A 56,470-nucleotide genomic window follows, 5' to 3' on the forward strand; every position below is an offset into this window, starting at 1 on the left:
AGTTTCGCCGCAGTTGGACGTAGCATCGTCGACCACATGCGCCCCGCGCTCAGGCCTCACCCACCGTTGTCTCCATGGCAGCGGCTGCGCCTGAAACTGGGCATCTAAACAAGAGCTTTCGCGCCCAGGAGCGGGTGTTGAAAGCCGATAGTCGCAATGCGGAGGGAGTCCGGTGCGCTTTTCAGAAGAAAGTGATGTCACGCTTGTCGTGACCAGTTGTGGGCGGTTCGATCTGCTCAAAGATACCCTTGAGAGTTTCGATCGCTACAACACCGCGCCCATTCGCGAAGTGTTCATCACCGAAGATTCCGGTGACGATGCCGTGCATGGCGCTGTGCCAGAGCACTGGAAACCGTACTGCAAGGTGTTCGTGAACCGGCCCAAACTCGGCCAGTTGCCGTCAATCGACCTGGCCTACAGCCACGTCAAGACGCCGTACATTTTCCACTGCGAAGACGACTGGCATTTCTACCGCCAGGGCTTCGTCGAAGACTCGCGGGCCATCCTGGATGTCAGCCCCAACCTGTTGCAGGTGTGGCTGCGCAGCCATGCCCATGACCTGGCCGTCCACAGCCCGTACATCCACCTGGGCGATCGCCAGATCATCGCCGGTGTGCCGTGCTACCCGCTGCTGTCCGACAAGGCCGAATGGCAGGCGTTTTCGCTCAACCCCGGCCTGCGTCGATTGAGCGATTACCAGCGCTGTGCGCCATTTGCCGCCTATGCTGGAGAGAAGGCGCTTTCCCGACGCTACGCTGAGTTAAATCTGACAGCGGTCACCTTGGAGGGTGATGCAGTATTGCACACTGGATTTGGCAATCACGTGACCTTGCCCATTGAAGTGGAGCGCAAGGCCAAGCGTCGCCAACGTGATCGGATCAAACTGGCATTGACGCTGGTGACAGGTGCCTTGATCGGCATGGGTATCACCCTTTTTGTTCAATGAAGTCGCTGTCCCACCTGACATGAGCGGGAGAGGGCCCATGAACATCGTCAATATGATGTGGGCGGGTGGAACGCCGTACATGTCCATCCACAAGGTGCATCGGCAAGTGCTGTCGCATGCCGGTAACGATGCCCGGATCAGTAACTGGTTGCTGCTGGGTAGCGGGCTCTGCTGTGGGCTCGGTTCGACCCGGGAGTGGCACATGCCGCCACGTGCGCTGAAAGGGCGACACCTGTGGCGCCTGCTGCGGCCGTGGTTGCGCATGCGCTTGCGCAAGGCGCTGACCGAGGCCAAGGCAGAAATCGTGCTGCTCGACGGTATTGGTGTCGCGCGGCTGGTACTGCCGCTGTTGCAGAACATTCCCCAGGTGCGGGCCAAGGTGCTGTTCCATGGCAAGACGCGTCTGAACAGCAGCGATATTCGCCTGTTGCGTATGCTCCCGGCCGAGCGGCTGAGCATCGCGGCCGTGTCGCATACGCTGGCTGAATCGCTGGAGCATGACCTGGGTCGGCCGGTGCAGACCCTGCGCATGGCGCTTGATCCGCTGGCGTTCGTCGAGCCGTTGCTGAGCCGGGACCAGGCCAGGCAGGCGCTGCAATTACCTCAGGCCGACGGGGTGATGCTGGGCGCGGTAGGGCGGTTGGTAGAGAGCAAAGGCTTCGAAATGCTGATCGAGGCATTCGCCAAGGCCAATGCACGGCAACCGGGCCTGCAGTTGGCGATCATTGGTGAGGGGCCGCAGCATGCCGTGCTGCAGGCGCGTATCGACGCGCTGGGCCTGGCCGGGCGTGTTCACCTGCGCGGTCACCGTGAAGACCTGCAGCAGCTGTATCGGGCATTCGACTGGCTATTGGTGCCTTCGCGTTCCGAAGGCCTCGGGCTGGTGGTGCAAGAGGCCGTGATGGCCGATGTGCCGGTGGTGTGCAGTGACCTTCAGGTGTTCCGCGAGCAGTTGCGCGATACCGGTGGCTACCTGCCCATTGCCGACGAAAGCGCCTGGGCTGAGGCGATCGAGCGCTGTACGGCAATCGGTGCCCCGGCGGTAGCCGCCAGGCAGCGCCAGGCGCTGGCGCCGGAGCAGGCCTGGCAGGCCTTCTGCAACGGCTCGCAGAGCCTGTTGCGCAACTGACCGTCAGCGCGCCAGCAGGGCTGCCTCGAAGGCGGCGAGGGGGAACCGGTCACCCAGGTTCTCCCGCTCGATATAGCGCACCATGTGCTGCACATTGCGCCGAATCATGCGTGCCGACAGCGGCGGGCGCAGGAAACGCATGTCGGCAACATCGATCAGGCCGAGCTGCTGCTCAGGGGTGACCACCACATTGCCCAGGTGCAGCGAGCGGAAGTACACGCCGCTGCGGTGCAGCTGGCGGACCAGCTGGATCAGTTCCGGCAGGTAAGTGTCCCAGCTGAAGCCTTCATCGCGCGACATTTGCAGCAAGGTGCGCCCGGGTAGCGGGCGATAAAGCACGGCGGTGCGGCCTGGCAGGTCGAGCTTGTGCTGGCTGATCACCTCGAGGGTGGGGATGCCAAGTTGCGCCAGGCGCGCGGCGTTATCGACGAAGCGCTGCGAGTAGGGACGCAGCAATGCAGATGAAATCAGCCGCTTCCTACGAAAAACCTTGAGGAAATTACCATCCGCGAGCAGGTAGACTTTGGCGCCATGGCTGTCTGCCTCAAGCACCTGTGCGCCTTGTGTCAGCTGATCGAAGTCGACCTGGGTGAGCCGGGAGCATTGCATGAATAGAGCCTTGTCGTCTGGCGAGCAAAATGACCGGCAATAATGCCGAAAATAATGCGGTAGCACCATGGATGGTGTCTTTGATTCATCGGGGGAAAAGGATGTTGTATCAAAAAAACTGGGCACGGGTCTGGTTGGGGTTGGGTCTGGTCTGGTTCCTGGCGGCGATTGCCTTGGCGCCGAGCAACAAGATTTATCAGCAAGGCCTGGTGTTGTTCCTGTGGCTGCCAACGCTGGTGCTGGCATGGTCCGCCCGCGAGGTGCTGGTGCAGGCGTGGAAGCGTCAGCCGGCGCTGTGGATGAGTTTGCTGTTGCTGTTGGCCTGGAGTGGGCTGAGCCTGGTCTGGTCATCGGCAGAGGACCCGGGGCGTGAGATCAAGCGCCTGGTCTACATTCTGGTGTTCCTGCTGGCGTTTCCGTTGCTGGCCCAGCTTGGCCTGGCGAGGATTCGCCAGCTGTTGCTGCTCGGTAGTGCCTTGCTGGCTGTTGCCGCTCTGGTTTCGGTCATTCATTTCTATGGCGTGCTTGGCATGCCTTGGCGGGCCCGCCTGCAGGGTATCGGTGAAATATCGCACCCCATCCTGGGTGCATACGTCGTCGGTACGGCGGTGCTTTTCATGCTTTACGAGCCGCCTCGGCACCGTGGCCTGCAGCTCTTGTGGCTGGCGGCACTGGCGTGCCTGGGGGCGTTTGCCATGCTTAGCCAGAGCCGTGGCGCGCTTTTGGCCCTGGTGCTCACCGTCATCATGGCGCCGCTGTGGTTCCGTGACCGCCACAGCCGGGTGTTTTCCATCCTGGCAGTCATTGCTACCGGCGTTGCTTTCTATGTGGTGTACGACCTGATCGCCAAGCGCGGCTCATCCTACCGGCCGGAAATTTTCCATGCCGTGGTCGACATGATTGCCGCCCACCCTTGGACCGGCCTGGGCCTGGGGGCTGCCTACGACGTCAATGCGGTGGGCAAACATTTTGACCACACCCACAACATGTTCACCCACGTTGCCGTAGAGATGGGCCTGCCGGGCATGCTGCTCTGGATCATGGTGTGGTTGTTCACCCTGGGTGAAATCATTCGCGCGCGCGGCACGCTGTTTGGCAAGCTCCTGCTGGGCTTCTGGGTGTATTCGACCCTGGCCATGCAGTTCGATGCCGCCAGCCTCACCGGTACGCCACGTGCCGAATGGTTTATCAGCTGGCTGCCTGTCGGCCTTGCCATGATGCTGCCATGGAGGCGTGCCGAAAATGACGCCTGTGGTAAAATTTCCGGTTCAACCTGAACAGCGAGCTCGATAATGGCCGAAACCCCGCGACCGGCGGAGCACACCTCCAGCCTGAAGATCTACTTCCGGCTGTTGGGCTATGTGAAACCCTATGTCGGCATTTTCCTGCTGAGCATTGTCGGTTTCGTGATCTTTGCCTCGACCCAGCCGATGCTGGCCGGCATCCTGAAGTACTTTGTCGACGGGCTGAGCAACCCTGAAGCGGTGTTGTTCCCCAATGTCCCCTACCTGCGCGACCTGCAATTGCTGCAGGCCGTGCCGTTGCTGATCATCCTGATCGCTGCGTGGCAGGGCCTTGGGTCGTTCCTTGGTAACTATTTCCTGGCCAAGGTTTCCCTGTGCCTGGTGCACGACCTGCGCGTGGAGTTGTTCAACAAGCTGCTGGTACTGCCCAACCGCTACTTCGACAATCACAACTCCGGGCACCTCATTTCGCGTATCACCTTCAACGTGACCATGGTCACCGGTGCTGCCACCGATGCAATCAAGGTGGTCATCCGTGAAGGCCTGACCGTGGTGTTCCTGTTTGCCTACCTGCTGTGGATGAACTGGCACCTCACCTTGGTCATGGTTGCCATCCTCCCGGTGATTGCGGTGATGGTCAGCATCGCCAGCAAGAAATTCCGCAAGCAGAGCAAGAAGATCCAGGTGGCCATGGGCGACGTCACCCACGTCGCGTCGGAAACCATCCAGGGTTACCGCGTGGTGCGCAGCTTCGGCGGCGAGGCCTACGAACAGCGGCGTTTCAGCAAGGCCAGCCAGAGCAACACCGACAAGCAGCTGCGCATGACCAAGACCGGCTCGCTGTATACGCCGATGCTGCAGCTGGTGATCTACAGCGCCATGGCCGCGCTGATGTTCCTGGTGCTGTTCCTGCGCGGTGAGTCTACTGCCGGTGACCTGGTGGCCTACATTACCGCTGCCGGCTTGCTGCCCAAGCCGATTCGCCAGTTGTCGGAAGTCAGCTCGACCATCCAGAAGGGCCTGGCGGGTGCAGAAAGCATCTTCGAGCAACTGGACGAAGAGCCTGAACTGGACACTGGTACTGTCGAGAAAGACCGCGTGGAAGGGCGCCTTGAAGTGCGCAACCTGAGCTTCACCTACCCGGGTACCGAGCGTGAAGTGCTGAGCGACATCAGCTTTGTCGCCGAGCCTGGGCAGATGATTGCCCTGGTTGGCCGCTCTGGCAGTGGCAAGTCGACCCTGGCGTCGCTGATCCCGCGCTTCTATCACCACGACCAAGGGCAGATCCTGCTCGATGGCGTGGAGATCGAGAACTACCGCCTGCGCAACCTGCGCCGCCACGTTTCGCAGGTGACCCAGCACGTCACCCTGTTCAACGACACTGTGGCCAACAATATTGCCTATGGCGATCTGGCGGGTGCCCCGCGCGCAGACATCGAAGCCGCTGCGGCCGATGCCTATGCCAAGGAGTTCGTCGACCGCTTGCCGAAGGGCTTCGACACCGACGTGGGTGAAAACGGCGTGCTGCTCTCCGGCGGCCAGCGCCAGCGCCTGGCCATTGCCCGGGCACTGCTGAAAAACGCGCCACTGCTGATTCTCGACGAGGCCACCTCGGCCCTGGATACCGAATCCGAGCGGCACATCCAGGCTGCCCTGGACCACGTGATGCAAGGGCGCACCACGCTGGTGATCGCCCACCGCCTCTCGACCATCGAGAAGGCCGACCAGATCCTGGTCATGGACCAGGGGCGTCTGGTAGAGCGTGGCACCCATGCCGAACTGCTCGCGGCCAATGGCCATTATGCCCGCCTGCACGCCATGGGCCTGGATGAGCCGGCCAAGGCCGATATCACCTGAGTCCTCCCTGATCGGGGCCGTAACGGCCCCGATTGTCACGGGAATTTTCCGGGGGCGATCTGGCCGTAAAGCCGTCGTCTACCCTGTGCTAATATCCTGCCCCTGTTCATTATTTCCATATGGGTTGCCCATGAAGTTGTCCATGCCGCGTTTCGATCAAGCCCCGGTTCTGGTGGTCGGCGATGTCATGCTCGACCGCTACTGGCATGGCGGTACTTCGCGTATTTCGCCTGAAGCGCCAGTGCCGGTGGTCAAGGTCGATCAGATCGAGGATCGCCCCGGCGGCGCGGCCAACGTTGCCTTGAACATCGCCGCCCTGGGCGCACCGGCGTCGCTGATCGGCGTTACCGGCCAGGACGAGGCCGCCGACAGCCTCGCCAACAGCCTTCAGGCTGCGGGCGTGCGTTCGGTGTTCCAGCGCATCGCGCACCAGCCGACCATCGTCAAGCTGCGGGTCATGAGCCGTCACCAGCAGCTGCTGCGTATCGATTTCGAAGAGCCGTTCGCCACCGACCCGCTGTCGCTGGGTGCCGAAGTCGACAGCCTGCTCGAAGGCGTCAAGGTGCTGGTCTTGTCGGACTACGGCAAGGGCGCGCTGAAGAATCACCAAAGCCTGATCCAGGCAGCACGGGCCAAGGGCATTCCGGTGCTGGCCGACCCCAAGGGCAAGGATTTTTCCATCTACCGCGGCGCCAGCCTGATCACCCCGAACCTCAGCGAGTTCGAGACCATCGTTGGCCGTTGCGCCGATGAGGCCGAACTGGTCGCCAAAGGCTTGCAGCTGCTGCAGGATCTGGACCTGGGCGCCGTGCTGGTAACCCGTGGCGAGCACGGCATGACCCTGCTGCGCGTTGGCCAGCCGGCGCTGCACCTGCCGGCGCGGGCGCGTGAAGTGTTCGATGTGACCGGTGCCGGTGATACCGTCATTTCCACCCTCGCGGCGGCCATTGCCGCTGGCGAGGACCTGCCCCACGCGGTGGCCTTGGCCAACCTGGCGGCCGGCATCGTGGTCGGCAAGCTGGGTACGGCTGCGATCAGTGCCCCGGAACTGCGCCGGGCGATCCAGCGTGAAGAAGGTTCCGAGCGCGGCGTGCTGGGCCTGGAGCAACTGCTGCTGGCCATCGATGACGCGCGGGCGCACAAAGAGAAGATCGTCTTCACCAATGGCTGCTTCGACATCCTGCATGCCGGGCACGTCACCTACCTGGAGCAGGCGCGGGCCCAGGGCGATCGGCTGATCGTCGCGGTCAACGACGACGCTTCGGTCAGCCGTTTGAAAGGGCCGGGCCGGCCGATCAACAGCGTCGACCGGCGCATGGCCGTGCTGGCCGGCTTGGGCGCGGTGGACTGGGTGATCAGCTTCCCGGAAGGCACCCCGGAAAACCTGCTGAGCCAGGTCAAGCCGGATGTGCTGGTCAAGGGTGGCGACTATGGCATAGACCAGGTGGTAGGCGCTGATATCGTCAAGGCGTATGGCGGCACTGTGAAGGTGCTTGGCCTGGTCGAGAACAGCTCGACCACCGCGATTGTCGAGAAGATTCGCAAGAACTGACACAGCCGGGGCCGCTTTGCGGCCCATTCGCGGCACAAGGCCGCTCCTACAGGGATCGCATAGCTCAGGGCCTACACAATCTCCTGTAGGAGCGGCCTTGTGCCGCGAACGGACTGCAAAGCAGCCCCAGTATCACTTGTGCAGGCTAGTACGCGCCCGCTCCAGCAATGCCCGGGCCTTGTCGCCAAACCGCTGCAGGTGCGATGACCGTGCCGGTTTGCTCTCCACCAACCCCTGCTGCTTCACCCAGTCCTTCCAGCGCACCCGCTCGTCTGTCACCACCCAGCCTTCCTGCCGGGCGAAACTCTCAGCCAGATACAGCCCGCGTGTGCTCGCCGGCACCAGCTCATCCTTCTTCAGCGTATACAGCTCCGCCAGCGGGTGGCCGTCCTTCAACGGCATCAGGTACAGGTCTGGCCGTTTGCGGTTGAGCCGCGCTACCAACTGGCCGCCCTCCAGCCGCTCATCGACGTGGAACAGGCTGAGTTTCTTGGCTTCACGAGGCACCTGTAGGCGCATGTCGTAGATCAGCTGCAGCGATGCGGTGGGCAAGTGCACATAGGCCCTTGGCCGCTCCAGCAGCATCAGGTTGCCGCAGTGCACGGGCCGCGCGGCACCGGACTCGGGGGCCAGCAGGAAGTGCGGTGTTTCGCGGTAGTGCAGGGCAGCGGCGTATGGGACGGGCAGCCAGGTATCGTTGAAGCGCCCGCCTAACCAGCCTTCCGGGGTTTCCAGCAGGCATTCCTCAGCCACTTCCTGAACAGCCGTGTGCAACGGCAGGTTCAGCTCCTGCGCCGGAACATACCCAGAAATCAGTTTCAGCACCACATCGCCACGGTCTTGCCGGCGCTGGCGCACCAACACCCAGTAATCTCGGTTTTGCCAATGCAGGGTAAGGCGCACCGACACACCCAGGTTGGCCAGTTCGACCACGAAGCGCTGCGTGTCGGGCAGCTGGATGGCCTTGCGCCGCTGTTGGGTCTGGGCAAAGTTCAGTGGCATGCCGATGCTCTGGTAGATCAGGCCTTCGGGTGTGGCTTCGACATGCAGTGGCAGTGTCTTGAAGTTGCTCGGGTTCTTGCGGATCAGCGTTCGCGCCACGAGGCTCCTCCTTGCGTCGGGTCATTCTCCTGGCCCTTGTTGGGCCAGGGGCAACTCAGTGCTGGCCCAGGATGCGGGCGACGGTGGCCACGTTGTGGGCCAAGTGCAGCGGATTGATGGTGCCGACGATAGCACTGCTGACGCCCGGGTGGGCGAACAGCAGCTCGAAGCTTGCCTGCACCGGGTCAACGCCCGGGGCCAGGCAGACGTGCCCGCTGGCCAGGGCCTTCTTTACCAGGATGGCCTTGCCGTGTTCGGCAGCGTAGTCCAGCACCGGGCGTTCTGCCTGCTCGTTGAGGTTGTAGGTAACCATGGCGCAGTCGCCTTGTTCCAGTGCTTTCAGGCCACCGGCCACGGTCTTGCCGGACAGGCCGAAGCCGAGGATCTTGCCCTCCTGCTTGAGCTCCGCCAGGGTCTGGTAGACCTCCTGCTGTTCGAGGATCGCCAGGTCGTTGCCGTCGGAATGCACCAGCACCAGTTCGATGCGGTCGGTTTCCAGGCGGCGCAGGCTGCGCTCCACCGAACGGCGGGTGTGGGCGGCACTGAAGTCGAAGTGCGACTGGCCGTTGTCGAATTCTTCGCCTACCTTGCTGACGATCACCCACTCATCGCGTTGGCCGCGCAACAGCGGGCCCAGGCGTTCTTCACTGCGGCCATAAGCGGGGGCGGTGTCGATCAGGTTGATGCCCAGCTCGCGGGCCTGGGCCAGCAGCATGCGGGCTTCGTCATCGTCGGGGATGGTGAAACCGGTGGGGTACTTCACACCTTGGTCGCGGCCCAGCTTGACCGTGCCCAGGCCCAGTGGCGAAACCTGGAAACCGGTGCTGCCCAGCGGGCGGTGGAAGTCGTGCAGGGTGGGCAGGCTCATGGCAGCAAGTGCTCCCAGGCCGGCACGCCCAGGGGGGGGCGTGGCAGGTCGGCCAGGTCGGCTTGTGCCTGCGGGCGGATGCCGTCGCGCTCCAGATGGGCGATGACCCGGTCACTGAAGTCCGGTGCCAGTGCCAGCTTGGTCGGCCAGCCCACCAGCAGGCGCTGCTGGTCGGCAAGGAAGGCGTTGTCCGGGCGTACCAGGCCGGATTGCGCAGGTTCGGCGCGGTCGACGCGCAGGGTGGCCCAGCGCACCAGGCTCTGGTCAACCCATGGCAACAGGTTGGCGATTTCCTTCTGTGCCGCAGCAATCTGCGCTGCAGGCTCGCGCGCTACGCCATCGGCTTCCGCCAGGTCGCCGCCGAGGTACCACACCCACTGGCCATCGGCTGCCGGGTGGGTGGTCACCGTCACCCGTGGCTTGGGCCCGCCACCGAGGCAGTGGGCGTACAAAGGTTTGAGGTTCGGGCCCTTGGCCATGACCATGTGCAGCGGGCGGGTTTGCATGGCTGGCTGGTCCAGGCCCAGCGCCTGCAGCAAACCTTCGGTGCCGGCACCGGCGCTCAACACGATGCGCTGGGCACGGATTTCCCGGTCATCCACGCGCAAGCCAACCAAGGCATCACCTTCACGCAATGGTTCGATGCGCTCACCTGCAAGCAAGGAGTCGCCGGCCAGCTCGGCCAGGTTGGCCAGCAGGCTCGGGACATCAATCACCAGTTCTGCCAAGCGATAAACCTTACCCTTGAAGGCGCGGTCCTGCAGCGCGGGCGGCAGCTGGTCGCCCTTGACCTGGTCGACCCGGCCGCGCACGGCCTTGCTGGCGAAGAAACTGGTGAGGTTGCCGGCCAGGGTGCCGGGTGACCACAGGTAGTGGGCATCGGAGAGTAGACGGGTACGGCCGAGGTCGAGTTCGCCGTCGCCAGCCAAGGCCTCACGCCAGCGGCGCGGCATGTCGGCGATGGCTTCCGAGGCGCCGGTAAGGGCACCGTGCAGGGCGTACTTGGTGCCGCCGTGGATAATGCCCTGCGACTTTATCGTCTGCTCACCGCCAAGGCTGGCGCGTTCCACCAGCACTGTCGAGTAGCCCTGGCGGCGTAGGCGGGCATTGAGCCAGAGGCCTGCGACCCCGGCGCCGACGATCAGCACGTCAGTGGAAATGGCAGATGGCATGGCGGTACCTCGAAGACTGGGACAGCTGGCAAGTATACAGGCTATACCTGTGAGGGCCCTATCGCCGGCAAGCCAGCTCCCACAGGGATAGTGCAGAGCCTGCAACTTCCACTATCCCTGTGGGAGCTGGCTGCCGGCGATGAGGCCCACACAGGTTGTCTCAATGCCCGGCTGTTTTGGAGAACAGCTGAATCACCACCACCCCACCCACAATCATGGCCATGCCCAGCATCGCCGGCACATCCAGCTTCTGCCCATAGATCACCAGCGCCGCCACACTGATCAGCACAATCCCCAGCCCCGACCAGATGGCATAGGCGATCCCCACCGGAATGCTGCGCACCACCAGGGTCAGCATCCAGAACGCAATGCCGTAGCCAACCACCATCAGCAGCAGGGGCAGTGGCGTGCTCAGGCCTTTCACTGCTTTCATGGAGGCAGTGGCGATAACTTCGGCGCAGATGGCGATGGCGAGATAGGTATAGGCATTCATGGCGGGGTCCTCTGGTAACTGGTCGGGCATTCTAGACCTTGCCCAGATGCGGTAAAGTCATTACCTATCAGATATGGGGATAGGATGATGGCTGAGCAATGGAACCTGGAGCAGCTGCGAATTTTTCTGCGCGTCGCCGAATTGCGCTCCTTTTCTGCCGTTGCCCGCGAACAACGCAAGGCTCAATCGGCTATCAGTAATGCCATCGCCCTGCTGGAAGCAGACCTGGGTGTCACGTTGTTCGAGCGCAGCAGCGGCCGGCAACCGAACCTGACCGAAAATGGCAGCGCGTTGTTGGAAGATGCCCGCGAACTGTTGCGTCAGTGCGAACACCTGGACGGCCGTGCCCTGGCCTTAATGCGCGGGCAGGAGGCCTTGCTGCGGGTTGCCCAGGACGAAGCCATGCCTTACCAGCCGGTGATCGACAGCCTGGACGAGCTGGCCAGCCGCTACCCGTTTCTGGAGGTGCAACTGGCCAGCGGTGCCCAGGGCGATGTGGCGCGCAAGCTGGTGGAGCGGCGCGCCGATCTGGGCCTGTTCTTCCACCACGAAAGCATCCCGGCATCGCTGGAGCGGCGGGCGCTGGGCAGTGTGGAGATGGTCACGGTTTGCGCAGTCGGCCACCCGCTGGCGGGCGAAGGCCGGGTCACCCGCCAGCAACTGGCGCGCCACCGGCAGTTGCTGATCACGCCACAACAAAGCGGTTACCCAGGCGGCGAGGCGATCAGCCCGCAGGTATGGCGTGCCGACAGCTTCTACGCCATGGCCGAACTGCTGATGCGCGGCCTGGGCTGGGCCTGGCTGCCGCGGCACGTGGTGCAGTACCCGACCTACCAGGCGCACATGGTCGAGCTCGATAGCGAGTGGCGCCCGCCGGCGCTGGTGGCGGAACTGGCCTGGCGCCGTGATGCGCCCCTGGGGCCGGCCGCGCAGTGGCTGGCCGAGCGCTTTGCGGTGCACCTGCGCGCGATCGGGTAAACTCCGGCGCCATGAACAGAACACTCTATACCTTGCTGTTTCACCTGGGCCTGCCGCTGGTTGCGCTGCGCCTGTACCTGCGCGCACGCAAGGCGCCTGCCTATGGGCAACGCATCGGCGAGCGCTTTGCTTGCAAGCTGCCGGCAATGCGCCAGGGCGGCATCTGGGTACATGCTGTGTCGGTTGGCGAGAGCATTGCTGCCGCGCCCATGGTGCGTGCCTTGCTCAAGGCCTACCCGGAATTGCCGATCACGCTTACCTGCATGACACCGACCGGTTCCGAGCGTATTCGCGCCATGTTCGCCGACGAACCACGCGTACAGCATTGCTACCTGCCCTACGATCTGCCGTGGGCGGCCGAGCGATTTCTCGACCATGTGCAGCCGAAGCTGGGCATCATCATGGAAACCGAGCTGTGGCCCAACCACATCCACCAGTGCGCCAAACGCGGAATTCCGGTGGCGCTGGCCAACGCGCGATTGTCCGAGCGTTCGGCACGCGGCTACGGGCGCTTTGCCAAACTGACTCGGCCGATGCTGGCGGAAATGAGCCTGATCGCCGTGCAGACCGAAACCGAGGCGCAACGCTTTCGTGACCTGGGCGCGCGCCCTGAGTGCGTGCAGGTCACCGGTTCGATCAAGTTCGACTTGCAGGTCGACGGGCAACTGTTGCCGCGAGCCAGGGCATTGCGTGAGCAATGGGGCGCCGAACAGCGCCCGGTGTGGATTGCCGCGAGTACCCATGACGGCGAGGATGCGCTGATTTTGCAGGCGCATCGGCAGATGTTGCAGGTGCATGGCGATGCCTTGCTGATCCTGGTGCCGCGCCATCCCGAGCGCTTCAATGCGGTGCATGCGCTGTGCAGCGAGCAATTCACCACCGTGCGCCGTTCTTCAGCAGCGCCGGTCGATGCGCAAACCCGCGTGTTGCTGGGCGACACCATGGGTGAGTTGCTGTTCCTGTATGCCCTGGCCGACATTGCCTTCGTCGGTGGTAGCCTGGTGCCGACCGGTGGGCACAATCCGTTGGAGCCTGCGGCGCTGGCCTTGCCGGTGCTGATGGGGCCGCATGTGTTCAACTTCCTCGAAATCAGCGCGATGCTGCGCGAGGCGGGTGCGTTGCAGCAGGTTGATGATGCTGACGGGCTGACCGGTGCGGTGCGCCGTCTGGTGGAACTGCCGCAGGACGCCCAGCGCATGGGCGAGGCGGGCAGGGCGGTGATGCGGGCCAATCAGGGCGCGTTGCAACGCTTGCTCGATGGCCTGGATGCGCTTATCCGCTGACTTTTGCACTGGCTTCTTCGCGGGCGAGCCCGCGAAGAATTCATCACCTAACTCAAGGGCGGCGCTCAAAGTTCTTGGCCGCTGCCGCAGCCAGGTCTGGCGGCAGGAAGTCCTTGTCCGGGTTGTAGTCCGGTTTCAGGTAACGCTTGAGGTCCTGCAGGTCTTGCGGGCTGAGGGTGCCGGCTGCCTGCTTCAGGCTCAGGTTGTCGAGGATGTAGTCATAGCGGCTGTTGTTGTAGTCGCGTACCGAGGTGTACAGCTGGCGTTGCGCGTCGAGTACGTCGACGATGTTGCGGGTACCCACCTGGTAACCGATTTCGGTGGCTTCCAGCGCGCTCTGGTTGGAGATGATCGACTGCTTGCGTGCTTGCACCTGTTCCACATCGGTGTTCACCGCGCGGTGCAGGTTGCGGGTGTTTTCCACCACTTGGCGGCGCAGGCTTTCACGTTGCTGCTCGCTCTGGCTCAGGCGCTGGTAGGCCTCGCGTACCTGCGAGCTGGTCAGGCCACCGCTGTAGATCGGGATGTTCAACTGCAGGCCAACGCTGGTCTGCTCGACGTCGCCACCGTAGCGCACGTTTTGCTGCGGCGCCGGGTTGGTAAAACCGAGGCTGTCGTTGTCACCCTTCTGGTACTTGGCCACTGCATCCAGGGTCGGCGCATGGCCGGCCTTGCGCTGGCGCAGGGTCTCTTCGGCGGCGGAAACCGCATAGTTGGTGGCCAGCAGGTTGAGGTTCTGGCGGCCGGCGGTTTCGACCCAGGCCTTGGCGTCGTTTGGCGTAGGTACCTGCACCGGCAGGGTATGCACCACGCCTTGAATCGAGGTGTATTCACGGTTGGTCAGGGTGACCAGCGCTTCAAAGGCATCCTGCACCTGGCGCTCGGCGATGATCCGGTTGGCGCGGGCCGTGTCATAGCTGGCCTGGGATTGCAGCACGTCGGTCTTGTCCGACAGGCCCACATCGAAGCGTTCGTTGGACTGGTCCAGCTGGCGCTTGAACGCGGCTTCCTCAGCCTTGGTAGCGGCCAGGTTGTCCTGTGCGCGCAGCACGGCGAAGTAGCTTTGCGCGGTTTGCAGGATCAGGTTCTGTTCAGTGGCCGACAGCTCCAGCGCTGCCTGTTCGTTGACCGCTTCGGCTGCCTGCAGCTGGAACCAGCGATCAGCGCGAAAGATTGGCTGGGCCAGGGTCGCGCTCCAGGAGTTGCCGCTGCGGTTGGAGGTGATGGAAGGCTCGTCCAGCTTGGTGCGGGTGTTCAGCATCTCGGCATCGGCCGAGAGGTTTGGCAGCAACCCGGCGCGGGCCTGCGGCACCACTTCGCGGCGGGCGCCATAATCGGCACGTGCCGCAGCCAGGTCGGCGTTGTTGTCTACCGCTTCCTGATAAACGCTGACCAGGTCGGTCTTGACTGTCGAGGGCACGTCCACTGCCCAGGCCACTCCGTTGGACGCACAAGACACGGCAATCGCCAGTGAGAGTTTGCGCAGCATAGAGGCAATCCTTGTACGAAATTTAATTACTGAACTGTTGAGTATCGAGTGACGGGCCAGTGTAGTGCCATGCGCCCCTGGCAACAATCGCCCGGTGTGCCTTTCATCAACCGCGCATTTACCCGCTTGGCTTTGCCGACCACTCCAGTCTAGACTGCGCATGTTCTTGTCGGGGTGCCTTGAAGCAAAGGCTGAGATCGCAGAGGTGCGGATCCCGTTGAACCTGATCAGGTTAGCGCCTGCGTAGGGAACAAGATTGCTCGCCTTCCCGGGGAGCCTCTTGTGCCAGGTCCGGGAATGTCGCAGCTGCATGCAGCTTCAGGCACCCCCATATCCGGCACTGCACTCGTCCATGGGTGCGTCCGCGCTTTTCAGGTTCTCCCCGACATTCCACTGCTAGGAAGCCGTCTGGAGAGCCTGTGATGACCAAACAAGAAAAAGCGATCAACCTCAGCGAATCGGCACAAGTCGATCAGCAGTCCGTGCAACCGTTCCCGCGCTCACGCAAGATTTATGTCGAAGGCTCGCGCCCGGACATCCGCGTGCCCATGCGTGAAATCAGCCTGGACGATACCCCGACCGATTTTGGCGGCGAAACCAACGCGCCGGTACTGGTCTACGACACGTCTGGCCCGTACACAGACCCCGACGTCATCATCGATGTACGCAAGGGCCTGGCCGATGTGCGCTCGGCCTGGATCGACGCCCGCGGTGACACCGAGCGCCTGGGCGGGCTCAGCTCCGACTTCGGCCAGCAGCGCCTGAACGACGCCGAACTGGCCAAGCTGCGTTTCGCCCACGTGCGCAACCCGCGCCGTGCCAAGGCTGGCGCCAACGTCTCGCAGATGCACTATGCCCGCCAGGGCATCATCACCGCCGAGATGGAATACGTCGCCATCCGCGAAAACATGAAGCTGCAAGAAGCCCGCGCCGCTGGCCTGCTGAACGAGCAGCACGCCGGCCACAGCTTCGGTGCCAACATCCCGAAAGAAATCACCCCCGAATTCGTCCGCCAGGAAATCGCCCGTGGCCGCGCGATCATTCCGGCCAACATCAACCACCCTGAAGTCGAGCCGATGATCATCGGCCGCAACTTCCTGGTGAAGATCAACGGCAACATCGGCAACAGCGCCCTGGGTTCCTCGATCGAGGAAGAAGTGGCCAAGCTGACCTGGGGCATCCGCTGGGGCTCGGACACGGTCATGGACCTGTCCACCGGCAAGCACATTCACGAAACCCGCGAGTGGATCATCCGCAACTCGCCGGTGCCGATTGGTACCGTGCCGATCTACCAGGCCCTGGAAAAGGTCAACGGCGTGGCCGAAGACCTGACCTGGGAGCTGTTCCGCGACACCCTGATCGAGCAGGCCGAGCAGGGCGTGGACTACTTCACCATCCATGCCGGTGTGCTGCTGCGCTATGTGCCGCTGACCGCCAAGCGCGTCACCGGCATCGTCAGCCGCGGTGGCTCGATCATGGCCAAGTGGTGCCTGGCGCACCACAAGGAAAACTTCCTGTACACGCACTTCGACGAGATCTGCGAAATCATGAAGGCCTACGACGTCAGCTTCTCGCTGGGTGACGGCCTGCGCCCCGGCTCGATCGCCGACGCCAACGACGCTGCGCAGTTCGGTGAGCTGGAAACCCTCGGCGAGCTGACCAAGATTGCCTGGAAGCACGACGTGCAGTGCATGATCGAAGGCCCGGGCCACGTGCCGATGCAGTTGATCAAGGAGAACATGGACAAGCAGCTGGAGTGCTGCGACGAGGCGCCGTTCTACACCCTCGGCCCGCTGACCACCGACATTGCCCCGGGCTATGACCACATCACCTCGGGCATTGGTGCGGCGATGATCGGCTGGTTCGGTTGCGCCATGCTCTGCTACGTCACGCCCAAGGAACACCTGGGCCTGCCGAACAAGGACGACGTCAAGACCGGCATCATCACCTACAAGATCGCCGCCCACGCCGCCGACCTTGCCAAGGGCCACCCGGGCGCGCAGATTCGCGACAACGCCCTGTCCAAGGCACGCTTCGAGTTCCGCTGGGAAGACCAGTTCAACCTCGGCCTGGACCCGGACACCGCCCGTGCCTTCCACGACGAGACCCTGCCGAAGGAATCGGCCAAGGTTGCGCACTTCTGCTCGATGTGCGGGCCCAAGTTCTGCTCGATGAAAATCACCCAGGAAGTGCGTGAGTACGCTGCCAAGATCGAGGCCGTGGATGTGACGGTCGAGCAAGGTATGCGTGAGCAGGCCGAGCGTTTCCGCCAGGAAGGCAGCCAGCTGTACCAGAAAGTGTAAGAACGCTGGGGCCGCTGTGCGGCCCCTTCGCGACACAAGGCCGCTCCCACAGGGACCGCACAAGGTTTAAGGCCTGCGCGGCCCCTGTGGGAGCGGCCTTGCGTCGCGATTCGAGGACGAAGTCCTCGCCAAGAACACCAACAACATTGCCGGCGAGCGCCAACCATGACATCACCCAGCCAGTTCTCCCCCGACCACCCGGTCCCCACCCACCAGCGCATCTTCGGCGCCCGCGACCTGTTCTCGTTGTGGTTCTCCCTTGGCATCGGCCTGATGGTGCTGCAAGTCGGCGCCATGCTGGCGCCAGGCCTTGGCCTGGCTGGCGCGGTGCTGGCCATCGCCCTGGGCACCGGGGTCGGGGTGTTGTTGCTGGGCGCCGCCGGTGTCATCGGCAGCGACACCGGTCTTTCGGCCATGGGCACCCTGAAGCTCAGCCTGGGCAGCCATGGCGCGCGCTTGCCGGCTGTGCTCAACCTGCTGCAACTGGTAGGTTGGGGCGCATTTGAGATCATCGTCATGCGCGATGCCGCCAGCCTGCTGGGCGCGCGGGCGTTCGGCGAGGACAGTGCCTGGAACAGCCCGATGCTCTGGACCCTGTGTTTTGGAGCCCTGGCCACCTTGCTGGCCGTCAGCGGGCCGCTGGCCTTCGTACGCAAGGTGCTGCGCGCCTGGGGTATCTGGGTGCTGCTGGGGGCTTGCCTGTGGCTGACCTGGAATCTGTTCGCCAAGGCCGACCTGGCTGAACTGTGGGGCCGCGCCGGTGACGGTTCGATGTCGCTGGCCGTGGGCTTCGACATCGTCATCGCCATGCCGCTGTCCTGGCTGCCGCTGATCGCCGACTATTCGCGCTTCGCCCGCAACGGCAAGCACGTGTTCGGCGGCACGGTCATTGGCTATTTCATCGGCAACACCTGGCTGATGAGCCTGGGCGTGGCCTACACCCTGGCCTTCGCTGCCAGTGGCGAGGTCAATGCCCTGCTGCTGGCCCTGGCCGGCGCCGGCATGGGCATTCCGTTGCTGCTCATTCTGCTGGACGAGTCGGAAAAGGCCTTCGCCGACATCCACTCGGCAGCGGTTTCCACCGGCGTGCTGGTGCCTGTGAAGGTCGAGCACCTGGCGCTCGCCATCGGCGTGCTGTGCACCCTGATCGCCCTGCTGGCGCCACTGGCCCAGTACGAGAACTTCCTGCTGCTGATCGGTTCGGTGTTCGCGCCGCTGTTCGGCGTGGTGTTGATGGACCACTACGTGGTTCGTCGTCGCCGCTTGCCGGCACAGGTCGGCGGCTTGCACTGGCAGGCGCTGGTGGCCTGGTTTGCGGGGGTGGCAGTCTACCACCTGATTGCCGCGCAGGCACCGGAACTGGGGGCTACCCTGCCAGCATTGCTGCTGGCAGGTGTGCTGCATGGGTTACTGAGCCTTAGCCGCGGCCGGGAAACAGTTCAGGCTTGAGTACGCCATTCAGGCGTGGGTAGGGGATCTTCAGTTCCACGTGGCCCATGGAATAGGGCGCGATGGCATAGACCTCGTACTTGACCACTACTGCGCCGTACGTCAGGGCGATGTGCGGCGACTTCTTGAACGGCCAGGTTTTGACGAACTCGGCGTCCTTGTCCATGCCCACGCTCATCAGCCAGGCGCGGTGCGACTCCTCGACGGTTTTCCAGAAGGTGTCCTCCTGGCCTGGCACCAGCATGTCCTGCAGGGTCAGCACCTTGTCCAGCTTGCGCGAATAGTTGATGAAGCCGCGCCCAGGCATGCCGTGGGCGCCACCGCTGTCCAGGTAGCTGGACAACTCGATGATCACCAGCCCGTCATGCTGCTCGCGTACCTTGGCTTGCAGATAACTGCTGTTACGTTTGTCGGCACTGGCCAGGTATTGCTGTTCGTAGGCCTGCAAGGTGCTTGGCGCGGTGCCATGCTGATTGTCTTCGGTCAGTTGCAGCAGGCGTTTTTCGACGATGCCGTCGAGCGCGGGCAGGGCCGGGAAGTGGACCATGTCGATGTTCACCAGCGGGCAGTCGCTTTCGCTGCAGCCGGGTTTGACATGCTCCCAGGCGTCGCGCTTGACCTCGAGCGGGGCCCGGTAGTTGGGCGTGAACAGGCTCTGGCAGGCGCCCAGAGCGAGTGCCAGCACGGCCACGGAAGTCAGTTTGACAAGTGTCATGATGATCCTTGCAGAACAGGGAAAAGTCGGCCTTTGACCGTCTGCGCGGCCTTCAGTTCGCCACTAAGCTAACAGAGTGAAGACGCGCTGTCCCGAGTGTGCGAACGGTTGGCGGAAAGGGGTGAAACGCGAAAGCGTGCAGAGTAGGATGGCGCGAAGCGGTAATTGAGGTAACGAGGATTTCCATGTCAGACACGTTGAATTCGGTGCCCAAGGCGGTCGAGATCGTCAAGCGGGCCAACTGCTTCCAGGGCTTCTACAAGCTCGACAAGGTGCACCTGCGCCACGAGCTGTTTGCCGGGGGTATGGGCCGCGAGATCAGCCGCGAACTGTTTGTGCGCCATGATGCGGTGTGTGTGCTGCCTTACGACCCGTTGCGCGACGAAGTGGTGCTGATCGAGCAGTTCCGCGTCGGCGCACTGGACAAGGTCGCCAACCCCTGGCTGATCGAGATGGTTGCCGGGCTGATCGACAAGGATGAGCAACCCGAGGAAGTCGCCCACCGCGAAGCCGAGGAAGAAGCCGGCCTGACGTTCAGCGCCCTGTGGCCGATGACCCGCTACTTCCCGTCGCCGGGCGGCAGTGACGAGTACGTTCACCTGTTCCTTGGTCGTTGCAGCAGCAAGGGCGCGGGCGGGCTGCATGGCCTGGAAGAAGAGGGCGAAGACATCCGCGTGCGCGTGTGGTCGTTCGAGGATGCCCTGCAGGCGGTGCGCGACGGGCGCATCTGCAACGCGGCGACTATCATCGGCTTGCAATGGCTGGCGCTGAACCGTGACGAAGTACGAGGTATGTGGAAGTGAACCTGCTGCGCGAGCGCTATCGAGTCGACCTGGTCGGGCTGCAGGCTGCCTGCGAGGCCAACTACGCCCGGCTGATGCGCCTGTTGCCCGATATGCGTACCACCCAGAGCTCGCGCCGCATCGGCATGACCCAGGGCGACCAGATGCTCGGCGTGCTGGTACTGGACGTGGTGCTGGCCTGCCCTTACACCACCACCCTGCACGTGCGTCAGGAGCACAGCTTGCCGTGGCTGCCGGTGCCGCACCTGGAAGTGCAGGTTTACCACGATGCGCGCATGGCCGAAGTGGTCAGTGCCGAACATACCCGGCGCCTGCGCAGTATTTACCCGTATCCGAATGAGGCCATGCACCAGCCGGACGAAAAGGCCCAGCTCAACCTGTTCCTCGGTGAATGGCTGAGCCACTGCCTGGCTTGTGGCCACGAACTGGCAAGCGTCCGCTGACATGTACCCAGACAACACGCGCCCTGTTCATGTGGTGCAACTGACCGACGCCCATCTTTTCGCCGACCCGGCCGGCAGCATGCTGGGGCTTAATACCCGTGACAGCCTGCGCCATGTGGTGGCCCAGGTGCGGCGCGAGCAACCGCTTGTCGACTTGCTGTTGTGCACGGGTGATCTTTCCCAGGACGCCAGCGTTGCTTCATATGAAGCGTTCCGGGATCTGACTGCGTCGTTTGCAGTGCCCACCCGCTGGTTGCCGGGCAACCACGACGAGGCCCGGGTCATGGCCGAAGTGGCCCCGGAGCTGGTGCAAGCAGTCACCGATGTTGGCGCCTGGCGTATTGTCATGCTCAACACGGCGGTGCATGGCGCGACACATGGTCTGCTGGAGCGTGACCAACTGGCAGTGCTGGAAGCCGCCTTGAAAGAGGCGGGCGAACGGCATTGCCTGGTGTGTTTCCACCATCAGCCGGTGGACATCGGCTGCGCCTGGATCGCGCCGATAGGCTTGCGCAATGCCCAGGCCCTGTTCGATACCATCGAGGCTTATCCACAGGTGCGGGCGTTGCTGTGGGGGCATGTGCATCAGGAATGGGACGAGCTGCGCGAGGGCCGGCGCCTGCTGGCCACGCCTTCGACCTGTATTCAGTTCGCGGCAGGCAGCGAAGACTTCAAGGTGAGCGAGGAGCAGCCCGGGTACCGCTGGTTGCGCCTGCACGCCGACGGGCGGTTGGAAACCGGAGTGGAGCGGGCCACGGACTTTGAGGTGAGACTCGACTTCGATAGCCCAGGTTATTGAAGAAATTGTTGCGAAACCCGTGACACTGCGTCAAAACCCGGCGAACGCGCTACACTGCGCGTCCCTGCGCCCGCATCATCAGGCGCGAAGCCACAGATTCCGGGGGCAGCATGTCGGGTTCCATCCTCTATATCCATGGCTTCAACAGCTCGCCGCTTTCGACCAAGGCGCGCCAGCTCGAAGCCGTGATGCAGCAACTGGGCCTGTCGGCCCAGCTACGTGTGCCCGCCTTGCATCACCACCCGCGGCAGGCTATCGCCCAGCTTGAAGCTGCCATCGCCGAACTGGGCGCGCCATTGCTGGTGGGCAGTTCGCTCGGCGGCTACTATGCGACCCATCTGGCCGAGCGCCATGGCCTCAAGGCCCTGTTGGTGAACCCTGCGGTAACGCCACACAAGCATTTTGACGGGTACCTGGGCACTCAGCGCAATCACTACAGCGGTGAAACCTGGGAACTGACCCATGATCACGTACAGGCCCTGGCCGAGCTGGAAGTGCCGGCCCCGGTAGATGCCAGCCGCTATCAAGTGTGGCTGCAGACGGCCGATGAAACCCTGGACTATCGCCACGCCGAGCGCTATTACCGTGCATGTGCCCTGCGTATACAGGCTGGCGGCGACCACAGTTTCCAGGGCTTCGCCGAGCGCCTGCCGGCTCTGCTGGCTTTTGCCGGCATTGCTCGCGGGCAGTATGCGGCGCTCGATTTTTCTGTATTTTGACTTTTTTGCACTCACCAGACTGACGAAGAGACCCTATGGCCAATCCCAGCGCTAGCGCCTATAACGCAGACGCCATCGAAGTCCTCTCGGGCCTTGACCCGGTCCGCAAGCGGCCGGGCATGTACACCGATACCAGCCGCCCCAACCACCTGGCCCAGGAAGTCATCGACAACAGTGTCGACGAAGCCCTGGCCGGCCACGCCCGTTCGGTGCAGGTCATCCTGCATGCCGACCACTCGCTGGAAGTCAGCGACGATGGCCGTGGCATGCCAGTGGACATCCACCCGGAAGAAGGCGTGTCCGGGGTCGAGCTGATCCTTACCAAGCTGCACGCCGGCGGCAAGTTCTCCAACAAGAACTACCAGTTCTCCGGCGGTTTGCACGGTGTGGGTATCTCGGTGGTCAACGCCCTGTCGACCCAGGTGCGCGTGCGCGTCAAGCGTGACGGCAACGAATACCAGATGTCCTTCGCCGATGGCTTCAAGGCCAGCGAGCTGGAAGTGGTCGGCTCGGTCGGCAAGCGCAACACTGGCACCAGCGTCTACTTCAGCCCCGACCCCAAGTACTTCGACTCGCCCAAGTTCTCCATCAGCCGCCTCAAGCATGTGCTCAAGGCCAAGGCCGTGCTGTGCCCGGGCCTGCTGGTCAGCTTCGAGGACAAGGCCAGTGGCGAGAAGGTCGAGTGGCACTACGAAGACGGCCTGCGTTCCTACCTGGTCGATGCGGTCAGCGAGTTCCAGCGCCTGCCTGACGAGCCGTTCTGCGGCAGCCTGGCGGGCAACAAGGAGGCCGCAGACTGGGCCTTGCTGTGGTTGCCAGAAGGCGGCGACAGCGTCCAGGAAAGCTACGTCAACCTGATCCCCACCGCTCAGGGCGGCACCCATGTCAACGGCCTGCGTCAGGGCCTGCTGGATGCCATGCGCGAGTTCTGCGAGTTCCGCAATCTGCTGCCGCGCGGTGTGAAGCTGGCGCCTGAAGACATCTGGGAGCGCATCTCTTTCGTGCTCTCGATGAAAATGCAGGAGCCGCAGTTCTCCGGGCAGACCAAGGAGCGCCTGTCCTCGCGCGAGGCGGCTGCCTTTGTTTCCGGCGTGGTCAAGGACGCCTTCAGCCTGTGGCTGAACGCCCACCCCGAGCTGGGCATGCAACTGGCCGAGCTGGCCATCAGCAACGCCGGGCGTCGCCTCAAGGCCAGCAAGAAGGTCGAGCGCAAGCGCATCACCCAAGGCCCGGCGCTGCCTGGCAAGCTGGCCGATTGCGCCGGCCAGGACCCGATGCGTGCCGAGCTGTTCCTGGTCGAGGGTGACTCGGCGGGTGGCTCGGCCAAGCAGGCACGGGACAAGGAGTACCAGGCGATCCTGCCGCTGCGCGGCAAGATCCTCAACACCTGGGAAGTGGACGGTGGCGAAGTCCTGGCCAGCCAGGAGGTGCACAACATCGCCGTGGCCATCGGTGTCGACCCGGGTGCCACAGACCTGGCGCAACTGCGCTACGGCAAAGTCTGCATCCTTGCCGACGCCGACTCCGACGGCCTGCACATCGCCACGCTGCTGTGCGCGCTGTTCGTCCAGCACTTCCGCGCGCTGGTGGAGGCCGGGCATGTGTACGTGGCCATGCCGCCGCTGTACCGCATCGACCTGGGCAAGGAAATCTACTACGCCCTCGACGAAGCCGAGCGTGACGGCATCCTCGACCGCCTGGTGGCCGAGAAGAAACGCGGCAAACCGCAGGTCACCCGCTTCAAGGGCCTGGGTGAAATGAACCCGCCGCAACTGCGTGAAACCACCATGGACCCGAACACCCGGCGCCTGGTGCAGCTGACCCTGGACGACGTTGAGGCCACCTGCGAACTGATGGACAAGCTGCTGGCCAAGAAGCGCGCCGGTGACCGCAAGAACTGGCTGGAGACCAAAGGCAACCTGGCCGAGGTCATGGTTTGATTCGGCAAGTACTTGCCGTTTGCCTTGCGCTGGTTACCTTGCCTGCCCTGGCGGGTAACTGGCCGGAGCTGAAGCTCAGTGCCGAGCACCCGATCGACGGCATGCGTGGTGGCAACCTGTCTGGCCTGGTGGAATGCCGGGGCGGGCTGTGGGGCGTGTCCGACCGCGACGACGACCGCATCTACCGCTTCGACCAGCAAAAACCGACCTGGCGCGCGCAACCGCTGACCTTTACCCCGCCACCGCCGCCGGAAAGCGGCCTGCCGTGGGGCCTCAAGTCGCGCAATTGGGCGGCGTCGTACATTCGCGGGGGCGAGCTGGATTTCGAAGGCATCACCTGTGACCAGGCGGGTAACCTGTACCTGGCCAGCGAAGCCCATGCCGCCGTGTTGCAATTACCGCTGGAAGGCGAGCCGGACTGGCTGAAGATCGACCCGGCCATGGTGCGTCAGGCCCGTGCCAGCGGCATGCTGCTGAACTTCAATGCTTTGTTCGAGGGCTTGGCGATCAACCCTGCGGGCGATCGCCTGTGGCTGGCCGCAGAACGCGAGCGCCGTGGCCTGGTGGCCATCGAGCGCCAGCAATCGGTGTGGACTTGCGGGCGCAGCTGTGTGCTGCTGAGCGAGGCCGGGGTGGAGATGCAGCCGGCGCAAATGCCCAATGCCCGGGCACTGTCGCGCGATTTTGCCGACCTGGCCTGGTTCGAGGGCAAGCTGTTCACACTCGAACGCAATGCCTACCGGGTCTGCCGGCGTGATACCGACAGCGGCAAAGTAGAACGCTGCTGGTCGTTTGCTGCCGACGCCTTGGTCGAGGCCCGCCGTTACCCGCAACCGTTCGGCCTGGCCGAAGCCCTTGTGATCGATGCCAAGGGCGCCTGGATCGGCCTGGACAACAACAACGGCGCCCGCGCCGATGGCGAAACGCGCCCGATCGTCTGGCGCTTTGATGCACCGGAAGGTGGCTGGAGCGCCAAGTCATGAGCCAGGCGCCGGGCAAACGGGCGGGCAGGGTGCTGATGGTCCTCGCCTGGGCGGCCGCGATGTTCCTTGCCACGCGCTTTTTCGGCCAGTGGGAAGACAATAAGCGCAACCCCAATGCCCAGGTGCAATCCGAACACGGCGAGGGCTTTGTCGAAGTGCGCCTGCTGGGCAACGGCCAGGGCCACTTCATGGTGGATGGCGCCATCAACGGCCAGGCGGTGCATTTCATGCTCGACACCGGCGCCACCGATGTGGCGATCCCCGAGGTGTTGGCCCGTGACCTGAACCTTGAGCGCGGCAGCCCGGTGGTGCTCAGCACCGCCAATGGCCGCGCCGAAGGCTACCGCACGCGCCTGGCCAGCCTGCAGCTGGGCGATATCCGGCTGCAGGACGTACGCGCCACCGTGGTGCCGGGCCTGGACGGGCCCATCGTACTGCTGGGCATGAGTGCCCTGAAACAACTTGAATTTACCCAGCGCGGCGGCACCATGCTGTTGCGCCAGAACCTGAAATGACGAGGCCCGCATGAGCGACTCACTGGAACTCAGCCTGGACGGCGTCGAACGCCGCTCGCTGGCTGACTTCACCGAACAGGCCTACCTCAACTATTCCATGTACGTGATCATGGACCGCGCCTTGCCGCACATCGGCGACGGCCTGAAGCCGGTGCAGCGACGCATCGTCTATGCCATGAGCGAGTTGGGGCTGGATGCCGATGCCAAGCACAAGAAGTCGGCGCGTACCGTCGGTGACGTGCTCGGCAAGTTCCATCCCCATGGCGACTCGGCCTGCTACGAGGCCATGGTGCTGATGGCGCAGCCGTTCAGCTACCGCTATACCCTGGTCGACGGCCAGGGTAACTGGGGTGCGCCGGACGATCCGAAGTCGTTCGCCGCCATGCGTTATACCGAGGCGCGTTTGTCGCGCTACGCCGAAGTGCTGCTCAGCGAAGTTGGCCAAGGCACCGTGGACTGGGTACCGAACTTTGACGGTACCCTGCAGGAGCCGGCCGTGCTGCCGGCGCGCCTGCCCAACATCCTGCTCAACGGGACCACCGGTATCGCCGTGGGCATGGCGACCGACGTGCCGCCGCACAACCTGCGTGAAGTGGCCAGCGCCTGCGTGCGCCTGCTCGACGAGCCCAAGGCCACCATCGAGCAATTGTGTGAGCACATCCAGGGGCCGGATTACCCGACCGAGGCGGAAATCATCACGCCACGGGCAGAAATCCTCAAGATGTACGAAAGCGGCCGCGGCTCGATCCGCATGCGTGCCGTTTACCGCGTCGAGGATGGCGACATCGTAGTGACTGCGCTGCCGCACCAGGTCTCCGGGGCCAAGGTGCTGGAGCAGATCGCCGCACAGATGCAGGCCAAGAAGCTGCCGATGGTTGCCGACCTGCGTGACGAATCCGACCATGAGAACCCGTGCCGCATCGTCATCATCCCGCGCTCCAACCGTGTGGATGCCGACGAACTGATGCAGCACCTGTTCGCCACCACCGACCTGGAGAGCAGCTACCGGGTCAACGTCAATATCATTGGCCTGGACGGCCGCCCGCAGTTGAAGAACCTGCGTGCGATATTGGTGGAGTGGCTGGAGTTTCGCACCAACACTGTTCGCCGCCGGTTGCAGCATCGCCTGGACAAGGTGGAGCGGCGCCTGCACCTGCTGGATGGTTTGCTCACCGCATTCCTCAACCTGGATGAAGTGATCCACATCATCCGTACCGAGGAGCACCCCAAGCAGGCCCTGATTGCCCGGTTCGAGCTGAGCGAAATCCAGGCCGAGTACATCCTCGAGACCCGTCTGCGTCAGCTGGCGCGCCTGGAAGAGATGAAGATCCGCGGCGAGCAGGACGAACTGCTCAAGGAACAGGCCAAGCTGCAGGCGCTGCTGGGCAGCGAGGCCAAACTGCGCAAGCTGGTGCGCAGCGAACTGATCAAGGATGCCGAAACCTACGGCGACGCGCGCCGTTCGCCAATCGTCGAGCGCGTCGAAGCCAAGGCCCTGTCTGAAAACGAGCTGATGCCGACCGAGCCGGTCACCGTGGTGCTGTCGGAGAAGGGCTGGGTGCGTTGCGCCAAAGGCCACGACATCGACGCCACCGGCTTGTCGTACAAGGCCGGCGATGGCTTCAAGGCCGCCGCAGCCGGGCGTTCCAACCAGTTTGCCGTGCTCATCGACTCTACGGGGCGCAGTTATTCGGTGGCGGCTCACAGCTTGCCCTCGGCACGTGGTCAGGGCGAGCCGCTGACCGGCCGCCTGACGCCACCCCCAGGCGCCACCTTCGAGTGTGTGCTGTTGCCGGAGGACGACGCGCTGTACGTGGTTGCCTCGGATGCGGGCTACGGCTTCGTGGTCAAGGGTGAGGACTTGCAGGCCAAGAACAAGGCCGGCAAGGGTTTGCTCAGCCTGCCCAACGGTGCCAAGGTCATGACCCCACGCCCGGTGGCCAATCGCGAGCAGGACTGGCTGGCAGCGGTGACCACCGAAGGCCGCCTGCTGGTGTTCAAGGTCAGCGATTTGCCGCAGTTGGGCAAGGGCAAGGGCAACAAGATCATTGGCGTGCCGGGCGACCGGGTAGCCAGCCGTGAAGAATTTGTCACCGATCTGGCCGTGATTGCCGAAGGCGCGACCCTTGTATTGCAAGCAGGCAAGCGTACCCTGTCTCTGAAAGCGGACGATCTTGAGCACTACAAGGGCGAGCGCGGACGGCGAGGCAGCAAGCTGCCACGCGGCTTCCAGCGCGTCGATGGGTTGCAGGTGGAAGTGCCGGCGTAACGGGCAGAAATGTCTGGAACGGCAATTTCAGCGCCGTTCCGGGCAGAAATGCTGGAGTCGGACGGTTATTTCGCGGATGATATGGCCCTTGCGGTGCCGGCGTGGCCGTGTGCCCGTTTGAATCTACATGTATCACTGCGGTGTGCCTTATGGCGGCCGCCTGGATGGGATGATGAAATTTCTGCGCCTTCCATTTGCGCTGTTGATGACTGGCCTGCTGGGCCTTGGCGGGTGCACCATGCATCAGCCGGTTGCCCTGTATCAGCTCGACAGTGGTGATCCTGGCCAGCCGTCGCAGAGTGCGGGCATGGCCGTGGTACTCGGCCCGGTATCGGTAGCCGATTACCTTCAGCGTGAAACGTTCCTGCAGCGTCAAGCCGACGGCAGCCTGAGCGCGGCGACTGACGGCCGCTGGGCGGGTAGCCTTTCGTCGGATATCGACCAGCTGCTGGTGCGTCAACTTGCCTGGCGCCTGGACAGCCAGCGCGTGGTGCTGGCGCCGGCGACCGCTGGCTTCAGCCCGGACGTGCAGGTGCTGTTGTCGATCACGCGCCTGGACTCAGGCAAAAACCAGCCGGCCATCCTGGATGCCCAGTGGCGTCTGCTGGATCGCCGTGGCCATGTGCGTGACAACCGTATCGTTCACCTCGAGCAGCCGCACGAGGGCAGCGAGTCGTCGCAAGTTCAGGCCCAGGGTCAACTGCTTCAGAAGCTGGCCGAACAGCTGAGCACTGCGGTCAAGCCGCTGGCCAACCAGCCGGCGATTGCCGAAGAAGCACCGAAAAAGCCCGCTGCACCGGTGCAGGTCAAAAAGGGGCCGGAGAAATCCAAGATTCCGATGGCCTCGCCGATTCGCACCGACATGGAAGTTTATCGGTTCTGATCGAACTGACACCCACAAAAAAGCCCGCATTTGTTGCGGGCTTTTTTGTACCTAAAGGATAGATGCGGCCTTTGTGGGAGCGGGCGTGCCCGCGAACACCGGCGCAGCCGGTGCCATGCACCGCGGCGCCTGATTCGCGGGCGCGCCCGCTCCCACAGGGAGAAACTATCAGGCGCGGCGCTCGTGCATGCGCGCCAGCTGGCGCTCCAGCATCGACGGGTAAGGCTCCATCAAACGCTCCACACAGCAGGCACCCTCAGGGCTGGCAATCGGGCGAATGCGGGCACGCTGGCGAATCAGCGCGTCATCGCTGATCTGCCGCTCCACCAGCAACAGGTTGCGGCTGTGCTGCGACAGCGCCAGGGCATCCTGGACCTTTTCGGCCATCAGCAAGTCCACCAGCTCCAGCCCTTGCAGGTCGTTGCCCAGGACCAGGCCCAGTTGCAGCTGAAGGGTGATGCCGCTGTCGGCCACTTCGATCTGCAGGGCATGGCCCAGGGCGCGCAGCAGCTCGCCGCAGCAGATGGCGTTGGTCAGGTAGTCCTCGCCACAGTCGCGGCTGTGGAACAGCACCAGGGTGCTGCCGTCGTTGAGCGTGTGGGTTTCACCGTCGTAGAGCGAGGCAGCATGCTCCAGGCAATCGCGGTAGCGGTCAGTCAGCTCGGTCAGGCGTGTACGCGGCAGGCGGCGCAGTTGTTCCTGTGAGCCCAGTTGCACGGCAAGTACGGCGCTGTACTGCGGCTCGTCAGATTCGACCGGGGCGGCTTTGGGCGCACTGTCGTCGTCCAGCAAACCGGCAAAGGCTTCGTCGTCATCGTCCTCGGCCAATGCGGCAACCTTGGGGCGCGGGGCTGCCTTGGGAGCCGGCGCTGCGTCGTGGAAGTCGTCGAAATGCTCGTCGTCCTCTTCCTCCAGCTCTGGCTCCGGTGGCGGCGGCGGGGCCAGGCGCGCGTGCAGCTGGCGGGCGATGTCGCCGATCTCGTCCTGGCGGTCGGTGGCCGGGGTATAGGGCTGGGGGTCTCGCAGCCACACCCGCAACTGCAGCAGCGGCAGGGTGATATAGCGGCCCTGTCGCAGGCTCAGGCTGAGGGCCAGGGCCAGCAGGATTGCCGCCATGATGCCCATGCTCTGCAGGCTGATCAGCATCGGCTGCTGGAACTGGCTCATGTCCAGGCTGATGCGCAGTTGCCCGGCCGTCACGTCCTGGAAGGTGATCTTGGTCTGGTACAGGCCCTCTGCCTCGCCCAGCAGGCTGTTGCGCGGGCGCTGGCCGGCCTCGGCGAGGATGCGGTTGTCCACGCTGTAGATGGCCGCGTGGGCCACCAGCGGGTTTTTCACCAGGTTGCCCAGCAGCACGTTGAGACTGAGGATGTCGTTAGACACCAGCAGCTCGGTCGCCGAGGTGGCGGTCTGGGTGGTCAGGCTCTGGCCAAGGGCATCAGCCTGCTCGTGCATGGCCTGCTTGAACTGCAGGCCCATCACGCAGGCATAGATCACCAGCGCCAGCGCGACCAGGAAGATGTTGGTGCAAGCGATGCGCAATGCCAGCGGCACGCGACGTTGACTCAGGGCACGATAGATCATCAGGAAGAAATTGTCTGGTTTGACGGGCGTGGGCCGGTTCACTGAGCTCGGCTCTTAATGGCAGAAAGTGTGGGGCAGTATAGCGACCCGGGTTTTGTCGGCAAAGTATCGTTGGCGCCCGATGGTCACGGAAAATCGGTAGAATGCGCATTTTTCATCGAAGTCGGAGCCAGGTTGTGCGCGAAATCGTCCTGATCAACATCACCGGTGAGGACCGTCCCGGTCTCACTGCGGCTATCACCGGCGTCCTGCTGCAGGGCGGTGTGAGCATCCTCGACATCGGCCTGGCGGTCATGCACGGCACTTTGTCGTTCGGTATCCTGGTCGACATCCCGGACAACGAAGTGGCTACCGCCCTGCTGCAAGGCGTGCAGGCCAAGGCCCACGAACTGAACCTGCAGGCCCGCTACACGCCGATTTCCGAGGCGGACTACCAGCACTGGGCTGACGGCCAGGGCGAGGCGCGCCACATCGTCACCCTGCTCAGCCGCAAGATCACCCCAGAGCAACTGCAGCGGGTGAGTGCGGTGATCAGCCAGTACGGCCTGACCATCGAGCGTATCGAGCGTCTGTCGGCGCGTGTGGCGCTGGATGCCGAAACCGACAAGGGCAAAGCGGCCATCGAAATCTCCGTGCGCGGCGCGCCGAGCGATGCCCAGGCCCTGCGTGCCGACTTCTTTGCCCTGGCCGAAGCGCTGAGCATCGACATCGCCTTCCAGAAGGACGACCTGTTCCGCCGCAACCGCCGCCTGGCGGTGTTCGATATGGACTCGACGCTGATCGAAGCCGAAGTCATCGACGAACTGGCCAAGGCGGCCGGCGTGGGTGAGCAGGTGGCGGCAATCACCGAGCGCGCCATGCGCGGTGAGCTGGACTTCCGCGCCAGCTTCAAGGAGCGCATGGCGCTGCTCAAGGGCCTGGATGTGGGTGTGCTGGACGAAATCGGTGCCTCGCTGCGCCTGACCGAAGGTGCCGAAAACCTGTTCGCAGAGCTCAAGCGCCTGGGTTACAAGACCGCGATCCTGTCCGGTGGCTTTACCTACTTTGCCCGCCAGGTGCAGGCGCGCCTGGGTATCGACTATGTGTTCGCCAACGAGCTGGAAGTAGTCGACGGCAAGGTGACTGGTGTGGCTGTCGAGCCGATCGTCGATGCCCAGCGCAAGGCCGAGCTGCTGCAACAGCTGGCCAGTGAAGAAGGCTTGCAGCTGGAGCAGACCATCGCCGTGGGTGATGGCGCCAACGACCTGCCGATGCTGTCGCTCGCCGGCCTGGGCGTAGCGTTCCGCGCCAAGCCGCTGGTGCGCCAGTCGGCCAAGCAGGCGATTTCCACCCTGGGGCTGGATGGCGTGCTGTACCTGTTGGGCCTGCGCGACCGCGACGCCCGCGGCTAGTTTGCCGTCTAGTCTGCAGCGCGTGTGAAATCGAGCGCCGCCCGCGCGGCGCTTCGCAGCACAAGGCTGCTCCTGCATCTGTTTCTGACCAGTCAAGCCTGTACCAGCGCACGCGACCGCCTTGTTTGTCCCACGCGACATCGAGGCGGACGCCAAGGCACCGCGCGCCTTCCCCTCAGAAATCATTGGCCTGAAACAAATGTAGGAGCAGCCTTGTGCTGCGAAGCGCCGCGCGGGCGGCGCTCGATCTCACAGGCGCTGGAGAACCCCCGCCGATCACCTCGAAGCAAAAACCACGGTCAAGCCTGTGCAGGCGCCGCCAGCAGCTGCCCCATGCGCACTGCAGAACCAGCGCCCAGGTTCTCAGCCCACTTCACCTGCTCCGGCCCGAACAGCACGATGGCGGTCGAGCCCAGCTTGAAGCGGCCCAGCTCGGCACCTTTCTCCAGGTGGATCGGCGCGCGGCTGGCTTCGTCGTAACGGAAGGTCTTCAGCTCACGCTTGGGCGGCGTCACCAGTCCGGCCCACACGGTTTCGATCGAGGCGACGATCATCGCACCCACCAGCACCACGGCCATCGGCCCACGCTCGGTGTCGAACAGGCAGACCACGCGCTCGTTGCGGGCGAACAGCTCGGGAACGTTCTCTGCGGTGGTCTGGTTGACCGAGAACAGGCGCCCCGGCACATAGACCATTTCGCGCAGGGTGCCGGCCAGCGGCATGTGCACGCGGTGGTAGTCCTTGGGCGACAGGTAGATGGTGGCAAACTCGCCGCCCATGAACGGCGCTGCCATGGCCGGGTCACCGCCCAGCAGCTCCTGCGCGCTGAAGCCGTGGCCCTTGGCCTGGAAGATGCGGCCGTGCTCGATCGGGCCGAGCTGGCTGACGGCACCGTCGGCCGGGCACAGGATGGCGCCCGGGGTTTCGTCCAGCGGGCGGGCACCCGGTTTCAGGGCGCGGGTGAAAAACGCATTGAAGTGCTCGTAGGCGCTCAAGTCCTCGACCAGCGCTTCAGACATGTTTACCTGGTAGCGCTTGGCGAACCAGGCGGTAAAGGCATTCTTGAACCAGCGCACGCGGCACTCGGCGATGCAGCCGGCCAGCCGCGACAGCAGGTGGTGCGGCAGCAGGTACTGGCTGATGATGAACAAACGGGATTTCATGCAGGTTCCTTAAACTTCTACAGGCGTGTCCGGGTGGTTGCCCCATTCGCTCCACGAGCCGGCGTAGGCCTTGACGCGTGGGTAGCCGAGGGCCTTGGCCACCAGATAAGTGAAGCCGGAGCGGCGGTGGGTCTGGCAGTGGGTGATCACTTCCTTGTCAGGGGTGATGCCCAGTTGCTCGAGGACATTTTTGATGTCTTGGCGAATGCGCAAGTGGTCGTTGAGGTCCATGCCGGCGGTCCACTCGAAGTTGATCGCGCCGGGAATGTGCCCGCCCTTGGCAGCCAATACCTTCTCGCCGCTGAATTCCTGCGGGCCGCGGGCGTCCCAGATGACCAGGTCATCGGCGCCCAGGCGGCTTTGCAGGTACTCGCGGGTGGCGGTGGGGGCGTTGTCGATACGCAGGTGCACCGGGCTGTTGACGCTGGCGGGCACGTCGGTGGACAGGGTGTCAGCCGGCCAGGCCTGGATACCGCCATTGAGGTAGTGATAGGCCTTGTGACCAATCACGTCGAGCAGCCAGATGAAGCGCCCGGCCCAGCCCCCGCCTTCATCGTCATACACCACATAGACGGCGTCGTCGCGGTGGCCGAGTTCGCTGAACAGTTTTTCCAGCTCGCCCAGGGACGGCAGCAGGCCCGGCGCTGGAGGCTGGCCAAGCTGGGTACGCTTGCCTTCGACAAAGCGAGCGCCGGGGATATGCCCGCTGACATAGCGGTTGGCACTGCTCAGGTCGACCAGGATCAACTGTGGCGAACCCAGGCGTGGCAGCAGGTCCGCGGCTTCGATCACCAGGGGCAGGCCGGAAAAGTCAGTCATCCACGGTCTCCAGTGTGGAAAGAGGGGCGATTGTAGCGCAAGGCTCAGCCCTTGCGGTTGGCAAACACCGACAGTGCCCGCTCGGTGCATTGCGCGGTCTTGCCGAAGGCCTGAACGCTGATGTCGGCCAAGGGCCGGCAGCCCTGGTCGGCCACCATCAGCATCAGCACCTGATCGTTCACCGCCAGCGAGCGCAGCAGCACGTGCTCGCTGCGGAACAGCGCACGCAGCGGGGCAGGCAGCAGGGCCGAAAACTGGCTGTGGTTTTCCGGGGTAATGCGCAGTTGCCCGGCCTGGGCCATCAGCTTTTGCAGCAGTTTGTTTTGCGACACCTGCAGGGCCAGGGCCGCGGCCTCTTTGGGCAAGCCGGCGGTCTGCTGCACGCGCAGGTAGTCGCTGGCCTTGTCCAGGCTCAGCAGCATAAGGCGCTGCATGCCGCAGGCCAGCAGGGCTTCGCGGGCCTGGGTGGCGAGGTGCACGGTATTGGTGAACGGGCTGGGCTGGGCCAGCAGGTCCTGGCACAGCTTTCGCCAACGCGCCAGGTCGTCGCTGCTGGGCGGGGGCGGGGCCAGCATGTCCGGGTGCGGGCGGCGCTGGTGCCAGGGCCAGATCAGTGCTTCAGCCGGGTGGAACAGGGCATGCCTGGCGTGGCGGCGGGCACTGGCGGCAGCTTGTTGGTGCACTTGCTGCTGCACGTCTTCCAGCGAGGTCTGCAGGTACAGCGCCGTCAGCAGTTGCCAGCGCAGCAGGTGCGGGTTGTCCCAGCCCACCTGCGCCGCCAGCGCAAGGTTGTTGGCCAGCAGCACGGTGTTGGCCGGCTGGTTGAACCAGCGGCGCAGGCCGGGCTCGGCATCCAGGCGGTGCTGCTGGCTGAGCAGGTCTTCGTCGCGGGCGATGCTCAGCACCTGGGCCAGCTGTTCGCGTTCTTCCAGCAGCAGGCGGTAACCCTGGGTTACCCACTGCGGCAGGCGCCAGTACTCCGCCATGGTCTGGCACAGCGCCATGATTCGCACGCCAAACAGCTCTTCCTCTACCTGGGCGGCGTCCTCGCCCTTGTGGATAACCCGCAGCTCCCAGGTATCGAGCAGCTTGGGGTAGACCAGTGCCAGCGGCCAAAGTGGTGACAGGAACAGCAGGCTGCCCCAGTGGATTTCCTGCCACAGCCGTGCCAGGCGGCTGGCGAACAGGCCGCTGGCCTGCTGCGAGGCGTGCTGGCTGATCAGCTGGAACTGGCTGAGCACGGGCGGGATTTCTTCGACCGGCAGCGAGGGCAGGCGCTTGAGCAGTTGCTCACTGCGCTCCAGGCCCAGGCGGTTGAGGGCGACCTCCAGGCTTTCGGCTGGCTCGGCCTGGCTGGCGTTGGTGGGGTGATTGGCTTCGCGCATCACCGATAGCACCAGTGCCGGGCTATCCTGCATCAGTTCGGCGATGTCGCGCAGCGAGCGGCGGCTATCGTGGATGGCAGCCATGACCCGGTCGTAGCTGTGCTTCGGCACGGGGATGCGAACACTCTCTAGCAGCTTTACCCAGGCTTCTAGCGTACGCGGGGCCTGAGCGGGCACCTTGGTTTCAATTGGCATTTTGACATCAGTCCGAACTGGCTTTTCGCATTGAGTGGCTATAGTCTGGCGCAGTTCTGCCGATAAGTAGAAGAAGAGTTTTAAAGCTCCCGTCTCTTCCCCTGACCACGACAGCAAGTGCTTTGAACCTATGGCTAAAATTATCGGCATCATCGTCGTATTCGCGAGCGTGCTCGGCGGCTACGTGCTCTCCCACGGCAAGATCGCAGCGCTGATCCAGCCGTTCGAAGTACTGATCATCGGCGGTGCAGCCTTTGGTGCATTCCTGCAGGCCAACCCTGGCCACATGACCATGCACGTCATCAAGAAGTCGATGAAGATGTTCGGCTCGCGCTTCACCCATGCCTACTACCTGGAGGTACTGGGCCTGGTGTACGAGATCCTCAACAAGAGCCGTCGCGAAGGCATGATGGCCATCGAGGCTGACATCGAAGACGCCGCCGCCAGCCCGATCTTCGCCAAGTACCCGACGGTACTGGCCGATGAGCGCATGACCGCGTTTGTCTGCGACTACCTGCGCATCATGTCCACCGGCAACATGGCCCCGCACGAACTCGAGGGCCTGTTCGACATGGAGCTGCTGAGCATGAAGGAAGAGCTGGAGCACCCGTCCCATGCGGTGACCGGCATCGCTGACGGCATGCCTGGTTTCGGTATCGTCGCGGCGGTACTGGGTATTGTGGTGACCATGGCCTCGCTGGGCGAGGGTGACCAGGCGGCCATCGGCATGCACGTGGGTGCGGCGCTGGTGGGTACCTTCTTCGGTATCCTCGCTGCCTACGGCTTCTTCGGCCCGTTGGCCAAGTGCCTGGAGCACGATGCCAAGGAAGAGCTGAACCTCTACGAATCGATCAAGGCTTCGCTGGTTGCCTCGGCCTCGGGCATGCCACCTTCGCTGGCCGTGGAGTTCGGGCGCAAGGTGCTGTACCCCATGCATCGCCCAAGTTTTGCCGAGCTGGAACAAGCGGTTCGCGGTCGCTGAGTCATGGAAAACAATCAGCCCATCATCGTAAAGCGCGTCAAGCGCTTTGGCGGCGGCCACCACGGCGGCGCCTGGAAAATCGCATTTGCCGACTTTGCTACGGCAATGATGGCGTTCTTCCTGGTGCTGTGGTTGATGTCCACGGCCACGCCGGAGCAGAAGATTGCCATTGCTGGTTACTTCAAGGACCCGATCGGCTTCTCGGAAAGCGGTACGCCTTATGTCATCGACCTGGGCGGCTCGCCTGAACTGGCGCCGGAGAAAACCATCAACCCGGAAGTGAAATCCGAGCCGATGCCCGAGAGCACGACCCAGCTGAGCAAGGACCAGGTCGAGACCATGGCCGAGCAGGTCGAGCGCGAGCGCCTGGAGTTGCTGCTGCAGGAACTGCAGAACAAGGTGGAAGAGAACCCGCAGCTGCAGAAGTTCAAGGACCAGATCCTGTTCGAAATTACCCAGGACGGGCTGCGCATCCAGATCATGGATGCCGAGAACCGGCCGATGTTCGACATCGGCAGTGCCCGCTTGCAGCCCTACTTTGAAGATATCCTGCTGGCCATGGCCGACACCATCAAGGCGGTGCCGAACAAGATCAGCATCAGCGGCCACACCGACGCCAAGCCGTATGCCGGCAGTGGTGAGTTCGGCAACTGGGAACTGTCGGCCAACCGTGCCAACGCGGCGCGCCGTGCGCTGGTGGCCGGTGGTTACCCGGACGGGCAGGTGGCGCGGGTGGTGGGTTACGCCTCGTCGTCGCTGTTCGACCGCAAGGACCCGTTCAACCCAGTCAACCGCCGTATCGATATCATCGTGCTGACCAAGAAGGCCCAGCGCAATATCGAGGGTGAGCAGGGCGCGCCGGAAGCGCCGGCCGGCGAGCCTGCTGCACCGCCGGCTAGCGGCCCTGTGCCTGGGGCTGCCGCACCGGAAGCGGAGCAAGCACCGATGCAACCGCGTGAGCTGCGCCAGAAGCTGAACATCTTTGAAGATGGCACGCTGAAGATGGATGAGGCCAAGGAGCAGTAAGCGGCTTTTGTGTTAATTGCAGGAATTCGCTATTCCTGTGGGAGCAGGCATGCCCGCTCCCACAGGGGGGCGGCGCGCTCACGGTCTTGGTCGTCTGCGCAACCTTGCCCTATCAGTAGCTGTCTTCGCTCAGGCTGGCGATGATCGAGCGGTAGCTGTTCATGCGTTGCGGCTTGATGCGCCCCTCGTCCAGTGCCTTGAGCAGCGCGCAGCCCGGTTCGCGGTCATGCTTGCAGTCGCGGAAGCGGCAGGTGCCAAACAGGTCGCGGAACTCGATGAAGCCATCTTCCACGTCGTCGCGGCTGACATGGCCGAGGCCGAACTCGCGGATGCCCGGCGAGTCGATCAGGTCGCCGCCGTTAGGGAAGTGGTACAGCCGCGCCGTGGTAGTGGTGTGGGTACCTTGGCCAGACCATTCCGACAGGTCGCCGACACGGGTGCCGGCATCTGGCAGCAGGCTGTTGACCAGCGACGACTTGCCCACCCCCGACTGGCCGACGAACACACTGATGTGGCCGTCGAGTTGCTGTTGCAGGCGCTGCATGCCGTCACCCTGGTGTGCCGATACTTCCAGCAGCGGGTAGCCCAGTTCACGGTAGACCTCCAGCAGCGCATGCAGGCCGGGGCCATTCTCGTCGTTGATCAGGTCGGCCTTGTTCAGCAGCAGCAGCGGGCGCAGGCCAGCGTGCTCGGCAGCTACCAGGTAGCGGTCGATCAGGTTCGGGTGCGGCTCGGGAGCAGGGGCGAACACAATCACGATCAGGTCGACGTTGGCGGCCACCGGCTTGAGTTGACCGTGGTTGTTCGGCCGGCACAGCTCGGTGCTGCGCGGCATCTGCGCCACGATTACGCCGATGCCCTGGTTACCCGCACGCCACACGACACGGTCGCCAGTGACCAGCGCCGGCAGGTTGGCGCGCAAATGGCAGCGGAACACCTGGCCTGCGGTTTCGCCATCCTGGGCTTCAACTTCTACCTGCACGCCAAAGTGCGCGATCACCAGGCCCAGTTGCTCTGGCCCCAGGTCGCCGCCTTCCAGTTCCTGCAGCGCATGCTGCTCGCGTTTGGCGGCGCGAGCGGCGCGCTCGCCCTGGATTTTTTCGATCCGCCAGTTCTGGCGGCGATTGAGCTGGCGTTTGGCCATGAAGGTACCGTGTGGAAGGCCCGGGCAGGGCATTGAAAACGGCTGGCAGTTTAGCACGCCAGGCGCTGGACCATGGCGCTTACCTTTGAAGCGGTGAATGGGCGTGCTTTTGGCCACTAGGCTAATATGACGGCCTATATGAGGAGCCCTGCATGCAAAACCCACAGAACCTGATCTGGATCGACCTGGAAATGACCGGCCTGGATCCGGACAGCGATGTCATCATCGAGATGGCCACCATCGTCACCGACAGCGAGCTGAACACCCTGGCGGAAGGGCCGGTGATCGCCATCCACCACAGTGACGAAGTGCTGGCGCGCATGGACGAATGGAACACCCGCACCCACGGTGCTTCGGGCCTGACCCAGCGCGTGCGCGAGAGCAAGGTCAGCATGGCTGAAGCCGAGGCGCAGACCATCGCCTTCCTCGAGCAGTGGGTGCCGAAAGGCAAGTCGCCAATCTGCGGCAACAGCATCTGCCAGGACCGCCGCTTCCTCTATCGCCACATGCGCAATCTGGAAAACTACTTCCACTACCGCAACCTGGATGTCTCCACCCTGAAAGAGCTGGCCGCGCGCTGGGCGCCGGACGTGCGTGACAGCTTCAAGAAGGGCAACACCCACCTGGCGCTGGACGATATCCGCGAATCGATCGCCGAACTGCGCCACTACCGCGAGCATTTCATCAAGGTGTGAGCCGAAAAGGCGCAGATATTGTATCTGCGCCCCCTTTTGGTGCCCTGGGCAACTGGTTAGACTGCGCGCCTTTCTCGCACGGACCCGCGCCATGTTGTTGATGCTCTACCTCATCGCTATCACCGCCGAAGCCATGACCGGCGCGTTGTCTGCCGGGCGCCGCGGCATGGACTGGTTTGGCGTGGTGCTGATCGCCTGCGTCACCGCGCTGGGTGGCGGTTCGGTGCGCGACGTGCTGCTCGGGCATTACCCGCTGACCTGGGTGAAGCACCCGGAGTACCTGGTGCTGACCAGCTTTGCGGCGTTGCTGACCATTTTCATTGCCCCGATGATGCGCCGCCTGCGCTCGCTGTTCCTGGTGCTCGATGCCCTGGGGCTGGTGGCCTTTACCCTGATCGGCTGCATGACCGCGCTGGAGATGGGGCAGGGCATGCTGGTGGCGTCGATCAGTGGGGTGATCACCGGGGTATTTGGCGGGATCTTGCGGGATATCTTCTGCAACGACATTCCACTGGTGTTCCGCCGCGAGCTGTATGCCAGCGTGTCGTTTGCGGCGGCATGGTTCTACCTGGGGTGCGTGTATTTCAAGGTGCCGGCAGAGCAGGCGATGCTGCTGACCTTGTTTGGCGGGTTCCTGGTGCGGTTGCTGGCGATCCGCTTCCACTGGGAAATGCCCAAGTTCCACTACAACGACCAGCAGTGACACATGGGGCCGCAAAGCGGCCCCCGTTATTGAATGCCGTGACGGGCCAATGCCCACTCCACATGCTCGCGCACCAGTTCTGATTCATCCTCGCGCCGGGCCTTCAGCGCCTCGATCACAGGAATGGTGGAAGGGGCGTTGCCCAACCCCACCGCCAGGTTGCGCAAGAATCGCTCATACCCCGCCCGCCGCAACGGCCCGCCCTCAGTCTTGCGCAGGAAGGTGCGCTCATCCCACAGGAACATCTGCGCCAACTCGGCATTCTCCAGCCCGTGCCGCGGCTGGAAGTCCTGTTCCTGGCTGTGCTTGGCAAAGCGGTTCCACGGGCAGACGATCTGGCAGTCATCGCAGCCGAACACCCGGTTGCCCATCTTTGCGCGCAACTCGACAGGGATCGCGCCTCTCAGCTCGATGGTCAGGTACGAGATGCAACGCCGCGCATCCAGCACATAGGGCCCGACAAACGCCTGGGTCGGGCAGATGTCCAGGCAGGCCTGGCAGCGCCCGCAGTGCTCGCTGGTAGTCGCTTCGTCCACCGGTAGCGGCAAATCGACAAACAGCTCTGCAAGGAAGAAGTAACTGCCCGCCTTGCGGTTGAGCAGCAGGGTGTTCTTGCCGATCCAGCCCAACCCGGCCTGTTCGGCCAGGGCCTTCTCCAGTACCGGCGCGCTGTCGACGAATGCGCGGTAGCCGAACGGGCCGATGGCTTCCTGGATGCGGTCGGCCAGGAATTGCACGCGCTTGCGCACCAGCTTGTGGTAGTCCCGGCCCAGTGCATAGCGCGATATGTAGGCCTTTTCCGGCTGTGCCAGGCGCTGCGCCATCTGTGTGTCGCCGGGCAGGTAGTCCATGCGCAGCGAGACCACCCGCACCGTGCCGGGAATCAGTTGGTCGGGGTGCGAGCGCTTGCTGCCGTGCGCGCCCAGGTACTCCATTTCGCCCTGGTAGCCGGCATCGAGCCAGCGCTGCAGGTGGTGTTCGTGTTCGCCAAGGTCGACCCCGGCGATGCCGACATGGGCAAAACCGAGTTCCTGGCCCCAAATCTTGATCGATTGGGCCAGTTGGGCGAGGTCAGGTGTGCAGCTGGACATGGATGGGCAAGGCAATACGGGCTCAGGTGCGTATAATTCTGCCAGACATTGGAGCCTTTGACCCCATGCCGCAGACCAAACACCCCAGCCATGCCCCGCAATCGCTCAGCAGCGTGACCGTCGCGCACCTGCCGACGCGGCCTGTGCATGCCCATAAAGGCGACTTCGGCCATGTGCTGGTGGTCGGTGGCGATCTGGGCACAGGCGGCGCTGTGCTGTTGAGCGCTGAAGCCGCCCTGCGCTGCGGCGCCGGGCTGGTCAGCGTGGCGACGCGAAATGAGCATGTGAGCGCGAGCCTGGCCCGTCTGCCCGAAACCATGTGCCTGGGCGTCAGCTCGGCCAACCAGTTGATGGGCGTGCTGGAGCGCGCCTCGGTGCTGGTGGTGGGCCCGGGGTTGGGGCAGGCGGCGTGGGGGCGTAGCCTGCTCTCGGCAGTGGCCAACGCCGAACAGCCGCAGGTGTGGGACGCCGATGCCCTGAATTTGCTGGCGCGTACCCCTCTGGCCCTGCCCAGTGGCAGCATCCTCACCCCGCATCCGGGGGAGGCGGCGCGGCTGCTGGGTATTTCCACCGAAGCGGTACAGGCCGACCGCCAGGGCGCTGCGCGCAAGCTGGCGCGCCGTTACAACAGCGTTTGCGTGCTCAAGGGCGCCGGCACCCTGGTGGCCGACCCGGCCGGGCAACTGATGCTGTGCGAACGAGGCCACCCGGCCATGGCCGGGGCCGGCTTTGGCGATGTGCTGACCGGTGTGCTGGCGGCGTTGTTGGCCCAAGGGCTGGATGCCTGGCAGGCCGCTGGCCTGGGGGTGTGGTTGCATGCCTGTGCAGGCGAGCGGCTGGGTGTAAAAGGTAGAGGCTTGGCGGCCAGTGATCTGGCGCCGGTCATTCGTGAGTTACTGGAGGAGCATTCTGCGTGTCTGGCATAACCCTGTTTCTGGCCGATGAAGACGCCACGGTCAAGTTTGGCGCAGCACTGGCCGAGGTGACCGGCGGTCGCGGCGTGATCTTTCTTGAGGGCGACCTGGGTGCGGGCAAGACTACGCTTTCCCGAGGGCTGATCCGTGGCCTGGGCCATACAGGTGCAGTGAAAAGCCCGACCTTCACCGTGGTCGAACCCTACGAAATCGGTGAGGTGCGAGCCTTCCATTTCGACCTGTATCGCCTGGTCGATCCGGAGGAGCTGGAGTTCATGGGGATTCGTGACTATTTCGAGGGCGACCCGCTGTGCCTGTTCGAGTGGCCACAAAAGGGTGCGGGCGTTTTGCCAAAGCCTGACCTGACCATTACCATAAGCCCCCAAGCGGGCGGACGCTCGCTGATCCTTTCGCCGCAGGGGGCTCGCGGCGAGGCCTGGTGCATGGCACTGGCCAAACACTATAAACAGTAAGTGGGGTAGGTATGCGCATACGCGCACTGGTCGCCATCGTTGGGCTGCTGCTGACAACGGTGACCGTTGAGGCTCTGGCCGTCACTCAAGTCAAGAGCGTGCGCCTGTGGCGCGCGCCAGACAACACGCGGCTGGTCTTCGACCTGTCTGGCCCCGTGCAGCACAGCGTCTTCACCTTGAGCGCGCCTGATCGCCTGGTTATCGACATCAATGGCGCGACACTGGCCGCGCCATTGAACGTGGCCACCTCCAACACGCCGATCACTAGCGTGCGTTCGGCTCAGCGCACCCCGACCGACCTGCGGGTGGTGGTCGACCTGAAAAAGTCGGTCACCCCGAAAAGCTTCACGCTGGCGCCGAACGCCCAGTACGGCAATCGCCTGGTGGTCGACCTGTACGACCAGGAAGCCGATGCCATTGCGGCCAGCGCGCCACCGCCGGCACCGGCGCCGGTACAGACGCCGGCGACCACACCAGCGGTGCCGGTATCCCCGGCCCAGCCCGCCATCAAGTTGCCGCCGGTACCTAGCGGTAAGCGTGAAATCGTGGTGGCCATCGATGCCGGCCACGGTGGCGAAGACCCGGGTGCGTCCGGTTCGCGCGGCCAGCATGAAAAAGACATCGTGCTGCAGATTGCCAAAGAGCTTCAGCGCCAGATCAACAGCGAAAGGGGCTTCCGTGCCGAACTGACCCGTACGGGCGACTATTTCATTCCGCTGCGCAAACGCACCGAAATCGCCCGCAAGAAGGGTGCCGACCTGTTCATCTCGATCCACGCCGACGCCGCGCCGTCGCGGGCTGCATTTGGTGCTTCGGTGTTCGCCTTGTCTGACCGCGGCGCCACCTCCGAGACCGCGCGCTGGCTGGCAGACACGGAAAACCGTTCCGACCTGATCGGCGGTGCCGGCAACGTCAGCCTCGATGACAAGGACCGCATGCTGGCCGGCGTGCTGCTGGACCTGTCGATGACCGCCACGCTCAGCTCCAGCCTCAACGTGGGGCAGAAGGTGCTGGGCAACATGGGCCGTGTCACCTCGCTGCACAAGCAGCGTGTGGAGCAGGCTGGCTTCATGGTGCTGAAGTCGCCGGATATCCCGTCGATCCTCGTTGAAACCGGGTTCATCTCGAATAACAACGAAGCTGCCAAGCTGGCCACCGCCAGCCATCAGCAGGCCTTGGCCCGTTCGATTCATACCGGTGTGCGTCAGTACTTCCAGCAGAACCCGCCGCCGGGTACCTATATCGCCTGGCTGCGTGATACCGGCAAGATTGCCGCCGGCCCGCGTGAGCACACGGTGCGCCCTGGCGAAACCCTGGCGATGCTCGCCGTGCGCTACCAGGTCAGCGTGGCCAGCCTGCGCAGCACCAACAGCCTCAAGACGGATGAACTGAAGGTCGGCCAGCGCCTCGACATCCCTGCTACCACATTGGCCGCGCAATGAGTGGCGGTTCGCGCATCCAGCTGCTCAGCCCGCGGCTGGCCAACCAGATTGCCGCCGGCGAGGTAGTCGAGCGGCCCGCCTCCGTCGCCAAGGAGCTGTTGGAAAACAGCCTGGACTCCGGCGCCCGACGCATCGACGTGGACGTCGAGCAGGGCGGCGTCAAGTTGCTCAAGGTACGGGACGATGGCAGTGGTATTTCTGCTGACGACCTGCCGCTGGCCTTGGCCCGCCACGCCACCAGCAAGATTCGTGAGCTTGAAGACCTTGAAGGGGTATTGAGCCTGGGTTTCCGTGGCGAGGCCCTGGCATCGATCAGCTCGGTGGCGCGCCTGACCCTGACTTCGCGTACCGCCAGTGCCAGCGAGGCCTGGCAGGTCGAAACCGAAGGCCGTGACATGACCCCGCGCGTGCAGCCGGCGGCGCACCCGGTGGGTACTTCGGTAGAAGTCCGCGACCTGTTCTTCAATACCCCGGCGCGGCGCAAATTCCTGAAGGCCGAGAAAACCGAATTCGACCACCTGCAGGAAGTCATCCGCCGGCTGGCGCTGGCGCGTTTCGACGTCGGCTTCCACCTGCGCCACAACGGCAAGAGCGTCCTCAGCCTGCACGAGGCCCATGACGAAACTGCCCGGGCGCGGCGGGTGGGCGCCATCTGCGGCCCGGGCTTCATGGAGCAGGCGCTGCCGATCGACGTCGAGCGTAACGGCCTGCGCCTGTGGGGCTGGGTCGGCCTGCCGACCTTCTCGCGCAGCCAGGCAGACCTGCAGTACTTCTTTGTCAATGGCCGTGCGGTGCGCGACAAGCTGGTCGCCCACGCTGTGCGCCAGGCTTACCGTGACGTGCTGTTCAATGGCCGGCACCCGACATTCGTGCTGTTCCTGGAGCTGGAGCCCAACGGCGTTGACGTCAATGTGCACCCGACCAAGCACGAAGTGCGCTTCCGCGAGGGGCGCTCGGTGCACGATTTCCTGTATGGCACGCTGCACCGCGCGCTGGCTGATGTGCGCCCGGAAGACCATTTGGCCGCGCCTGCCACAGTACCTGAGATCGTCCGCCCTACTGGCCAGCAGGCTGGTGAATTCGGCCCGCAGGGCGAAATGCGCCTGGCCTCGCCGGTGCTTGAACGGCCCCAGGCGCCGCAGCATGCGATTTCCAATGGCGGCAGTGGCGCCGGTTACCAGTATCAATACACCCCGCGCCCCTCGCAGCCCGTGCCGGCCGCGGAGGCGCAGGCGGTGTATCGCGAGTTCTACAAACCGCTGGAAGACGGAGCGGCACCGGTAACCACGCTGCCCGAAAGCCAGGGTGACATTCCCCCGTTGGGCTACGCACTGGCGCAGCTCAAGGGTATCTACATCCTGGCCGAGAACGCCGTTGGCCTGGTGCTTGTGGACATGCACGCTGCCCACGAGCGCATCATGTACGAGCGCCTCAAGGTGGCCATGGCCAGCGAAGGCCTTAGCGGCCAGCCGCTGCTGGTGCCCGAAACCCTGGCCCTGAGCCAGCGTGAAGCTGATTGCGCCGAAGAGCATGCGCAGTGGTTCCAACGCCTGGGCTTCGAACTGCAGCGCCTGGGCCCCGAGACCTTGGCGATTCGCCAGATTCCGGCCTTGCTCAAGCAGGCCGAGGCCAACCGCCTGGTTCAGGATGTGCTCGCCGACCTGATGGAGTACGGCACCAGCGACCGTATCCAGGCCCACCTCAATGAACTGCTCGGCACCATGGCCTGCCACGGCGCCGTGCGTGCCAACCGGCGCCTGGCGATCCCCGAAATGAATGCCCTGCTGCGCGACATGGAAAACACCGAACGCAGTGGCCAGTGCAACCATGGCCGTCCCACCTGGACCCAGATGGGCCTGGACGATCTGGACAAACTTTTCCTGCGCGGTCGATGAAATGAGCGGCAAGCCCCCTGCAATATTCCTGATGGGCCCGACGGCGGCCGGCAAGACCGACCTGGCCATCGAGCTGACCAAAGTGCTGCCGTGCGAGCTGATAAGCGTCGACTCGGCGCTGGTCTATCGCGGCATGGACATCGGTTCGGCCAAGCCGTCAAAAGAAATTCTGGCCGCCCACCCGCACCGCCTGATCGACATCCGCGACCCGGCCGAGAGCTATTCGGCCGCGCAATTTCGCGCCGATGCCCTGGAGGCCATGGCCGACATCACCGCGCGCGGGAAGATCCCGCTGCTGGTGGGCGGCACCATGCTCTATTACAAGGCGTTGATCGATGGCCTGGCCGACATGCCGGCAGCTGACGCTGCGGTGCGAGCCGACCTGGAAGCCCAGGCCCAGGCGTTGGGGCTGGCCGAACTGCACCGCCAGTTGGCCGAGATCGACCCTGAATCGGCGGCGCGCATCCACCCCAACGACCCGCAGCGGTTAATTCGCGCGCTGGAGGTGTACCGGGTGAGCGGCGAGAGCATGACGGCTCATCGCCAGCGTCAATTCGCGGAAAGTCGCGGCGCAGACGCAGGCGCTGGCGGACATTTGCCCTATACTGTCGCGAGTTTGGCGATTGCTCCTACAGATCGTCACATTTTGCATCAGCGAATTGCGTTACGATTTTCGCAGATGTTGGAACAGGGCTTCGTTGACGAGGTCCGATCGCTGCGAGCCAGAAGTGACTTGCACGCCGGGCTGCCGTCTATACGGGCTGTGGGTTATCGGCAGGTCTGGGATTACCTGGACGGCACGCTGACTGAGAATGAGATGCGAGAACGCGGTATCATCGCTACCCGGCAGCTGGCCAAGCGGCAGTTCACCTGGTTGCGTGGCTGGCCTGATGTGCACTGGCTTGACAGCATGGCCTGCGACAATCTGTCCCGCACCTTGAAATACCTTGGGGCCATCTCCATATTGAGCTGAGTCCCTGCTGATTGCCGTCTATTCTTGCGAAGGGGCGGCCTAATTTATCGATTTTCTTGATTTTCTATTATTTATCCTTACAGGAGTGCGGCATATGTCAAAAGGGCATTCGCTACAAGACCCTTACTTGAACACCTTGAGAAAAGAAAAGGTTCCGGTATCCATCTACCTGGTCAACGGCATCAAACTGCAGGGCTCGATCGAATCGTTCGACCAGTTCGTTGTACTGCTGAAGAACACCGTCAGCCAAATGGTCTACAAGCACGCCATTTCGACTGTGGTACCTGCCCGTCCGGTTCGCCTGCCAAGCCCGTCCGATTCCGACCTCGGCGACAGCGAGCCAGGCAACGCCTGATAGGAGCCTGCATTGTTCTTTGAGCGCCACGGTGGTGGTGAACGGGCGTTGCTCGTTCACTTGGAAGGTCAGAACCCTGAGGCGCGCGAAGATCCGCAGGAGTTTCGGGAGCTGGCACTGTCGGCCGGGGCGGACATCGTCTCGCTGGTGACCGTGACACGGCATCAGCCAACGGCTAAATACCTGATTGGCAGCGGCAAGGTCGAGGAATTGCACGACCTGGTCCATGCCGAACAGGTAGACCTTGTGATTTTCAATCACACCCTTACGCCCAGTCAGGAGCGCAACCTTGAACGTGTGTTCGAGTGCCGTGTGCTCGATCGTACCGGGCTGATCCTCGATATTTTCGCCCAACGGGCGCGTACCCATGAAGGCAAGCTGCAGGTCGAACTGGCCCAGCTTGATCACATGAGCACGCGGCTGGTGCGCGGCTGGACCCACCTTGAGCGACAAAAAGGCGGTATTGGCCTGCGTGGCCCGGGTGAAACCCAGCTCGAAACCGACCGCCGCCTGTTGCGGGTGCGCATTCGCCAGATCAAGTCACGACTGGAGAAGGTACGCAGCCAGCGTGAGCAGGCGCGTCGCGGGCGCAAGCGCGCGGATATCCCTTCTGTGTCGCTGGTGGGTTACACCAACGCCGGCAAGTCCACGCTGTTCAACGCGCTCACCGAATCCGAGGTGTACGCCGCGGACCAGCTGTTCGCCACCCTCGACCCGACCCTGCGCCGGCTCGAGCTCAACGACCTGGGGCCGATCGTGCTGGCTGACACCGTGGGCTTCATTCGTCACCTGCCGCACAAGCTGGTCGAGGCATTTCGGGCTACGCTCGAAGAGTCGAGCAACTCCGACCTGCTGCTGCACGTGATCGACGCCCATGAGCCAGAGCGCATGGAACAGATCGAGCAGGTGCTGGCCGTGTTGGGCGAGATTGGCGCTGAAGGCTTGCCCATCCTCGAGGTGTATAACAAACTCGACCTGCTCGAAGATGTCGAGCCGCAGATCCAGCGCAATGCCGATGGCAAGCCGGAACGGGTCTGGGTATCGGCACGCGATGGGCGTGGTCTGGAGCTGGTTGGCCAGGCGATTGCCGAGTTGCTGGGGGATGATCTGTTTGTCGGTACCCTGTGCCTGGAGCAGCATTTTGCACGCTTGCGCGCGCAATTCTTTGCTCTGGGTGCCGTGCAGAGTGAAGAGCATGATGAAGAAGGGCGCAGCCTGCTAAGCGTGCGACTGCCCAGGGTCGAATTGAATCGCCTGGTCAGCCGCGAAGGCATGGAGCCGCAAGTGTTTGTCGAGCAACACACTTTGCAATAAATGCTCGTCGAGGTCGCCGGGCAGCAGTGACAGGCATTCTGTAGCATTGGACGGCGCGCCGTGGGCGCGTCTTTGCTTTATCAGATGGAGAGCGCTATGGCTTGGAACGAGCCGGGTGGCAACTCGAACAATCAGGATCCCTGGGGCGGCCGCCGTGGTGGCGGTGGCGGTGGTGGTGACAAGAAAGGTCCGCCGGATCTGGACGAGGCCTTCCGCAAACTGCAGGACAGCCTGAACGGCATGTTCGGCGGTAACAAGAAACGTGGCGGCGGTGACCGCAATGTCGGCAAGGGCGGTGGCCTGGGCCTGCTGGGCATCGGCCTGGCGGTACTGGCTGCCATCTGGCTGTACAGTGCCGTGTACGTGGTCGACGAGCAGGAGCAGGCTGTGGTGCTGCGCTTCGGCAAGTATCATGAAACGGTCGGTCCCGGCCTGAACATCTACTTCCCGCCGATTGATCGCAAGTACATGGAAAACGTCACGCGTGAGCGTGCCTATACCAAACAGGGCCAGATGCTGACCGAAGACGAGAACATCGTCGAGGTGCCGCTGACCGTCCAGTACAAGATCAGCAACCTGCAGGACTTCGTGCTTAACGTCGACCAGCCTGAGGTAAGCCTGCAGCACGCGACCGACAGTGCCCTGCGCCACGTGGTGGGTTCCACCTCGATGGACCAGGTACTGACCGAAGGCCGTGAGCAGATGGCCGTGGATATCCGCGAACGCCTGCAGCGCTTCCTCGACAACTACCGTACCGGTATCACCGTTACCCAGGTCAACGTACAGAGCGCGGCAGCCCCGCGTGAAGTGCAGGAAGCCTTCGACGACGTGATCCGTGCCCGCGAAGACGAGCAGCGTGCCCGCAACCAGGCCGAGTCCTACGCCAATGGCGTGGTGCCGGAAGCCCGTGGTCAGGCCCAGCGCATCATCGAGGACGCCAACGGTTATCGCGACGAAGTCATCGCCCGGGCCAAGGGTGAGGCCGACCGCTTCACCAAGCTGGTCACCGAGTACCACAAGGCACCTGACGTGACCCGTCAGCGTCTGTACCTGGAGACCATGCAAGAGGTCTACAGCAATTCGAGCAAGGTCATGGTGGCGACCAAGGACGGGCAGAACAACCTGCTCTACCTGCCACTGGACAAGATGGTCGAAGGCAGCCGCAACCCGTCCACGCCAACCACCAGCGTGTCGCCATCGGTCAACGATGCGGCCGCCCGTGCGGCGCAGGACCTGCAACAGCAACAGCAGCCGCTGCGTACTAGGGAGAGCCGCTGATGAGCAATAGATCGCTGATCGCCCTGATCGCCGCCGTCGTTCTGGCCATCGTGGCCTGGAACAGCTTCTATATCGTGTCCCAGACAGAGCGTGCGGTACTGCTGCGCTTCGGTAAGGTGGTCCAGGCAGATGTCCAGCCAGGCCTGCACGTGAAGATTCCGTATGTGAACCAGGTGCGCAAGTTCGACGCCCGCCTCATGACCCTCGACGCCCCGACCCAGCGGTTCCTGACCCTGGAGAAGAAAGCGGTGATGGTCGACGCCTACGCCAAGTGGCGCGTCAAGGATGCCGAGCGCTTCTACACCGCCACGTCCGGCATGAAGCAGATCGCCGACGAGCGTCTGTCGCGTCGTCTGGAAAGCGGCCTGCGCGACCAGTTCGGTAAACGTACCCTGCACGAGGTGGTTTCCGGTGAACGTGACGCACTGATGGCTGACATCACTGCATCGCTGAACCGCATGGCCAACAAGGAGCTGGGCATCGAGGTGGTCGACGTGCGCGTCAAGGCCATCGACCTGCCGAAGGAAGTCAACCGCAGTGTGTTCGACCGTATGAGCACCGAGCGTGAGCGTGAAGCTCGCGAGCACCGTGCCAAGGGTAACGAGCTGGCTGAAGGTATTCGTGCCGATGCTGACCGCCAGCGCCGTGTGCTGCTGGCCGAGGCCTACCGCGAAGCAGAAGAAACCCGTGGTGACGGCGACGCCCAGGCGGCTGCCATCTATGCCAAGGCCTACAGCCAGGACGCTGATTTCTATGCGTTCCACCGTAGCCTGCAGGCATACCGCGAGAGCTTCTCGAGCAAAAGCGACGTGCTGGTTCTGGACCCGAAGAACGAGTTCTTCCGTTACCTGGACAAGAGCAGGCCGTGATGCTCAGGCCCTGATTTTCATGCAGGGGCGCCCCGCCGGGCAGCTAAAACACCAGGCGGGGTGCATCCTGAATGAAAAGGGGTGTATGATGAGGCAGCCGGGAAATTTCCCGGCTTTTTTGCGTCTGAAAGGTTGATTGGCAAAGCGCCAGTTGACGGTTTGGTCAGCTCGCAAGGCAATTCGAGGGTATCGGGTACGGTGGCTGCGCTGGGATCAGTGCTGCCCGCTGCTGTGCGCGATACCGGCTTTACTGACGGCTCGCCTGCTGGCAAGCCGCCCGGACCAGAGGGGAAAAGGCGTAATGGCAACGGTAGACCGCTGGCTGCTGCCAGATGGCATCGAGGAAGTACTGCCACCTGAGGCTGCGCGCATCGAGATCGCGCGCCGTCAGGTGTTGGACCTGTTCCAGAGTTGGGGCTACGAGCTGGTCGTCACCCCGCATATCGAGTACCTGGAGTCGCTGCTCACCGGCGCCGGCCAGGACCTGGATCAGCGCACCTTCAAGGTAGTGGACCCGCAGTCCGGCCGCCTGATGGGCTTCCGCGCCGACTTCACCCCGCAGGTGGCGCGCATCGACGCCCACACCCTGCGCCGTGAAGGCCCGAGCCGCCTGTGCTACGCCGGCAGCGTGCTGCACGCCCAGCCGCGTGCACTGTCCACCTCGCGCAGCCCGATCCAGCTGGGCGCCGAGCTGTATGGCGATGCCAGCCCGACCAGCGACGTGGAAGTCATCAGCCTGATGCTGGCCACGCTGCAACTGGCCGATGTGCCGGACGTACACATGGACCTGGGCCACGTCGGTATCTACCGCGGCCTGGCCCGTGCTGCCGGCCTGTCCGGTGCGGTCGAGCAACAGCTGTTCGACGCCCTGCAGCGCAAGGCCGTCGATGAAGTGCAGGCACTGACCGCCGACCTGCCGAAGGACCTGGGCAACATGCTGCGCGCACTGGTCGAACTGTGCGGTGGCCGTGAAGTGCTGGCCGAAGCCCGGGTGCGTCTGGGTCGTGCTCCGGCCGGCGTGCTGGCAGCGCTGGACGACCTGCTGTCGATCGCCGATCGCCTGACGTCGCGCTTCCCGGACCTGCCGCTGTACTTCGACCTCGGCGAGCTGCGCGGCTACAACTATCACACCGGCGTGGTGTTCGCCGTGTTCGTACCGGGCGAGGGTCAATCGATCGCCCAGGGCGGGCGCTACGACGACATCGGCGCCGACTTTGGCCGGGCACGTCCGGCCACCGGTTTCTCCACGGATTTGAAGACCCTGGTCACACTGGGGCGAGCGGAGGTCGTATTGCCAACGGGCGGCATCTGGATGCCGGACAGTGGCGACGCGGCCCTCTGGCAGCAAGTCTGCCAGTTGCGCAACGAGGGCCAGCGTGTGGTCCAGGCCCTGCCTGGCCAGCCGTTGAGTGCTGCTCTCGAGGCGGATTGTGATCGGCAATTGATTCAGCAAGACGGGCGCTGGCAGGTTCTGCCGCTGGCCCAGTGAGTTTCTGCGTCGGCAACAGGCCGGCAACCAAGTTTGCGTGAATGAGGACCAATGTAATGGGTAAGAATGTCGTCGTCCTGGGCACCCAGTGGGGTGATGAGGGCAAAGGCAAGATCGTCGATCTGCTGACCGAACATGCTGCCGCCGTAGTGCGCTACCAGGGTGGCCACAACGCGGGTCACACCCTGGTGATCAACGGTGAAAAGACCGTTCTGCACCTGATTCCGTCCGGCATCCTGCGTGAAGGCGTACAGTGCCTGATCGGCAACGGCGTGGTCGTTGCCCCGGACGCCCTGATGCGCGAAATCACCAAGCTGGAAGAAAAAGGCGTACCGGTGCGCGAGCGCCTGCGCATTTCCCCGGCTGCGCCGCTGATCCTGTCGTACCACGTGGCGCTGGACCAGGCCCGCGAAAAAGCCCGTGGCGAAGCCAAGATCGGCACCACCGGCCGTGGTATCGGCCCAGCCTACGAAGACAAGGTCGCGCGCCGCGGCCTGCGTGTGGGCGACCTGTTCCACCGCGAGCGTTTCGCTGCCAAGCTGGGTGAGCTGCTGGACTACCACAACTTCCAGCTGGTGAACTACTACAAAGAGCCGGCCATCGACTTCCAGCAAACCCTGGACGAGTGCATGGCCTACGCTGAACAGCTCAAGCCGATGATGCTCGACGTCACCGCCGAGCTGCACAACCTGCGTCGCGCCGGCAAGGACATCATGTTCGAAGGTGCCCAGGGCTCGCTGCTGGACATCGACCACGGTACCTACCCGTACGTCACCAGCTCCAACACCACTGCTGGCGGTATCTCCACCGGTTCCGGCGTTGGCCCGATGTACCTGGACTACATCCTGGGCATCACCAAGGCCTACACCACTCGCGTGGGTTCCGGTCCGTTCCCGACCGAACTGTTCGACGAGACCGGCGCTACCCTGGCCAAGCGTGGCCACGAGTTCGGCTCCACCACTGGCCGTGCCCGTCGTTGCGGCTGGTTCGATGCCGTCATCCTGCGTCGCGCCATCGACGTCAACAGCATTTCGGGCATCTGCCTGACCAAGCTGGACGTGCTGGACGGCCTGGAAACCATCAACATCTGCGTTGGCTACAAGAACGAGAACGGTGCTGTCATCGACGCGCCTTCCGATGCCGACAGCTACATCGGCCTGGAGCCGGTGTACGAAGAGATGCCAGGCTGGAGCGAGTCGACCCTGGGTGCAAAAACCCTGGAAGAGCTGCCGCAAGCTGCGCGTGACTACATCAAGCGCATCGAAGAGCTGGTCGGCGCGCCGATCGACATCATCTCGACCGGCCCGGACCGCAACGAGACCATCGTGCTGCGTCACCCGTTCGCCTGATCCGCCCTCCAGGCTGATCTGACGCCGTGGCCCTGAAAAGGGCCGCGGCGTTTTCATTCGTGGGGTACACCAGTACCGGCCAATCCACCTTGCTGAACCATGGCGTTTATCCCTGCTGCCTCCGGCACAACCCTTGCTGTAAGAAGTTTCTGAAGATGCCATCAAAATAGTGGCGCCAGAAAACACGAGGGTTACACCGTGTCTGCCATCCTCTCACTGTTACGAAGCCGCCTTTTGCGGCCTGTGTTTGTTGCCCTTGGTATCGCTCTTTTGGTGCAGGTGCTGGTTGCCGTTGCGCTCACCCGAAGCACGGTCACCGCCCTGGAGGCCGACCTTGGCGAACGCCTGGGTAACGACAGCCGCCAGCTGGCCAATGACCTGGAGCAAGCCGGGCAAGATGTGCGCTCGGGCCTCGACGGCCTGTCCAGCAGCACCCGCCAGCGCCTGAGCGCCGGGTTGTCGGAGCGCCTGCAAAGCGAACAGCAGCAACTGCGCAGCACCCTGGAAAAGAACCTGAAGGACTCCGCCAACGACATGGCCGAGCTGCTGGCTTCGGTTGCCCCGCGGGCGATCTGGGACAACGATGTGCCGGTGCTCTCCGACTTTGCCCGGCGTGCCCAGCGCAACCCCAATGTGCTGTTCGTGGTGTACGACGATGCCCAGGGCCAGCACCTGACCCGTTACCTGAACCGGCAAAACCCGATCAACCAGGCTTTGATGGACAAGGGCCAGGGCGAGCGTGCGCTGGACAAGGTGATCAATGCCGCCCGACACGACCCGGCGGTGTACTTTGTCGAAGCTTCGATCAACCCCAATGGCGCAGAAATCGGCAAGGTGGTGATGGGGGTTTCCACGGCGGGCATCGACCAGGAGCTCAAGGCCCTGGACCAGCGCTTCGCGGCGCTGATTGCCAGCGGTGAGCAACTGGTTGGCGACAGCCTGGTGGGTGCCGCAGCCGACAGCGGCAAAACCCTGCGTGAGCGCCTGGAGAAGGCGCAAGGCAGTGCTGCAGCGATGCAGGCCAATACCGCACAGACTGTGCGCGATGCCGCTGCCGAACTGCGCTGGCGCATTGGCCTGGGCCTGGTGCTGGTCGGCCTGGGTGTGCTGCTGGTGGTGGCCGTGGTGCTTGGCCGCCGAGTGCTGAGCAAGCTGCGCCTGCTGATTGCTGCCCTGGACGACCTGGCGGCGGGCGAAGGCGACCTGACCAAGCGCGTGCCGCTCGACAGCCGCGACGAAATTGGCGACATGGCTTCGGCGGTGAACCGCTTTGTCGACAAGCTGCAACCGATCGTACGTGAGGCGGGCGAGGTGGCGCAGCGTACCGGTGTCGAGATTGGCGCGATGGCCCAGCGTAATGCCGGCGCTGATGCGGCTGCGGCACTGCAACGTGATGAAGTGGCAGCCAGCCTGCGCGACCTTTCGAGCATGGCCGACGAAGCTCAGGCCGAAAGCCACGCGATGCAGGCGGCCTTGAAACAGGTGGTGGATATCCGCCAGGCCACCGACGAAAACAGCCGCACCTCGACCCAGCTCGCGGGGTTGATCGAGAACCTGGCAGGCCAGGTAGAGACCGGCTCACAGGTGATCGAGCGTCTGGCCAAGCAGAGTGAGCAGATCGAAGTGGTGTTGACGGTGATCCACGGCATTGCCGAGCAGACCAACCTGCTGGCGCTGAACGCGGCCATCGAAGCCGCCCGGGCAGGTGAGACCGGGCGCGGGTTTGCCGTGGTGGCCGATGAGGTGCGAGCGCTGGCGAGCAAGACGCAGAGCTCCACGGGGGATATCCAGTCGCACATCGCGGCGCTGCAGAAGGGCGCCAAGGAAGCCGTGGCGACCATCAGCCAGGCCGGGCTCAAGGCCAGCGAAGGGCTGCTGGTACTGCGTGATAACGAGCGCCGGCAGCAGTCGGTGCAGGCGGCGGTGGAGCAGGTGCATGCGGCCATTGGGCTAGCCACCCGCGCAGCTGAGCAGCAAGCGAGCGGGGCGCAGGCCGTGCGGGGGCGGGTGGAGACTATCCATGCCCAGGCTGAGCGCTCGGCCGAAGTGGTGATGCAGACCACGGCCAGCAGCAAGGTGCTGGATGACCTCGCCGCGCAGCTACGGGCAAGCCTTGGCCAATTCCGCGCCTGACGCGGTCCCTGTAGGAGCGGCCTTGCGTCGCGATGGGCCGCTCCTACAGTGGGAGGTGTTGCTATGATGGCGGCGACACATGGCAAAGGGAGTTGTTCATGTCCGCCCAACTGGTCGCCGCTCCGGCTGAACTGGATTTTCTTCATAGCGATGGCATTTGCGTCACCGCACCAATGACCGCCATCCAGGCCTACTGCGCCATGACCTCGGACGTTCCGGGCTGGCTGGCCATGGCCTTTCGCCTGCGCGACTTCATCTCGCGCCGGTTCAACGTTGCCACTATCCACGGTTTTTCATCGCGCAGCCCTGAGCGGGTTCCGGCAGTGGGTGAGCTACTGGATTTCTTTACCGTCGAGGGAATCAGCGACCAGCAACTGGTCCTGACGTCGCGTGACACGCACCTGGCGGTGATGGTGAGCATGGATCTGGATGAAGCAGAGCAGGGCCGGCAACGCTTGAATGTGACCACCTCGGTGCAGTGCTCCAATCGTTTCGGCCGCCTCTACATGCTGCCCGTCGGCAAGGCTCATGGGCCAATCGTTCGCCGGATGCTGCGTAACATCTGATGGCCTCATCGCCGGCAAGCCAGCTCCCACAGGTACTGCACAGGCCTTGCGGGCGGCGCGGTACCTGTGGGAGCTGGCTTGCCGGATGAAGGCGACGCGGGTCAAGCTTTGTTCAGGTACATCCGCGTCGTCAGCAGATAAACCGGCAACCCCGACACTACGATCAGCAATGCCGCATAAGGCGCCGCTGCCGCGAACTCGACGTTGGCTGTATGCGCCCACACCTCGGTGGCCAGTGTGGTCATGCCCGTGGGGCTGAGCAGTAGCGTGGCAGTCAGTTCCTTCATGGCATCCAGGAACACCAGCGCAAAAGCCGCCGCCATGGCCGGGAAGATGATCGGCAGGGTCACCCGGCAGAACGCGGTAAAGCTGCTCGCGCCCAGGGTGCGTGCAGCTTCCTCAAGCGTTGGCGAGGCCTTGTTCAGCGCGGTGCGCACCGGCGACTGGGCCAGCGGCAGGAACAGCAGCGCATAAGCCAGCAGCAGCAGTGCCGTGGTCTGGTACAGCGCCGGCACGTAGTGCAGAGCGAAGAACACCAACGTCAGGGCAATCACCAGGCCGGGCAGGGCGTGCAGGAGGTAGGGCAGACGCTCAGCCCAAATCGCCAGGCGACCCTTGTAGCGCACCACCAAGAAGCTGATCGGCAGGGCCAGCAGCACGCAGAAGCCAGCACCGCCAAGCGACACCGACAACGAAGTGA

General features: G+C 63.7%; 51 protein-coding genes, 1 pseudogene and 1 riboswitch (2 of these 53 only partly in view). Of the genes and pseudogenes, 38 read left to right on the plus strand and 14 right to left on the minus strand.

Annotation, left to right across the window (positions count from 1 at the left end):
* From SB756_RS15020 to SB756_RS15030, 3 genes are all read left to right on the plus strand, one after another.
* A protein-coding gene (locus SB756_RS15020; RefSeq protein WP_410911038.1) for a glycosyltransferase crosses the window boundary here: on the plus strand, window positions 1–108 show its 3' end. 849 nt of this gene lie to the left of the window's left edge; 108 of the gene's 957 nt are visible here — the last part of the coding sequence; its start codon lies beyond the left edge, outside the window; it ends in the stop codon at window positions 106–108.
* A gap of 64 nt (window positions 109–172) precedes the next feature.
* Window positions 173–946, plus strand: coding sequence for a glycosyltransferase family 2 protein (locus tag SB756_RS15025; RefSeq protein ID WP_016501923.1), 774 nt, complete (start codon window positions 173–175; stop codon window positions 944–946).
* Between the two features lie 37 nt (window positions 947–983).
* A complete protein-coding gene (locus SB756_RS15030) occupies window positions 984–2,075 on the plus strand; it encodes a glycosyltransferase (protein ID WP_341796930.1) in 1,092 nt (363 codons plus the stop codon).
* A gap of 3 nt (window positions 2,076–2,078) precedes the next feature.
* Here SB756_RS15030 and SB756_RS15035 read toward each other — a convergent pair whose 3' ends face one another.
* Window positions 2,079–2,684 carry a toluene tolerance protein gene (locus SB756_RS15035; RefSeq protein ID WP_174370328.1) on the minus strand — a complete coding sequence of 202 codons (606 nt, stop codon included), beginning with the start codon at window positions 2,682–2,684 and terminating at the stop codon, window positions 2,079–2,081.
* Between the two features lie 101 nt (window positions 2,685–2,785).
* Between SB756_RS15035 and SB756_RS15040 the strand changes: the two genes are divergently transcribed.
* The 3 genes from SB756_RS15040 (at window position 2,786) to hldE (ending at window position 7,337) form a co-directional block, all read left to right on the plus strand.
* Window positions 2,786–3,961 (plus strand): O-antigen ligase family protein, encoded by a 1,176-nt coding sequence (locus SB756_RS15040; protein ID WP_410911039.1) that lies wholly within the window; start codon window positions 2,786–2,788, stop codon window positions 3,959–3,961.
* A gap of 15 nt (window positions 3,962–3,976) precedes the next feature.
* Window positions 3,977–5,785 carry a lipid A export permease/ATP-binding protein MsbA gene (gene msbA / locus SB756_RS15045; protein WP_341796928.1) on the plus strand — a complete coding sequence of 603 codons (1,809 nt, stop codon included), beginning with the start codon at window positions 3,977–3,979 and terminating at the stop codon, window positions 5,783–5,785.
* Window positions 5,786–5,915: 130 nt separating this feature from the next.
* Window positions 5,916–7,337 carry a bifunctional D-glycero-beta-D-manno-heptose-7-phosphate kinase/D-glycero-beta-D-manno-heptose 1-phosphate adenylyltransferase HldE gene (gene hldE, locus SB756_RS15050; protein ID WP_043198172.1) on the plus strand — a complete coding sequence of 474 codons (1,422 nt, stop codon included), beginning with the start codon at window positions 5,916–5,918 and terminating at the stop codon, window positions 7,335–7,337.
* Between the two features lie 132 nt (window positions 7,338–7,469).
* Here the strand turns inward: hldE and SB756_RS15055 are convergent, their stop codons facing one another.
* From SB756_RS15055 to SB756_RS15070, 4 genes are all read right to left on the minus strand, one after another.
* On the minus strand, window positions 7,470–8,438 hold the full coding sequence (locus tag SB756_RS15055; protein ID WP_410911040.1) for a metal ABC transporter ATPase: 969 nt from the start codon (window positions 8,436–8,438) through the stop codon (window positions 7,470–7,472).
* Between the two features lie 55 nt (window positions 8,439–8,493).
* On the minus strand, window positions 8,494–9,306 hold the full coding sequence (locus SB756_RS15060; protein ID WP_341796926.1) for an aldo/keto reductase: 813 nt from the start codon (window positions 9,304–9,306) through the stop codon (window positions 8,494–8,496).
* Complete coding sequence (locus SB756_RS15065) at window positions 9,303–10,478, minus strand: NAD(P)/FAD-dependent oxidoreductase (RefSeq protein WP_016501915.1); 1,176 nt, start codon at window positions 10,476–10,478, stop codon at window positions 9,303–9,305. Before SB756_RS15065 ends, SB756_RS15060 begins: the two co-directional genes overlap by 4 nt.
* Before the next feature lie 160 nt (window positions 10,479–10,638).
* Window positions 10,639–10,971 carry a DMT family transporter gene (locus SB756_RS15070; RefSeq protein ID WP_008095055.1) on the minus strand — a complete coding sequence of 111 codons (333 nt, stop codon included), beginning with the start codon at window positions 10,969–10,971 and terminating at the stop codon, window positions 10,639–10,641.
* A gap of 87 nt (window positions 10,972–11,058) precedes the next feature.
* On the opposite strand from SB756_RS15070, the gene SB756_RS15075 reads away from it, so the two are divergent.
* Both SB756_RS15075 and waaA read left to right on the plus strand, forming a co-directional pair.
* Window positions 11,059–11,949, plus strand: coding sequence for a LysR family transcriptional regulator (locus SB756_RS15075; RefSeq protein WP_410911041.1), 891 nt, complete (start codon window positions 11,059–11,061; stop codon window positions 11,947–11,949).
* An 11-nt stretch (window positions 11,950–11,960) separates the two neighbouring features.
* Window positions 11,961–13,232: a lipid IV(A) 3-deoxy-D-manno-octulosonic acid transferase gene (gene waaA, locus SB756_RS15080; RefSeq protein WP_410911042.1), complete on the plus strand. Its 1,272-nt coding sequence runs from the start codon at window positions 11,961–11,963 to the stop codon at window positions 13,230–13,232.
* A gap of 52 nt (window positions 13,233–13,284) precedes the next feature.
* On the opposite strand, the gene SB756_RS15085 is transcribed toward waaA, so the two are convergent.
* Window positions 13,285–14,721 carry a TolC family outer membrane protein gene (locus tag SB756_RS15085; protein ID WP_410911043.1) on the minus strand — a complete coding sequence of 479 codons (1,437 nt, stop codon included), beginning with the start codon at window positions 14,719–14,721 and terminating at the stop codon, window positions 13,285–13,287.
* Window positions 14,722–14,881: 160 nt separating this feature from the next.
* A riboswitch (TPP riboswitch) is annotated at window positions 14,882–14,988 on the plus strand.
* A 155-nt stretch (window positions 14,989–15,143) separates the two neighbouring features.
* Here SB756_RS15085 and thiC point away from each other — a divergent pair.
* On the plus strand, window positions 15,144–17,024 hold the full coding sequence (gene thiC, locus SB756_RS15090; RefSeq protein WP_341796922.1) for a phosphomethylpyrimidine synthase ThiC: 1,881 nt from the start codon (window positions 15,144–15,146) through the stop codon (window positions 17,022–17,024).
* 165 nt (window positions 17,025–17,189) lie between these two features.
* Complete coding sequence (cytX, locus tag SB756_RS15095; RefSeq protein ID WP_016501908.1) at window positions 17,190–18,473, plus strand: putative hydroxymethylpyrimidine transporter CytX; 1,284 nt, start codon at window positions 17,190–17,192, stop codon at window positions 18,471–18,473.
* On the opposite strand, the gene SB756_RS15100 is transcribed toward cytX, so the two are convergent.
* Entirely contained in the window at window positions 18,442–19,188 is a 747-nt protein-coding gene (locus SB756_RS15100) for an RsiV family protein (RefSeq protein ID WP_043198160.1), read from the minus strand. The two genes, cytX and SB756_RS15100, sit on opposite strands and share 32 nt — an antisense overlap.
* Window positions 19,189–19,373: 185 nt before the next feature.
* Between SB756_RS15100 and SB756_RS15105 the strand changes: the two genes are divergently transcribed.
* From SB756_RS15105 to SB756_RS15145, 9 genes are all read left to right on the plus strand, one after another.
* A complete protein-coding gene (locus tag SB756_RS15105; protein ID WP_341796921.1) occupies window positions 19,374–19,991 on the plus strand; it encodes an NUDIX domain-containing protein in 618 nt (205 codons plus the stop codon).
* Window positions 19,982–20,434: a DUF1249 domain-containing protein gene (locus SB756_RS15110; protein WP_016501905.1), complete on the plus strand. Its 453-nt coding sequence runs from the start codon at window positions 19,982–19,984 to the stop codon at window positions 20,432–20,434. Before SB756_RS15105 ends, SB756_RS15110 begins: the two co-directional genes overlap by 10 nt.
* A gap of 1 nt (window position 20,435) precedes the next feature.
* Complete coding sequence (gene cpdA / locus SB756_RS15115) at window positions 20,436–21,233, plus strand: 3',5'-cyclic-AMP phosphodiesterase (RefSeq protein ID WP_410911044.1); 798 nt, start codon at window positions 20,436–20,438, stop codon at window positions 21,231–21,233.
* A 110-nt stretch (window positions 21,234–21,343) separates the two neighbouring features.
* Window positions 21,344–21,952, plus strand: a complete 609-nt coding sequence (locus SB756_RS15120) for a YqiA/YcfP family alpha/beta fold hydrolase (RefSeq protein WP_012274480.1) — start codon at window positions 21,344–21,346, stop codon at window positions 21,950–21,952.
* A gap of 35 nt (window positions 21,953–21,987) precedes the next feature.
* Window positions 21,988–23,892: a DNA topoisomerase IV subunit B gene (gene parE / locus SB756_RS15125; protein ID WP_410911045.1), complete on the plus strand. Its 1,905-nt coding sequence runs from the start codon at window positions 21,988–21,990 to the stop codon at window positions 23,890–23,892.
* The gene (locus SB756_RS15130) at window positions 23,889–24,875 is read left to right on the plus strand and encodes an esterase-like activity of phytase family protein (protein ID WP_041167913.1); all 987 of its coding nucleotides are present in this window, start codon (window positions 23,889–23,891) and stop codon (window positions 24,873–24,875) included. Before parE ends, SB756_RS15130 begins: the two co-directional genes overlap by 4 nt.
* Entirely contained in the window at window positions 24,872–25,390 is a 519-nt protein-coding gene (locus tag SB756_RS15135; RefSeq protein WP_410911046.1) for a TIGR02281 family clan AA aspartic protease, read from the plus strand. Before SB756_RS15130 ends, SB756_RS15135 begins: the two co-directional genes overlap by 4 nt.
* A 10-nt stretch (window positions 25,391–25,400) precedes the next feature.
* Complete coding sequence (gene parC / locus SB756_RS15140) at window positions 25,401–27,659, plus strand: DNA topoisomerase IV subunit A (RefSeq protein ID WP_019471318.1); 2,259 nt, start codon at window positions 25,401–25,403, stop codon at window positions 27,657–27,659.
* Between the two features lie 172 nt (window positions 27,660–27,831).
* Window positions 27,832–28,542: a membrane integrity-associated transporter subunit PqiC gene (locus SB756_RS15145; protein ID WP_063423446.1), complete on the plus strand. Its 711-nt coding sequence runs from the start codon at window positions 27,832–27,834 to the stop codon at window positions 28,540–28,542.
* 168 nt (window positions 28,543–28,710) lie between these two features.
* Here the strand turns inward: SB756_RS15145 and SB756_RS15150 are convergent, their stop codons facing one another.
* Window positions 28,711–30,168 carry an AhpA/YtjB family protein gene (locus SB756_RS15150; protein ID WP_258654178.1) on the minus strand — a complete coding sequence of 486 codons (1,458 nt, stop codon included), beginning with the start codon at window positions 30,166–30,168 and terminating at the stop codon, window positions 28,711–28,713.
* 134 nt (window positions 30,169–30,302) lie between these two features.
* Here SB756_RS15150 and serB point away from each other — a divergent pair, with 134 nt between their 5' ends.
* Window positions 30,303–31,517 carry a phosphoserine phosphatase SerB gene (gene serB / locus SB756_RS15155; protein WP_341796917.1) on the plus strand — a complete coding sequence of 405 codons (1,215 nt, stop codon included), beginning with the start codon at window positions 30,303–30,305 and terminating at the stop codon, window positions 31,515–31,517.
* A 299-nt stretch (window positions 31,518–31,816) separates the two neighbouring features.
* On the opposite strand, the gene asd is transcribed toward serB, so the two are convergent.
* The 3 genes from asd to SB756_RS15170 are packed head-to-tail and all read right to left on the minus strand — an operon-like array spanning window position 31,817 to window position 35,079.
* Entirely contained in the window at window positions 31,817–32,680 is an 864-nt protein-coding gene (gene asd, locus SB756_RS15160; protein ID WP_024717361.1) for an archaetidylserine decarboxylase, read from the minus strand.
* A 9-nt stretch (window positions 32,681–32,689) separates the two neighbouring features.
* A complete protein-coding gene (locus SB756_RS15165) occupies window positions 32,690–33,499 on the minus strand; it encodes a rhodanese-like domain-containing protein (protein WP_341796915.1) in 810 nt (269 codons plus the stop codon).
* Window positions 33,500–33,543: 44 nt separating this feature from the next.
* Window positions 33,544–35,079: an HDOD domain-containing protein gene (locus tag SB756_RS15170; protein ID WP_341796914.1), complete on the minus strand. Its 1,536-nt coding sequence runs from the start codon at window positions 35,077–35,079 to the stop codon at window positions 33,544–33,546.
* A 130-nt stretch (window positions 35,080–35,209) separates the two neighbouring features.
* On the opposite strand from SB756_RS15170, the gene motA reads away from it, so the two are divergent.
* Both motA and motB read left to right on the plus strand, forming a co-directional pair.
* Entirely contained in the window at window positions 35,210–36,061 is an 852-nt protein-coding gene (gene motA, locus SB756_RS15175) for a flagellar motor stator protein MotA (RefSeq protein ID WP_016489455.1), read from the plus strand.
* Window positions 36,062–36,064: 3 nt separating this feature from the next.
* A complete protein-coding gene (gene motB, locus SB756_RS15180) occupies window positions 36,065–37,087 on the plus strand; it encodes a flagellar motor protein MotB (protein ID WP_341796913.1) in 1,023 nt (340 codons plus the stop codon).
* 112 nt (window positions 37,088–37,199) lie between these two features.
* Here the strand turns inward: motB and rsgA are convergent, their stop codons facing one another.
* Window positions 37,200–38,231: a small ribosomal subunit biogenesis GTPase RsgA gene (rsgA, locus tag SB756_RS15185; RefSeq protein WP_341796912.1), complete on the minus strand. Its 1,032-nt coding sequence runs from the start codon at window positions 38,229–38,231 to the stop codon at window positions 37,200–37,202.
* Window positions 38,232–38,383: 152 nt separating this feature from the next.
* On the opposite strand from rsgA, the gene orn reads away from it, so the two are divergent.
* The gene (gene orn, locus SB756_RS15190; RefSeq protein ID WP_043198134.1) at window positions 38,384–38,926 is read left to right on the plus strand and encodes an oligoribonuclease; all 543 of its coding nucleotides are present in this window, start codon (window positions 38,384–38,386) and stop codon (window positions 38,924–38,926) included.
* Window positions 38,927–39,017: 91 nt separating this feature from the next.
* On the plus strand, window positions 39,018–39,629 hold the full coding sequence (locus SB756_RS15195; RefSeq protein ID WP_003249516.1) for a trimeric intracellular cation channel family protein: 612 nt from the start codon (window positions 39,018–39,020) through the stop codon (window positions 39,627–39,629).
* Window positions 39,630–39,655: 26 nt separating this feature from the next.
* Here SB756_RS15195 and queG read toward each other — a convergent pair whose 3' ends face one another.
* Entirely contained in the window at window positions 39,656–40,720 is a 1,065-nt protein-coding gene (queG, locus tag SB756_RS15200) for a tRNA epoxyqueuosine(34) reductase QueG (protein WP_410911047.1), read from the minus strand.
* A gap of 65 nt (window positions 40,721–40,785) precedes the next feature.
* On the opposite strand from queG, the gene SB756_RS15205 reads away from it, so the two are divergent.
* The 14 genes and pseudogenes from SB756_RS15205 to SB756_RS15270 all read left to right on the plus strand — a co-directional run bounded on the left by SB756_RS15205 (window position 40,786) and on the right by SB756_RS15270 (window position 55,770).
* Window positions 40,786–41,646 (plus strand): NAD(P)H-hydrate dehydratase, encoded by an 861-nt coding sequence (locus SB756_RS15205; RefSeq protein WP_410911048.1) that lies wholly within the window; start codon window positions 40,786–40,788, stop codon window positions 41,644–41,646.
* Window positions 41,634–42,107 (plus strand): tRNA (adenosine(37)-N6)-threonylcarbamoyltransferase complex ATPase subunit type 1 TsaE, encoded by a 474-nt coding sequence (gene tsaE / locus SB756_RS15210; RefSeq protein WP_016501886.1) that lies wholly within the window; start codon window positions 41,634–41,636, stop codon window positions 42,105–42,107. The genes SB756_RS15205 and tsaE overlap by 13 nt, the downstream gene beginning before the upstream one ends.
* A gap of 11 nt (window positions 42,108–42,118) precedes the next feature.
* Window positions 42,119–43,549 (plus strand): N-acetylmuramoyl-L-alanine amidase, encoded by a 1,431-nt coding sequence (locus SB756_RS15215; RefSeq protein WP_341796909.1) that lies wholly within the window; start codon window positions 42,119–42,121, stop codon window positions 43,547–43,549.
* The gene (mutL, locus tag SB756_RS15220) at window positions 43,546–45,444 is read left to right on the plus strand and encodes a DNA mismatch repair endonuclease MutL (RefSeq protein ID WP_410911049.1); all 1,899 of its coding nucleotides are present in this window, start codon (window positions 43,546–43,548) and stop codon (window positions 45,442–45,444) included. Before SB756_RS15215 ends, mutL begins: the two co-directional genes overlap by 4 nt.
* A gap of 1 nt (window position 45,445) precedes the next feature.
* Window positions 45,446–46,417, plus strand: coding sequence for a tRNA (adenosine(37)-N6)-dimethylallyltransferase MiaA (gene miaA, locus SB756_RS15225; protein WP_410911050.1), 972 nt, complete (start codon window positions 45,446–45,448; stop codon window positions 46,415–46,417).
* Between the two features lie 94 nt (window positions 46,418–46,511).
* Window positions 46,512–46,772, plus strand: coding sequence for an RNA chaperone Hfq (hfq, locus tag SB756_RS15230; protein ID WP_016489445.1), 261 nt, complete (start codon window positions 46,512–46,514; stop codon window positions 46,770–46,772).
* Window positions 46,773–46,784: 12 nt separating this feature from the next.
* Window positions 46,785–48,086 (plus strand): ribosome rescue GTPase HflX, encoded by a 1,302-nt coding sequence (gene hflX, locus SB756_RS15235; RefSeq protein ID WP_341796906.1) that lies wholly within the window; start codon window positions 46,785–46,787, stop codon window positions 48,084–48,086.
* A 96-nt stretch (window positions 48,087–48,182) separates the two neighbouring features.
* Window positions 48,183–49,364: an FtsH protease activity modulator HflK gene (gene hflK / locus SB756_RS15240; RefSeq protein WP_016501881.1), complete on the plus strand. Its 1,182-nt coding sequence runs from the start codon at window positions 48,183–48,185 to the stop codon at window positions 49,362–49,364.
* Window positions 49,364–50,233: a protease modulator HflC gene (hflC, locus tag SB756_RS15245; protein WP_197898565.1), complete on the plus strand. Its 870-nt coding sequence runs from the start codon at window positions 49,364–49,366 to the stop codon at window positions 50,231–50,233. Before hflK ends, hflC begins: the two co-directional genes overlap by 1 nt.
* 301 nt (window positions 50,234–50,534) lie before the next feature.
* Entirely contained in the window at window positions 50,535–51,722 is a 1,188-nt protein-coding gene (locus SB756_RS15250) for an ATP phosphoribosyltransferase regulatory subunit (RefSeq protein ID WP_258909694.1), read from the plus strand.
* A 56-nt stretch (window positions 51,723–51,778) separates the two neighbouring features.
* On the plus strand, window positions 51,779–53,071 hold the full coding sequence (locus tag SB756_RS15255; RefSeq protein ID WP_016489441.1) for an adenylosuccinate synthase: 1,293 nt from the start codon (window positions 51,779–51,781) through the stop codon (window positions 53,069–53,071).
* Window positions 53,072–54,085: 1,014 nt separating this feature from the next.
* Window positions 54,086–54,298, plus strand: a pseudogene (locus SB756_RS15260) (methyl-accepting chemotaxis protein); the annotation flags it as partial.
* Between the two features lie 201 nt (window positions 54,299–54,499).
* Window positions 54,500–55,204 carry a methyl-accepting chemotaxis protein gene (locus SB756_RS15265; protein ID WP_405045993.1) on the plus strand — a complete coding sequence of 235 codons (705 nt, stop codon included), beginning with the start codon at window positions 54,500–54,502 and terminating at the stop codon, window positions 55,202–55,204.
* Between the two features lie 98 nt (window positions 55,205–55,302).
* A complete protein-coding gene (locus SB756_RS15270; RefSeq protein WP_341796905.1) occupies window positions 55,303–55,770 on the plus strand; it encodes a DUF2867 domain-containing protein in 468 nt (155 codons plus the stop codon).
* 101 nt (window positions 55,771–55,871) lie between these two features.
* Here SB756_RS15270 and SB756_RS15275 read toward each other — a convergent pair whose 3' ends face one another.
* Window positions 55,872–56,470, minus strand: partial view of an ABC transporter permease gene (locus tag SB756_RS15275; RefSeq protein WP_410911051.1) — the 3' portion only. It continues 967 nt past the right edge of the window; the window shows 599 of its 1,566 coding nt (coding positions 968–1,566); its start codon lies beyond the right edge, outside the window — the gene reads right to left on this strand; the stop codon is at window positions 55,872–55,874.

It is taken from the genome of Pseudomonas sp. SIMBA_068 (assembly GCF_046534705.1).
Classification (GTDB): Bacteria; Pseudomonadota; Gammaproteobacteria; order Pseudomonadales; family Pseudomonadaceae; genus Aquipseudomonas; species Aquipseudomonas putida.

Bases quoted from the DNA above. Each gene is read 5' to 3' on its own strand.
- SB756_RS15030 (WP_341796930.1), top strand. From the start codon at position 984: ATGAACATCGTCAATATGATGTGGGCGGGTGGAACGCCGTACATGTCC.
- SB756_RS15035 (WP_174370328.1), bottom strand. From the start codon at position 2,684: ATGCAATGCTCCCGGCTCACCCAGGTCGACTTCGATCAGCTGACACAA.
- SB756_RS15040 (WP_410911039.1), top strand. From the start codon at position 2,786: ATGTTGTATCAAAAAAACTGGGCACGGGTCTGGTTGGGGTTGGGTCTG.
- msbA (WP_341796928.1), top strand. From the start codon at position 3,977: ATGGCCGAAACCCCGCGACCGGCGGAGCACACCTCCAGCCTGAAGATC.
- hldE (WP_043198172.1), top strand. From the start codon at position 5,916: ATGAAGTTGTCCATGCCGCGTTTCGATCAAGCCCCGGTTCTGGTGGTC.
- SB756_RS15060 (WP_341796926.1), bottom strand. From the start codon at position 9,306: ATGAGCCTGCCCACCCTGCACGACTTCCACCGCCCGCTGGGCAGCACC.
- SB756_RS15065 (WP_016501915.1), bottom strand. From the start codon at position 10,478: ATGCCATCTGCCATTTCCACTGACGTGCTGATCGTCGGCGCCGGGGTC.
- SB756_RS15070 (WP_008095055.1), bottom strand. From the start codon at position 10,971: ATGAATGCCTATACCTATCTCGCCATCGCCATCTGCGCCGAAGTTATC.
- SB756_RS15075 (WP_410911041.1), top strand. From the start codon at position 11,059: ATGGCTGAGCAATGGAACCTGGAGCAGCTGCGAATTTTTCTGCGCGTC.
- waaA (WP_410911042.1), top strand. From the start codon at position 11,961: ATGAACAGAACACTCTATACCTTGCTGTTTCACCTGGGCCTGCCGCTG.
- SB756_RS15085 (WP_410911043.1), bottom strand. From the start codon at position 14,721: ATGCTGCGCAAACTCTCACTGGCGATTGCCGTGTCTTGTGCGTCCAAC.
- thiC (WP_341796922.1), top strand. From the start codon at position 15,144: ATGACCAAACAAGAAAAAGCGATCAACCTCAGCGAATCGGCACAAGTC.
- cytX (WP_016501908.1), top strand. From the start codon at position 17,190: ATGACATCACCCAGCCAGTTCTCCCCCGACCACCCGGTCCCCACCCAC.
- SB756_RS15100 (WP_043198160.1), bottom strand. From the start codon at position 19,188: ATGACACTTGTCAAACTGACTTCCGTGGCCGTGCTGGCACTCGCTCTG.
- SB756_RS15105 (WP_341796921.1), top strand. From the start codon at position 19,374: ATGTCAGACACGTTGAATTCGGTGCCCAAGGCGGTCGAGATCGTCAAG.
- cpdA (WP_410911044.1), top strand. From the start codon at position 20,436: ATGTACCCAGACAACACGCGCCCTGTTCATGTGGTGCAACTGACCGAC.
- SB756_RS15120 (WP_012274480.1), top strand. From the start codon at position 21,344: ATGTCGGGTTCCATCCTCTATATCCATGGCTTCAACAGCTCGCCGCTT.
- parE (WP_410911045.1), top strand. From the start codon at position 21,988: ATGGCCAATCCCAGCGCTAGCGCCTATAACGCAGACGCCATCGAAGTC.
- SB756_RS15135 (WP_410911046.1), top strand. From the start codon at position 24,872: ATGAGCCAGGCGCCGGGCAAACGGGCGGGCAGGGTGCTGATGGTCCTC.
- parC (WP_019471318.1), top strand. From the start codon at position 25,401: ATGAGCGACTCACTGGAACTCAGCCTGGACGGCGTCGAACGCCGCTCG.
- SB756_RS15145 (WP_063423446.1), top strand. From the start codon at position 27,832: ATGAAATTTCTGCGCCTTCCATTTGCGCTGTTGATGACTGGCCTGCTG.
- asd (WP_024717361.1), bottom strand. From the start codon at position 32,680: ATGAAATCCCGTTTGTTCATCATCAGCCAGTACCTGCTGCCGCACCAC.
- SB756_RS15165 (WP_341796915.1), bottom strand. From the start codon at position 33,499: ATGACTGACTTTTCCGGCCTGCCCCTGGTGATCGAAGCCGCGGACCTG.
- SB756_RS15170 (WP_341796914.1), bottom strand. From the start codon at position 35,079: ATGCCAATTGAAACCAAGGTGCCCGCTCAGGCCCCGCGTACGCTAGAA.
- motA (WP_016489455.1), top strand. From the start codon at position 35,210: ATGGCTAAAATTATCGGCATCATCGTCGTATTCGCGAGCGTGCTCGGC.
- motB (WP_341796913.1), top strand. From the start codon at position 36,065: ATGGAAAACAATCAGCCCATCATCGTAAAGCGCGTCAAGCGCTTTGGC.
- rsgA (WP_341796912.1), bottom strand. From the start codon at position 38,231: ATGGCCAAACGCCAGCTCAATCGCCGCCAGAACTGGCGGATCGAAAAA.
- orn (WP_043198134.1), top strand. From the start codon at position 38,384: ATGCAAAACCCACAGAACCTGATCTGGATCGACCTGGAAATGACCGGC.
- SB756_RS15195 (WP_003249516.1), top strand. From the start codon at position 39,018: ATGTTGTTGATGCTCTACCTCATCGCTATCACCGCCGAAGCCATGACC.
- queG (WP_410911047.1), bottom strand. From the start codon at position 40,720: ATGTCCAGCTGCACACCTGACCTCGCCCAACTGGCCCAATCGATCAAG.
- SB756_RS15205 (WP_410911048.1), top strand. From the start codon at position 40,786: ATGCCGCAGACCAAACACCCCAGCCATGCCCCGCAATCGCTCAGCAGC.
- SB756_RS15215 (WP_341796909.1), top strand. From the start codon at position 42,119: ATGCGCATACGCGCACTGGTCGCCATCGTTGGGCTGCTGCTGACAACG.
- mutL (WP_410911049.1), top strand. From the start codon at position 43,546: ATGAGTGGCGGTTCGCGCATCCAGCTGCTCAGCCCGCGGCTGGCCAAC.
- miaA (WP_410911050.1), top strand. From the start codon at position 45,446: ATGAGCGGCAAGCCCCCTGCAATATTCCTGATGGGCCCGACGGCGGCC.
- hfq (WP_016489445.1), top strand. From the start codon at position 46,512: ATGTCAAAAGGGCATTCGCTACAAGACCCTTACTTGAACACCTTGAGA.
- hflK (WP_016501881.1), top strand. From the start codon at position 48,183: ATGGCTTGGAACGAGCCGGGTGGCAACTCGAACAATCAGGATCCCTGG.
- hflC (WP_197898565.1), top strand. From the start codon at position 49,364: ATGAGCAATAGATCGCTGATCGCCCTGATCGCCGCCGTCGTTCTGGCC.
- SB756_RS15250 (WP_258909694.1), top strand. From the start codon at position 50,535: ATGGCAACGGTAGACCGCTGGCTGCTGCCAGATGGCATCGAGGAAGTA.
- SB756_RS15255 (WP_016489441.1), top strand. From the start codon at position 51,779: ATGGGTAAGAATGTCGTCGTCCTGGGCACCCAGTGGGGTGATGAGGGC.
- SB756_RS15265 (WP_405045993.1), top strand. From the start codon at position 54,500: ATGGCCGACGAAGCTCAGGCCGAAAGCCACGCGATGCAGGCGGCCTTG.
- SB756_RS15270 (WP_341796905.1), top strand. From the start codon at position 55,303: ATGTCCGCCCAACTGGTCGCCGCTCCGGCTGAACTGGATTTTCTTCAT.